Origin of the sequence: Pseudomonas tolaasii NCPPB 2192 (genome assembly GCF_002813445.1) — a bacterium.
Taxonomy (GTDB): domain Bacteria; phylum Pseudomonadota; class Gammaproteobacteria; order Pseudomonadales; family Pseudomonadaceae; genus Aquipseudomonas; species Aquipseudomonas tolaasii.
This window is the reverse complement of the sequence record NZ_PHHD01000001.1, coordinates 6,180,009-6,237,679: the sequence shown is the minus strand read 5'-3', so window position 1 is coordinate 6,237,679 and position 57,671 is coordinate 6,180,009. Positions and strand designations below refer to the sequence as shown.

Here is a 57,671-nt window from a genome sequence, read left to right as displayed (position 1 = left end):
ATGGCAGCCGTCAGGGGCATATCGCCGACAACGCCTGCACCGACTTGCGTGACCCGCGCCGTACCATGCTTGGTTGGGAACAGGAGGCCTGGCTCGACCGGGGTTTTGCCGAGTCCCCGGCGCAGTGGAATGTGATCGCCCAGGATTTGCTGGTAGCGCCGCTGATCCAGCGTGACCTGACAGATCAAAAGCCCGGGCACTGGACCGACGGGTGGGATGGCTACATGGCCAGTCGCGACCGGCTGCTGGCGTCGATCCAGCGCAGGCAGGTGAAAAACCCGGTGTTCTGGGGCGGTGATATCCATTCGTTCTGGACCACCGACCTGCACGCCGATGCCAATGATCTGAACTCGCCGGTGGTCGCCACTGAGTTTGTCGGCTCGTCGGTCACCTCGGACGGCCCGCCTTTTGATGCGTTCTCGCAGTTGCTGCCGCTCAACCCGCATGTGAAGTTTTTCGACAGCCGCCAGCGGGGGTATGTGTCGGTGGCGTTGACTGAGCAAAAGATGCTGACGGATTTTCGCGTGATTACGGACCCGCGTGATCCGCTGGCCACGGTTTCTACGCTTAAGTCGTTTGTGGTGGAGGCGGGGCGGGCGGGGGCGATAGCGGTATAGCAGGATATTTGAGCCAAGCGAATTCGTAATGGCGAACGCACTTATTGTCTCAGCTGACTTGATAACGCACCGACAGCGCGCCCTTTTTCTCTGACAATGCCAGAACCGTCACTTGGCCCAACTCGCTCAACGCTTGCACATGGGTGCCGCCGCAGGCGTAGGCAGGCAGTTCGCCAAACCCGACTTCGCGCGTGCCGTCTTCCAGGACCATGTGGCGCAGGTAGTCGGCGGTGATCCATTCGTTGATGCGCGTTTGAATCGCTTCGGCGTCGACGGCCTGCGCAGCCGCCCCACGCATAAAAGTGACCTTGCCTTCGCCCGGCCAGTGATGAGCCTTGATCGGCATCCAGCCCAAGGCTTCCCCGGCATTGCCGATCAAATGCCCGGCGGAATGCAGGCGGGTGTGCAGCGCGCGGCGTTGTTCATCGACCCGCGCAATGATCGGGCCGGGCTCCACGGGCCGATCGACGTAGTGCACCACTCGGTTAGCCTCCTGAATAACGCGTACCACCTGGCTGTCGCCGAGCCAACCCGTGTCGAATGGCTGGCCGCCGCCCTGAGGGTGAAAAATCGTTGATTGCAGGACGACCGCAAAGTGGTCTTCGTGGGGTGTGCAGCTCAGTACTTCCAGCGCGGCGGTCAGGTGGTCGTGGGTGAAAAACAGGCGCTCGGTCATCATCTACATCCGCATCAGGGTTCTGTGCGCAGTATAAATAGTGCCTGGATAGGTGATAATCCGTTCAAATATCAATGGACCTGTGCACCATGAGCATCAATCTTCCTTTGCCGTTGCTGGGCGAAATGGCGATTTTCGTCAAAGTGGTGGAAACCGGCAGCTTCTCGGAGGCCGCGCGGCAACTGAGCGTTTCGCCTTCGGCGGTGAGCCGCAGCATTTCGCGCCTGGAACAGGCCCTGGCCACGCGACTGCTGCAACGCACCACACGCAAATTGCGCTTGAGCGAAGGCGGTGAAGAGGTGTTCAAGCGTTGCCGGGAGATGGTCAACGCGGCGCGCTCGGTGATGGAAATCAGCGGCCAGTTCACCCATGAGGCCGAAGGGCTGGTACGGATCAGCGTGCCCAAGGCCGTTGGGCGTTTTGTGGTGCACCCGCACATGCCCGAGTTTTTGCGGCGCTACCCGAAGGTGGATGTGCAGTTGATCCTGGAGGATCGGCATGTGGACCTGATCGATGACAACGTCGATTTGAGCATTCGCATCACCGACAGCCCACCGCCGGGGTTGGTGGGCCGCCAGTTATTGCCCATCGAACATTTGCTCTGCGCGACGCCGCAGTACCTGGCCGAGCATGGCGCACCGGGCCACCCCCATGATTTGCTGGAGCACAGCTGCATTTATCTGGGGGAAACCCCGGGGGACTCGCGCTGGAAATTCCGCCAGGGCGCCAAGGCGGTGACGGTGGGCGTACGCGGGCGGTATGCGGCAAACCACACAGGCGTGAGGCTGGACGCGGTGCTTCAACATGTGGGGATTGGCAGCCTGCCGTATTTCACCGCGCGCCATGCGCTGGAGGCGGGGCGGTTGGTGCAGGTGCTGCCGGAGTGGGATTTTATTGCGTCGTACCACGGCGAGGCGTGGCTGCTGCATTCGCCCACGCGGTACCTGCCGCCGAAGTTGCGGGTGTTTATTGATTATCTGGTGGAGTGCATGGCCAAAGAGCCGACATTGCGCCGACGGTAGGGTTGAAATGCGGTGCAAATGTGGGAGCTGGCTTGCCTGCGATGGCATCACCTCGGTTTGGCTGACAGACCGAGTTGCCCGTATCGCAGGCAAGCCAGCTCCCACATTTGGTTTGCGTGGGTCTGGAAGATCAGTGCTTGCTCTGGTCCTGCGGCATGGCCAGCAGTTGTTTTTCCTGGTTCCAGTCGAACGGTTCGTCGTTCTGTTCGGCTTCAAAGCGACGCTCTTCCAGGGCCTGGTACAGGTCCAGTTCTTCATCGGGCATGAAGTGCAGGCAGTCGCCGCCAAAGAACCACAGCAGGTCGCGTGGTACCAGGTGGGCAATTTGCGGGTAGCGCAGGATGACCTGGCTCATCAGGTCCTGGCCCAGGTACTGGCTTTCGATCGGGTCGATCGGCAGCAGGGCGCGCAGTTCGTCGAAACGCTCCAGGAACAGCGAGTGGCTTTCCTCGGGTACCTGTTCGGCTTCGCCGACGGCAACCAGGATGCTGCGCAGGTGGTCGAGCAAGACGAGATGATCGGCAACGACGTTGGACACGAGATAAGTCCTCTAAAGCAAAAACGGGCGCGAGAGTATATAGCTCCCGCGCCCGTATTTATATGACCGCTGGTATCAGCGGACTTTGCCTTCAGTGTGGGCCAGCTCTTCCTTGCTGAAATCATCCACGTCGATCACCTTGCGTCGCGCCGCTTCGGCATCACGCAGGGTCTGCGCTTCGGCCGGCTGCAGCACGCCAGCATGCAATGCCGCATCGATGGCGTGCTCGCCGGCAGTCGGTTTGACCTGGCCGCTTTTGAGGCCCTGGTGGAGTTTTTTCTGCAGGGGTTGGCTGGCGCCGAGCAGGTCGTAGGCATGTTGCAGGGCGCCCACCGGGTCTTCCGCCGCTTGCGGGCGGTAGCAGCCGGCCAGCAGTTCTTCGAGGGTCGGGTCGCCTTTGGCGCGGCCGATGACGGCAGCGACTTCGGCATCCAGCGCATCCGATGGCCCGGTATGGCGGCGCCCGAACGGGAACACAATCACCCGCAGCAGGCAGCCGAGCACCTTGTTCGGGAAGTTGCTCAGCAACTCGTCCAGTGCGCGCTCCGACTTGCCAAGGCTTTCTTCCATGGCCCAGGCGAACAGCGGTTCCAGGTGGTCCGGCGAATCCAGGTCGTGGTAGCGCTTGAGTGCGGCCGACGCCAGGTACATATGGCTCAGCACATCGCCGAGGCGCGCCGACAGGCGCTCACGACGCTTCAATTCGCCGCCCAGCAGCATCATGCTCAGATCGGCGAGCAGGGCAAACGCTGCAGCCTGGCGGTTCAACGCGCGGAAGTAGCCCTGACTCAGGCGGTTGCCCGGCGCTTTTTCGAAGTGACCCACGCCGAGATTCAGCACCAGCGTACTGGCCGCGTTGCTCACCGCAAAACCGATATGCTGCATCAGTAAACTGTCGAACTCTTTGAGTGCCTGGTCGTGGTCTTCGCGACCGGCCAACGCCATTTCCTTGAGCACGAACGGATGGCAACGAATGGCACCCTGGCCGAAGATCATCAGGTTGCGGGACAGGATATTCGCGCCTTCCACGGTGATGAAGATCGGCGCGCCTTGCCAGTTGCGGCCCAGGTAATTGTTCGGGCCCATGATGATGCCCTTGCCGCCGTGCACGTCCATGGCGTGGCTGATGCACTCGCGGCCGCGCTCGGTAAGGTGATACTTGAGAATCGCCGACAGCACCGAGGGCTTTTCGCCCAGGTCCACGGCATTCGCGGTGAGCATCCGCGCGCTGTCCATCAGCCAGGCGTTGCCGCCGATGCGCGCCAGGGCTTCCTGGATACCTTCGAAGGCGGACAGCGGCACGTTGAACTGTTCACGCACCTGCGCATATTGGCCGGTGACCAGGCTGGTGAACTTGGCCGCGCCGGTGCCCACGGCGGGCAGGGAAATCGAACGGCCCACCGACAGGCAGTTCATCAGCATCATCCAGCCCTTGCCGAGCATTTCCTGGCCGCCGATGAGGAATTCCAGCGGAATGAACACGTCCTTGCCGGAGTTGGGGCCGTTCATGAAGGCGGCGCCCAGGGGCAGGTGGCGACGGCCGATTTCCACGCCGGGGGTGTCGGTGGGGATCAGCGCGAGGCTGATGCCCAGGTCTTCCTCTTCACCCAGCAGGTGGTCCGGGTCGTGGGCCTTGAAGGCCAGGCCGAGCAGGGTCGCGACCGGGCCGAGGGTGATATAGCGTTTTTCCCAGTTCAGGCGCAGGCCCAGGGTTTCCTTGCCTTCCCATTCGCCTTTGCAGATCACGCCGGTGTCGGGCATGGCGCCGGCATCGGAGCCGGCGAGCGGGCCAGTCAGGGCGAAACACGGAATATCGTCGCCGCGGGCCAGGCGTGGAAGGTAGTGGTTGCGTTGTTCGTCGGTGCCGTAATGCAGCAACAGTTCGGCCGGGCCGAGGGAGTTGGGCACCATTACGGTGGATGCCAGGTCACCGCTGCGGGTGGCGAGCTTCATGGCCACCTGGGAGTGGGCGTAGGCGGAAAAACCCTTGCCGCCGTATTCCTTGGGAATGATCAGCGCAAAGAAGCCGTGGGTCTTGATGTGTTCCCAGGCGGCGGGCGGCAGGTCCATGGCCTGGCCGATTTCCCAGTCGCTGACCATCGCGCAGAGTTCTTCGGTCGGGCCGTCGATGAAGGCCTGTTCCTCTTCGGTCAATTGTGCCTTGGGGTAGGCCAGCAACTTGTCCCAGTCGGGGCGGCCGCTGAACAGTTCGCCGTCCCACCACACGGTGCCGGCGTCGATGGCATCACGCTCGGTTTCGGACATTGGCGGCAGGACTTTCTGAAACCAGTTGAACAGCGGTTTGGTGAAATATTGGCGGCGCAGGTCGGGCAACAGCAGTGGCGCAGCCACGGCGGCGATCAGCACCCAGAAGATCAGCAGCAGCCAACCCGGTGCGTGGCTCCAGGCGCCCATCGCCAGCAGGTAAACGGCGACCACGCCCAGAGCGGGCAGGGGGGCGACGCGGCGGTGTGCGAGGTAGGCAATGCCGACCACCAGCACCAGTATCCACAACAACAGCATATTCAATCCTCCGTGAAACCAGGGGCGAAACCACCATGGAGCTTAGTCGGCATCCGAAAAAGCGCGGTGATCAGGGTGTAACGAGATTTGGCCGAATCGTCGTTATCTCCGTGGCAGACCTGTCGTTACACTCAAGGCTTGTCTTGGAGATAAAGCTCATGGATACGTACCTGAGTCCCAGCCGCTTCATCGATAGTGACCACCCTGCGGTGGTGGAGTTCGCCGAAAAACATCGCGATTCCAGCGCGGATTTGCGTGACCAGGCAGTCAGTCTTTATTACGCGGTGCGTGAGGCGATTCGCTATAACCCGTACACCTTCAGCCGTGACCCAGGCACCCTCAACGCCAGCTTCGCCCTCGCCACCGGTGAGAGCTACTGCGTGCCCAAGGCCACCCTGCTTGCGGCCTGCGCCCGCCATTGCGGGATCCCGGCGCGCATCGGCCTGGCGGATGTGCGCAATCACCTGTCCACGCCACGCCTGATCGCCTTGCTCAAAAGCGATGTATTTGCCATGCACGGCTATACCGAGTTGTTCCTGCGCGGGGTTTGGGTCAAGGCCACGCCGGCATTCAACAGCCGGCTGTGCGAAGTTTTTGATGTGCCGCCGCTGGAATTCGACGGCATCAACGACAGCGTCTTTCATGCGTTCAACCGTCAGGGCCAGCGCTCGATGGAATACGTACTGGACCACGGGCAGTTTGCCGACGTGCCCGAGGCGTTTTTCTTCACGCACATTCAGCATTGTTACCCGCACCTGTTCAGTGAGGGCATGCCGGCGTTGCTCGGTGACATGCAGAGTGATTTAAGCCGCGCATGAACCGGCGTATGCTGCTGCGTTCATCAAGCCATGTTCATCAACAATAAGGCGCGGTCATGCTGAAGATCTGGGGTCGTAAAAATTCATCAAACGTCAGGAAAGCACTGTGGTGCGCCGAGGAACTCGGCCTGGACTATGAAGCAATTGATGCGGGCGGGGCCTTCGGTGTGGTCGACACGCCGCAGTACCGCGCATTGAACCCCAATGGCCGGGTGCCGATGATCGAAGACGGCGACTTTGTGTTGTGGGAATCCAACACCATCGTGCGTTACCTCTGTGCCAAACAGGCGTCGAGCTTTTACCCCGTCGACCTGAAAGCCCGCGCCAACGCGGAAAAGTGGATGGACTGGACCACCTCGACACTCGCCGAACCCTTCAAGGCAGTGTTCTGGGGCATCCTGCGCACGCCTGCCGAGAAGCAGAACTGGGACAGCATCAACGCCGGGCGCCAAGCCTGCATCGATGCGCTCGGTACAGTGGACAAGGCGCTCGCCGAACAACCTTATCTGTCGGGTGCCGAATTCGGCATGGGCGATATTCCGCTGGGCTGCTTTATCTACGCCTGGTTCGGCATGCCCATCGAACGGCCTTCGATGCCCCATCTAGAGGCCTGGTACCAGCGCCTGCAGCAGCGTCCGGCCTACCGCAAAGCCGTGATGACCACGTTGACTTAATACCCACTATTAATACGGGTGACTGTACTTGTGCGGCGCGGGCAAGCACCATGCTTGTCATGCGCCCCCGTTGAACTACGTGGGCTGCGCCCTCATCTACTCTTTCTATTCCCTTCTTTGGTGCGTATTCCGATATGAGTTCCGCTCTGTCCATCCGGCAGCTAACCAAAACCTACGGCAACGGTTTCCAGGCCCTGAGTGGTATCGATCTGGACGTGGCCGAAGGTGACTTCTTCGCCTTGCTCGGCCCCAACGGCGCCGGCAAATCCACCACCATCGGTATCCTCTCCACGCTGGTCAACAAGACCAGCGGCTCGGTGAATATCTTTGGCCATGACCTGGACAAATCCCCCGCGGCGCTCAAGCGCTCCATCGGCGTGGTGCCCCAGGAATTCAACTTCAACCAGTTTGAAAAGACCTTCGACATTGTCGTGACCCAGGCCGGTTACTACGGCATTCCGGCGAAAGTCGCCAAGGAACGCGCCGAGCAGTACCTGACCCAGCTGGGCCTGTGGGACAAGCGTGACGTGCCTTCGCGCTCGCTGTCCGGCGGCATGAAGCGCCGGCTGATGATCGCCCGCGCGCTGGTTCACGAACCCCGCTTGCTGATTCTCGATGAGCCGACGGCGGGTGTGGATATCGAGCTGCGGCGCTCGATGTGGACCTTTCTCACTGAGCTGAACGAGAAGGGCATCACCATCATCCTCACCACGCATTACCTGGAAGAGGCCGAGCAGTTGTGTCGCAACATCGGCATCATCGACCACGGCACCATCGTCGAGAACACCAGCATGCGCAACCTGCTGGGCCAGTTGCATGTGGAAACCTTCCTGCTTGACCTGAAGAACAACCTGACGGTGGCGCCGCAATTGCTCGGCTACCCGAGCCGCCTGATAGACAGCCATACGCTGGAAGTGCAGGTGGACAAGGCCATGGGCATCACCGCGCTGTTCACTCAACTGGCGGCCCAGCACATTGAAGTGCTGAGCCTGCGTAACAAAACCAATCGCCTTGAGGAGTTGTTCGTGTCCCTGGTGGAGAAAAATCTGGCGAAGGTGGCGGTATGAGTTCCGAACTGCAACCCAACCTCGTCGCGCTGCAAACCATCGTCTACCGCGAAGTGAAACGCTTTACCCGGATTTGGCCGCAGACCCTGCTGCCGCCGGCGATCACCATGGTTCTGTACTTCGTGATCTTCGGTAACCTGATCGGCCGTCAGATCGGCGACATGGGCGGCTTCACCTACATGGAGTACATCGTGCCGGGGCTGATCATGATGTCGGTGATCACCAACTCCTACGGCAACGTGGTCTCCAGTTTCTTCGGCAGCAAGTTCCAGCGCTCCATCGAGGAGCTGATGGTGTCGCCGGTGTCGCCGCACACCATCCTGATCGGCTATACCCTGGGCGGCGTGTTGCGTGGCTTGATGGTCGGTGTGATCGTGACGTTGTTGTCGCTGTTCTTCACCCACTTGCAAGTGCATCACCTGGGGGTCACCTTGCTGGTGGTGGTGCTGACGGCGACGATCTTCTCGTTGCTGGGGTTTATCAACGCCGTGTTTGCACGCAACTTTGATGATATTTCGATCATCCCGACCTTCGTGCTGACGCCGTTGACCTACCTGGGCGGGGTGTTCTATTCCATCTCCCTGCTGCCGCCGTTCTGGCAGACCGTATCGCTGGCCAACCCGGTGCTGCACATGGTCAATGCCTTCCGCTACGGCATTCTGGGTGTGTCGGATATCAAGATCAGCGTAGCGATCACCTTCATGCTGGTGGCGACCGTGGTGCTGTATATCGGTTGTGCGCGGTTGCTGGTGAGCGGGCGCGGGATGCGTACTTAAGCGCTGATCCGCCATAAAAAAACGGCCTCCCTGTGAGGCCGTTTTTTATTGAATATACACAGGGCAATGTGGGAGCTGGCTCCCACACTGTTGTCAGTGTTTGCCCCTTAAACTCGGAGTGCCAAATCGATCAATGTGTGCAGCTCCGGCACCGGCAGAGGCTCCGAAGAAAACAAAATACGAAACACGGTAGGCGCCGCCAGCAGGTTGATCAAATGGTCCACGCTCGGCGCCGCGCTCTGTGGGTAGCGATCGACAATCGTCTGAAGCTGCCCACTCAAAATGCTGACGCAATACCCGGGAGTGGCGCTGCATTGCATGTCCCGCATCATGTTGCGACCCGGCTGCGAACTCATTTCGTCCAGATACTGTTCGGCCCAGGCCTGCAGGTCGCCGCGCAGGCTGCCGGTGTTGGCCGGCTCGCTGTCGGGGCGCATGCGCGCCAGCGCAACGTCGGCCAGTAGCACGGAAAGGTCACCCCAGCGCCGGTAGATAGTGGAGGGCGTGACGCCCGCGCGCGCGGCGATCATCGGCACGGTAACGCTGGAACGCTCATGCATATCCAGCAGCTCGCGTGTCGCGCTGTGCACGGATTCCTGGACCCGGGCACTGCGGCCCCCCGGGCGAAGGCCTTCTTTGATAGCCATGCGTAAAACCTTAACACAAAGAATTTGCTTTAAGCGCTTTGGGGTAGCACACTCCACAAAAGCAAAATATTAGCTTTAGCGGAGTGTGCCCATGTCTCGCGTCATTTCTCAACGGTCCAGCCTGGCGTTTCTGGTGGTCACGGTGCTGACTTTTCTCGCCGCGTCCAGTGCGCCGACCCCGCTGTATCAGGTGTATCAGGAAAACCTGCATTTCTCCGCAGCGATGCTGACGGTGATTTTCGGCGTTTATGCCGTGAGTTTGCTGACGGCGCTGCTGACCGTGGGGTCGCTGTCGGATTACCTGGGACGCAAGCCGGTGATCTTCGTCGCGTTGCTGCTGAACATCGTGGCGATGCTGCTGTTTATCACCGCCGACTCTACCGCCCACCTGATTGCCGCCCGTGCGCTGCAGGGTTTTGCCACCGGCATGGCGACTGCCGTGCTGAGTGCCACGCTGCTTGACACCGACCGCCTGCGCGGCCCGATGCTCAACAGCCTGGCGCCGCTGCTGGGCATGGCCAGTGGCGGCCTGGGCAGCGGTTTGCTGGTGGAGTACGCACCACGGCCGACTCAGTTGATCTACTTCACCATGCTGGTGCTGATGGTGCTGCAGGCCCTGTATGTATGGCGCTTGGGGGAAACCGTCAGCCGCATTCCCGGCGCCTTGAAATCCCTGGCGCCGACCCTGCATGTGCCCCCGCAGGCGCGTCGCGCCTTGTGGCTGGCGATGCCGTTGAACGTGGCGGTATGGGCGCTGGGCGGGTTCTTTTCCTCCCTCGCGCCGTCGCTGGTCAAGGCGGCCACCGGTTCGACTTCGCACCTGATCGGCGGCGGCCTGGTGGCGGTGGTGACCTTGAGCGGCGCGCTGACCATCTACAGCCTGCGCAACCAGCCGGCAGACAAGATCATGCGTTTATCCGCCACGATGTTGGCAGTGGGTGTGGCGTTGCTGCTGGTCGCGGTGCAGAGCGCCAGCCTGCCGCTGTTCTTTGTGGCCAGTGTGGTGGCGGGCTTCGGTTTCGGCGGTGGCTTCATGGGCAGTATCCGCAGCATTGTGAGCCTGGCGCTGCCTCATGAGCGCGCGGGGTTGATGTCGGCGTTCTACGTGCTGAGCTATCTGGCGTTCTGCCTGCCGGCGTTGCTGGCGGGTAACCTGAGCCGGGTTTACGGCCTGATTGTCACCACTGACGGCTACGGTGCGGCACTGATTGTGCTGTCCCTCGGCGCACTTGTGGGCCTGCTGTTGCAGGGTTCGGCGAAAGCCAGGGCGGCGGCGTAGCTCGTTTATATAGGCAAAACAGATAACAGTTAGAGAAATTACCCGTTATATAGATATTCGATAAGGTTCTACCATGGTCTCAACCTCATGCGAGGAAGAGGATTGCCATCATGACTTGCTCGAATACCATCAGTTACAAACCCTTCAGTCACCTGACCCGTCCACGGGAAGTGATTCGCCAGTTCACCCCCAACTGGTTCGCCGCGACCATGGGCACCGGCGTGCTGGCGTTGGCCCTGGCCCAGCTGCCCATCAATCTGCCCGGCCTGCGCGCTGTTGGCGAAGGGTTGTGGTTTTTTACCATCGGCCTGTTTGTGTTGTTCAGTGTGCTCTACGCCGCGCGTTGGGTGATGTTCTTCCACGAAGCGCGGCGGATCTTCGGCCACTCTACGGTTTCGATGTTTTTCGGCACCATCCCCATGGGGCTGGCGACTCTTCTCAATGGTTTGCTGCTGTTCGGCTTGCCGCGCTGGGGCAGTGGCGTGGTGCCGCTGGCCGAAGCCGTGTGGTGGCTGGACGTGGCGATGGCCCTGGCCTGCGGCGTGTTGATCCCGTTTATGATGTTCACCCGCCAGGAACACAGCATCGACCAGATGACCGCCGTATGGCTGCTGCCGGTGGTAGCCGCCGAAGTCGCGGCGGCGAGTGGCGGCCTGCTCGCGCCGCATTTGGCGGACGCGCATTCGCAACTGGTGATGCTGGTGACCAGCTACGTGTTGTGGGCATTTTCCCTGCCGGTGGCGTTCAGCATCCTGACCATCCTGATGTTGCGTATGGCCCTGCATAAACTGCCCCACGCCAATATGGCCGCGTCGAGCTGGCTGGCCCTTGGCCCCATCGGCACCGGCGCGTTGGGCATGCTGTTGCTGGGGGGCGATGCGCCGGCGATCTTCGCCGCCAATGGCTTGCCCGGTGTGGGCGAAATGGCCAACGGCCTGGGGCTTGTCGCCGGCATCGCACTGTGGGGCTTTGGTTTGTGGTGGATGTTGATCGCGGTGCTGATCACCCTGCGCTATCTGCGCGCCGGTATCCCGTTCAACCTGGGCTGGTGGGGCTTTACCTTCCCGTTGGGTGTGTATGCCCTGGCCACCTTGAAGCTGGCCAGCCTGTTGCACCTGGGGTTCTTCAGCATCTTTGGCAGCGCACTGGTGGGCGCGCTGGCGCTGATGTGGCTGATCGTGACCAGCCGCACGGTGCAAGGTGCCTATAAAGGTGAGCTTTTTGTTTCGCCATGCATTGCAGGACTAGCGAATAAGTAAGCGGAGTTAGGTAAAGTCGTGGCCTGAAAAAACACAAAAGCCTTCAGGCCACGCAGGAACACGGACGATGAGCCACCCCTCACAATTCACCTTGCTGCGCACACGGCGTTTCTTGCCGTTTTTCATCACCCAGTTGCTGGGCGCCTTCAACGACAACATCTTCAAGCAGTCGCTGATCCTGGCGATTCTGTACAAACTCACCATCGACGGTGACCGCTCCATTTGGGTCAACCTGTGTGCATTGCTGTTTATCCTGCCGTTCTTTCTGTTTTCGGCGCTGGCGGGGCAGTTTGGCGAGAAATTCAACAAGGACGCGTTGATCCGCGCGATCAAGATCGGCGAGATCGTGATCATGGCCGTCGGCGCCACGGGGTTCCTCACCAACCACCTGGAACTGATGCTGCTGGCGCTGTTCGCCATGGGCACGCACTCGGCGCTGTTCGGGCCGGTGAAGTACTCGATCATGCCGCAAGCGTTGCACGAAGATGAGCTGGTGGGCGGCAACGGCCTGGTGGAAATGGGCACGTTCCTGGCGATTCTGGCCGGTACCATTGGCGCCGGGATCATGATGTCGTCCACCCATTACGCGCCCGTCGTGGCGGGGGCGATCGTCGGCGTGGCGGTGCTGGGCTACCTGGCCAGCCGCAGCATTCCACGGGCGGCGGCGTCCACGCCGGGGTTGCGCCTGAACTGGAACATCTTCAGTGAATCCTGGGCCACCTTGCGCCTGGGCCTGGGGCAGACGCCTGCAGTTTCGCGTTCCATCGTCGGCAACTCGTGGTTCTGGTTTGTCGGCGCGATCTACCTCACGCAAATCCCGGCCTACGCCAAAGAGTGGTTGTACGGCGATGAAACTGTGGTAACGCTGATTCTCACGGTGTTCTCGGTGGGTATCGCGCTGGGTTCGATGCTCTGCGAGAAACTCTCCGGACGTAAGGTGGAAATCGGCCTGGTGCCGTTTGGCTCCTTCGGCCTGACCGTGTTTGGCCTGTTGCTGTGGTGGCATTCCGGCGGTTTCCCGCAGAACGTGCAGGCCAACGACTGGCTGGCGGTGCTGGGTTACGGTCAGGCGTGGTGGGTGCTGTTCGATATTCTTGGGCTGGGCGTGTTTGGTGGTTTTTATATCGTGCCGCTGTACGCGTTGATTCAGTCGCGTACTGCCGAGAACGAACGCGCGCGGGTGATCGCGGCCAACAACATTCTCAACGCGCTGTTCATGGTGGTGTCGGCCATCGTGTCGATCCTGCTGCTGAGCGTGGCCAAGCTGTCGATCCCCGAATTGTTCCTGGTGGTGTCGCTGCTCAACATCGCGGTGAACACTTACATCTTCAGGATCGTTCCCGAGTTCACCATGCGTTTCATGATCTGGCTGCTCAGCCATTCCATGTACCGTGTGGAGCATCGCAACCTGGAAGCCATTCCCGATGAAGGCGCGGCATTGCTGGTGTGCAACCACGTGTCGTTTGTCGATGCGCTGCTGATTGGCGGCGCGGTGCGCAGGCCGATTCGCTTTGTCATGTACTACAAGATCTACCGTTTGCCGGTGCTGAATTTTATCTTCCGTACTGCCGGGGCGATTCCGATTGCCGGGCGACACGAAGATATCCAGATCTACGAAAAGGCCTTCACGCGCATTGCGCAGTATCTGAAGGACGGGGAGCTGGTGTGCATCTTCCCCGAAGGCAAGTTGACGGCCGATGGCGAGATGAATGAGTTTCGCGGTGGCGTGACGCGCATTCTTGAGGAAACGCCGGTGCCGGTGATTCCACTCGCGTTGCAGGGGTTGTGGGGGAGTTTTTTCAGCCGCGATCCGAACAAGGGGTTCTTTCACCGGATCTGGTCGCGGGTGGTGTTGGTGGCGGGTGAGCCGGTGGAAGGGCCGACGCCTGCAAGATTGCAGGAGGTTGTCGGTGGGTTGCGGGGGAGTGTCAGGTAGCTCTGTGTTGGATTGATTGGCCTCATCGCAGGCAAGCCAGCTCCCACATTTGAAATGCATTCCAAGTGTGGGAGCTGGCTTGCCTGCGATGGCGTTAGAGGCCTATGTGCTGATCTTGAGCCCGACCAGCCCGCAAATAATCAACGCCACACTCGCCAACCGAAACAGCGCCATCGACTCCCCAAACAGGATGATCCCGGCAATCACCGTGCCCACGGCACCCACGCCCGTCCAGATGGCATAGGCGGTGCCCAGCGGCAGCTCCTTCATGGCCAGCCCGAGCAGGCCGAGGCTGATGGCCATGGCGGCAATCGTCAGGGCGGTGGGCAATGGCTTGCTGAAGCCGTCGGTGTATTTCAGGCCAACGGCCCAGCCCACTTCAAACAAACCGGCAAAAAACAGAATGATCCAGGACATGCTGACCCTCTCTCTATAGACGTGGGGTCGTCCCCGGATTAGGCGCTTGAGAGCGTCGCGAGGTCGTCCCCGCGAAGCTCGGTAGAGTGCCGAATATTGATCGGACGATCAAGTTTACGGCGTGGTTTCCAGCGCGCGACGGTCTTCCTTTTCGCTCATGCGGCGGAAGTAAGTCGACAGCAGCGCCCCGGAAATATTGTGCCAGACGCTGAACAGCGCACTTGGCACCGCCGCCAACGGCGAAAAGTGTGCACTGGCCAATGCGGCGCCCAGCCCGGAATTTTGCATGCCCACTTCCAGCGCCAGTGACTTGCGTTGCGCCAACGGCAGCTTGAACAATCGGCCGGTGAAATAGCCCAGCAAGTAGCCGAAGCTGTTGTGCAGCATCACCACGGCCATGATCAGCAGGCCTGACTCGGCAATTTTCGCCTGGCTCGCCGCCACCACCGCCGCGACGATGATCACGATGCTGACCACCGACACCAGCGGCAGCACGTCTACCGCATGGCGCACCCGCTCGCCGAGCACGCGCTGGGCAATAACGCCAAGCACGATCGGCAGCAGCACCACTTGCAGGATCGACCAGAACAATTCCATGAATGAAACCGGCAACCAGGCCGAAGCCAACAGCCAGATCAGCGCAGGTGTCAGCAGCGGGGCGAGGAGGGTGGTCACGGCGGCGATGGCCACCGACAGCGCCAGGTCGCCCCGCGCCAGCCAGGTCATCACGTTGGATGAGGTGCCACTTGGGCAGCAACCGACCAGAATCACGCCGACCGCGATTTCCGGCGGCAGGTGGAACGCCTGGCACAACAACCAGGCTACGCCGGGCATGATGACGAAATGCGCGACCACGCCCAGCGCCACGCGCCAAGGATGGCGGGCGACTTCGGCGAAGTCTTCGAGTTTGAGGGTCAGCCCCATGCCGAACATCACCAGGCCCAACAACGGCACGATGGCGCCCTTCAGGCCGATGAACCATGCGGGTTCTAGGAAGGCGAGCACCGCGAAGATCAACACCCAGTAGGCGAAGGTATTGCCGACGAAGCGGCTCAGGGCGGCGAGTGCGCGCATGGGGATGTCCTTGTTATTGGAATGCTTTGGGTTGCAACCGGATCAGCTGTGGGGGCTTGCTCGTGTGGGAGCTGGCTTGCCGGCGATAGCATCGACTCGGTCTGATTGAAGACCGCAGTGCCTGCATCGCGGGCAAGCCCGGCTCCCACACAAGCCAGCTCCCACACTGACCGTGCGCTTTTAGATGCCTTGCGGGGTTTCTTCGCCGCCAAGCGCTTCAACCAGCGCCGGGATGAAATCACCAAACGTCAGCATCATCAGGGTAAAGCTTGCATCCAGTTGGCCGAGGGCTTCGTCACCGCCATCCTGTTCCGCCTGATCCTGCAGCAGGTCTTCGAACTTCAGGCGCTTGACGGTCATTTTGTCGTCGAGCATGAAGGACAGCTTGTCCTGCCAGGCCAGCGACAGCTGGGTGACGACTTTGCCGGTGGTCAGGTGCAGTTGGATCTCTTCGCCGGTCAGGTCCTGGCGCTTGCAGCGCACAATGCCGCCGTCTTCGTGGGTGTCGCGCAGCTCGCATTCGTCGAGGACGAAGAAATCGTCGGCCGGTTTCTGGGTGGTGACCCAGTCGGTCATGATTGCGGTTGGCGCGGTTTTCACGGTGAGTGGGCGAACCGGCAGGGTACCGATCACTTCACGCAGGGTGGACAGCAGGTCTTCGGCGCGTTTCGGGCTGGCAGAGTTCACCAGGATCAGGCCTTGCTTCGGCGCAATGGCAGCGAAGGTCGACGAGCGACGAATAAAGGCGCGCGGCAGGAAGGCCTGGATAATCTCGTCCTTGATCTGGTCGCGTTCCTTTTTGTAGACCTTGCGCATTTGCTCGGCCTCAATCTCTTCGACTTTCTCTTTAACCGCGTCACGCACCACGCTACCCGGCAGGATGCGTTCTTCCTTGCGTGCGGCGATCAGCAGGAAGTCGCCGCTGACGTGAACCAGAGGAGCGTCTTCACCTTTACCGAAAGGGGCGACGAAACCGTAAGTGGTCAACTCCTGGCTCGCACAAGGGCGCGCCAGCTTGGTGGCCATGGCCGCTTCCAACGCCTCGGCATCAACAGGCAGATCTTGGGTCAGGCGATAGATAAGCAGGTTCTTGAACCACATGGGGTGAGTCTCTCCTTTATACAAAGGGGGGCATTATTCTCTTGATAGCGCCGCAGGCCAACCCTGCCTAAGCCATTGGAAGGGCTGAAAAAAAAGATTTAAGAAAGTGCTTGCCAGACTTAAGGTCGCTCCGTAGAATGCGCGCCACACCGAAACGAAGGGTGATTAGCTCAGCTGGGAGAGCGTCTGCCTTACAAGCAGAATGTCGGCGGTTCGATCCCGTCATCACCCACCATTCGCTTCATGTGTTACGCGCAGCGGTAGTTCAGTCGGTTAGAATACCGGCCTGTCACGCCGGGGGTCGCGGGTTCGAGTCCCGTCCGCTGCGCCATATTCGGTCACCTGGAACGCTGAACGCCAGGTCACCACAGAAAGCCCGCTTAATTGCGGGCTTTTCTTTGTCCGGAATATGGCAAAAAATCGCGATTTAAACTTTTTTTATATAAATTGCATTTAAATCAAGACATTACGATTTTTTGGTGTATGATGCGCCCACACCGAAACGAAGGGTGATTAGCTCAGCTGGGAGAGCGTCTGCCTTACAAGCAGAATGTCGGCGGTTCGATCCCGTCATCACCCACCATTCGCTTCAAGTGTTACGCGCAGCGGTAGTTCAGTCGGTTAGAATACCGGCCTGTCACGCCGGGGGTCGCGGGTTCGAGTCCCGTCCGCTGCGCCACATTTGCTTCCACTAAGGCTCACTGAGCGCTTGGAAGTGCCGGAAATAGCGGCTTTGAGTCGCTTTTTTCGTTTTCTGAATTCCATTGGGATCCATCTCCAGCCACGGTTTTTAAGTACACATTTAAGTACACCGCTGGCACAGCCTTTTACGATTCCTTGCGCATCAATTTTCGTATTGGTTCGTCTACCACTGGGTTGTATTCCCCTCCTTGATGCAAAAGGAGGTGTCTGATGGCTCTGACAGATACAGCGATCAAGCAAGCCAAGCCCGCCAGCAAGCCTTATACGTTAACTGATGGGGATGGCTTATCTCTGCAAGTGCCCCCGACGGGTTCGAAGCGTTGGCATTTCCGTTTCTATTGGCATGACAAACAATTGCGTATTTCCCTCGGCATCTATCCCGACGTGAGTCTAAAGGAGGCTCGTCAGCGGAGAGAGGCTGCACGTGTGCTGGTGGCCAACAATATCGATCCCCGATCGCATCGTCGTGCCGAGAGGCAGAGAGCCTCCCGTGCCGCCAACAACACGTTTGAAGCGGTTGCTGATCGTTGGCATGAGTTCCGAAGTAAAAAGCTGACGAAAAGCAAGAAGGGCAGTGCGGAGCAAGCCAGCAAATACCTAAAGAAGGACATGTTGCCGTGTTTGGGCGATCTTCCGATCGCGGATATTTCTCGTGGCGACGTGCTGGAGCTCATTCGACGAATTGAGCGCAGAGGAGCGCTGGTGTCTGCTCGAAAGGTGCGGACCTGGCTCAACCATATCTTTCGTTTTGCTATGGCGGAAGGGCTTATTAATGTGAACCCAGCAGCAGACCTTGATATCGTTGCCGAGACGCCGAGGCCGATCCGCCATAATCCCTTCCTCCAAGTTAATGAACTTCCAGGATTGCTCAGAGCCGTCACCCACTGTGAGTGTGCGGAAAAGACACGGCTTGGTATTCGTCTATTGCTTCTGACGGGCGTGCGTACAGGAGAGCTGCGGGCGTCGACGCCAGACCAATTCGACTTCGATAGGGGGATCTGGCTAGTGCCGCCGGAGGGGGTGAAGCAGCTCCGAAGTCGTGTGCGAACTCAGGGAAATGAGATTCCGCCTTATGTGATTCCGCTGTCTATTCAAGCAATTACAATCGTGCGGCGGCTGATGCAATTAAGGATGCGCGGCGCACGGTATCTCCTGGTTCACCGATACGAGCCGCAGGAAATGATTAGTGAAAATACCCTTAACACCGCGATTGGTCGGATGGGTTTCAAAGGAAGGCTCACCGGTCATGGCATCAGAGCCACCATCTCGACGGCGCTCAACGAGGTTGGCTTTGTAGAAGAGTGGATTGAGGCGCAGCTTTCCCACGCTGATGCCAACCAAATTCGGGCTGCTTACAATCATGCAGAATACGTCGAGCCGAGACGTAGGATGATGCAATACTGGGCGGACTTATTAGATGCGCTGGAGGTAGGCGTTCCGCTCCCTGAACCTGAAGCTTACATGTCGGAAATCGGACGACATTCAACTGATTGTATGAGCTTGAAGCGCGTAGCTGCTGATTAGCAGTCCGATTCAGGCTATGCGATCAAGGTCAGGGAGGATAGATTTGATAAGACCAATGATTCACATACTGCGGCTGGTCGCCGATCGGGGAAGAGGGGCTTCGAGAAAGCCAAAGTGTGGAGCACCGGTGAGTGCTACCAATGCGATCAACTGGTGCGACGAAATCGCATACGAATCAAAGGGGAGGTATTTCTCCGTGGGGTTGCTTGGCGCCTGAGACAATCACTCGACTACTAGCGTGCGGCGTTAGGCTTTTCATGGATCCTCCTAATAGTCTGCCGTCAGCTAGAGAGGTGGCATTGCGTTGCTTCTGTAAATATCGTTTTAGTTTGGATGCCGATTGCGTCCCCGCAGGCGGGCGAATCTCTCTTGCGCCGCTTGGCATTTCTCGTGTTGTTGCCACATCATGACGGGAGAGACTCTGTTAATCAGGTCTCCTGTACTGCCCGAACGTAGAGCAAACGGTCCTTGGAGCGACCTAGCACTTCACACCATCGGCTGGTGCGCATTTCAGCATCTATGCTCCCGGGTATGCGAAGTCGTGCTTGGCCGGCCCGTGGAAATCTTCCGCGAAGATCAAGACGGCGGTCAGCGTCCGATGCAACAAAGGCATTGAAGCTCAGTGATATCGCTACCGAAATTGCCCATGTCGAGGAGCTGGTCAAAGCCGGTCAAGCCGAGGCCTACGCCTTCATGACGAACATGAGTGTAGATGCGCCCGTGGCAGCCGCAATGCGTGCTAAATTCCGCGCGATTGGTGTGCGTAAGCCGCACATTCTCGGTCGCTAGTATGTCGTACGTATTATCAGGAGCAGCTCGCGCCTCCGGGCCCTCTTTCCGCAGGTCTACGGCCTAGGCGACCTCACCTCGATCGTAGATGAGCGGCTCAGCGAACAGAGCCGGGCGTTGCTTGACAGCTGAATTCCAAAGCTTCGCACCTATGTTCCTACCTAGGCTCATCGGGATGCGGTTGACGCGAGCTCTGAGCACGGAGTTGTACTGCTACTCGGTAATCCCGGTAGATCCGCGATTGGCGCCATCGTGTCGACCATGGCGTCGGAAAATCCAGACAATACCGTACTTGCTCTAACCGGACCGCGCGACTTTGAGGCCGGTTGGAATCCTAATGATCCAGAGCGCTTCTTCTGGATCGACGATGCCTTCGGCCCCAGTGTGCTGCGCGACGAATATGTGCAGGACTGGACGTCTGCCTTCTCCAAGTTGCGGGCCGCGATCAAGCATGGCAATCGATTTCTTCTAACTTTCCGAAAACATATCTATGAAGCGGCGCGGCGCCAGCTCGGGCAGCGCAACCTTGCCTAATTCGCAGGCCTTAGCGCCGTGGTGGATGACGGCGAGTCGACGTTCGAAGAGAAGACGCAGATTCTCTATAATCATGTAAATTTTGGTGAGCAAAGCCAGAGCTGGCGTTCGAGAATCTAACCGCTGTCGCTACGGTTCGCGATTTCCCCCCCCTTGGGTCGCCGCACGTCTTGGCGGCCCAAGCTTCACCTAGGGCCTAGCGCCCAGCGAAAGCTCACTCGTGCGCTTTATGAGGGAGCCGACAGAGCGCTTATTGTTACCGTCAACGCCTTAGATGATCCTGCAGGCCGCGCTCATCCTCGTGTATGTCCATCAGGCCTGATTAGATCCTAGCGATCATGATCCTTCGGCCGCACAGGCGGTCGCTGAGCTGACTGGATACACTCTCACTAAGATTCAGGATTGTTTCGCTGAGCTGAAGGGCTTGTTCTTGAAGCTTCCCGGATCAAAATGGACGTTCGCCCATCCGACGATCTCCGATGCCCTAACGGAGGTTCTGCGCCAGAAGCCCCATATGATGGCGGCGCTCATACGAGGCGCGACTATCGACACCATCCTGAGCAGTTACACTTTCGAGGGCTCCCCGCTCATTCGAGATATGCTGGTCATCCAGACAACGCTCTACGAATTGCACCGCAATTGGATGCTGTTTCACTTCCTCTCCTGTCGTTCGAGCGAGGCCGTGGTCGTCAAAGCCGTCGAGCAATTTCCCAATCTACTTCGACGGTCCGACTGGCAATCTGATCTCACTAGCAACGATCCCCGGATCGCCAGCGCCAGGTCCTAGTCCACAAACTGATCGGCTATTCTATTAATGTTACACCTCTTTCAGTAAGGACTATGCCAGGGAGTTGATCATCCATCTTTTCACGGTAATGGTCGATACGGTGTTGGTGGAGAAAGCTATGACTATCCATGCAAGTCCGTATACCGAGCAGAGAAATACGGACTTCCCATGATCCTCGAGCCGTCTGATTAGGTCTCCAGTAACGGATAATCCGTATACCCTTTCGCGCCGCCCCCGTAGAAGGTTTGCGGGTCGGCTTCGTTCAGCGGTAGCTCATCACGCAGACGCTGTACCAGATCTGGGTTCGCCAGCGCCCAGCGCCCGACAGGTGCCATATCGGCAAGCCCGGCCTCGATGTCGGCTGCCAGGTGTTCGCGGGCGCGGTTCACCCGATTGACCAGCAGTACGCCTGGCCATGCCTGGCGCAGCGTCTTGAGTAGGACGTCATCCCCGTTGTGGGCTAGGTGCAGGTACGCCAGGTTGCGTTGTGCCAACTCGGCAACCAGCGTACGATATAGCTCGGCGTGCTCCGGCCCTTCTGCGATACCACCCAGTGCTGAACCCGGCGATAGACGAATTCCCGTACGCTCGGCGCCGATCTCGGCCACCACGGCATCAATCACTTCGAGCGCGAAGCGCAGGCGTCGCAGGATCGAGCCGCCGTAGGCGTCGTCCCGCTGGTTGGCATTGACAGCCAGGAACTGCTGGATCAGGTAACCATTGGCGCCGTGTATCTCCACGCCGTCAGCACCCGCTTCGATGGCACGGGCTGCAGCCTGACGGAAATCGCTCACAGTAGTACGAATGTCCTGCTCACTCATGGCGCGCGGCGCTGGCACTTGCTGCATGCCCTGGGGTGTAAAGATCTGCGCGTCTGGAGCGATCGCCGATGGCGCCAGAGCCTGACGGCCGTGGGCGGTGTTGGATGGATGTGACATGCGGCCGGCATGCATCAGTTGGATGAACAGATGGCCACCGCCGTCATGCACCGCATCGCTGACCTGACGCCAGCCAGCCACGTGAGCATCGCTGTGCAGCCCCGGGGAGTCGAGAAAGCCCTGGCCATCGGCACTGGGTTGTGTTCCTTCGCTGATCAACAGCCCCAGTGAGGCGCGCTGGCCGTAGTATTCCGCGGCCAACGGGCCTGGAGTGCCGCCGGGCAGCGCACGGCTGCGGGTCAAGGGTGACATGGCCAGGCGATGTGTCAGGTTGAGGTTGCCGAGCTGGATAGGGTCCCAGAGCGAGGTCATAAGGTATCTCCTGCGGATGAGTTGAGGTGAAGCGTACGCGTGAGACACAGATTATTCTGTTCCGTATTCTGTGAGTAGGGTTTAATATTTGGACTTAATGTCTCATAAATGGATCAGTGATGGACCTTTCAGCCTTGGCGGACTTCAACCTCGTTGCAGCCCATGGCGGTTTCGGCAAGGCCAGCCGCCTCAGTGGACGTCCCAAGGCCACGCTTTCGCGGCGTGTCATGGACCTCGAGCTAAGCTTGGGCGTTCGGCTTCTGGAGCGCGGGGCACGGTCTTTGCGCCTGACTGAGGAGGGACAGGTGCTGCACGACCGCACCCAAGGCTTGCTCGACGATATCGTCGAGGCGGGTGAACTTGTGTCGGCAGGGCAGAGCGGTCCACGCGGTCACCTGCGGGTCAGTGCCCCGGTACTGTTCTCCCATACCTTGCTTGGGCGCCTGGCTGTAGGTTTTGCCCAACGCTATCCGCAAGTACGCTTGGATATCACCGCCGAAGACCGCAATGTCGATCTGGTCGAGGAAGGTTACGACGTAGTGATCCGCGTCAATCCCAGGGCGGACGCACTGCTGGTGGGGCGCTGTTTTGCCCGCGATGACATGCTGCTCGTGGCGCCGGCAGCTTTGCCTCGACCCACCGCATATAGCAGCGGCGAGATTGCCGAGGTACCGGTCGTGGCGTTGGCCAACCGGTTCGATAACGGGCCCTGGTACTACCAGGACGGTGACGCACTAGGCGCGGTGATGCCTAATGTGCGCCTGCGCCTGTCATCGTTGATCATGATCCGGGATGCGGTGCTCGCCGGCGCGGGGGCCGCGTTGATCCCTCGATCCTTGTTGCTGCGCGATGAGCAATTGGCGAAGCTGTCGATCTGGGGGCGCATGCCCGACAGGCCGATCGAGCTATGGGCCCTGCATGCCTCGCGTCGGCTGGTTAGTCGCAAAGTCTCGGCGTTCACCGATTACCTGTGCGAAGCCTTCCCCGATCAGACGCTCAGTCACGGATTCTCAGTCGATTGACCTGTCGCCCGCAAGAAACGCCAGCAGATCGCGGAGCACGGCGCCCTTTTGCTCGATCATTAGGTAATGGCCGGCTTCGGGATATTCGAGGTACTGCGAATGCCCGATCATCTGCGCTGCCAGCCGGCCGGTAGTCGCAGGTGGGGCGCTCTCATCGCGGGCGCCATGCAGGATCAAGGTCGGCACCTTGATTCCAGCCAAGTCCTGGCGAAAATCGGTGGCGTACCAGGCTTGGGCGCAGGCTGCGATAGCGTGCTCAGAGGACTGGTAAGTCTGGGCCAGATACCAGTTGCGCAGCCCCGGCTCCGAGAACGAGGCCTGCGCATAGTCCCCAAAGAAGCGCTGTCGATCCTGACGCAACGCCTGCATCAAACCGTCGAAGGCTGCCGGCGGCATGCCGTCGGGGTTGCCTGGGGAACTGGCCAGTTGCGGTGTCACCCCAGCCAGCAGCACGATCGCTGCGATGCGGCGGTCGCCGTGACGGGTCAGGTAACGTGCCACTTCGCCGGCCCCCATCGAATACCCCACCAGCGTGACATCTTGCAGGTCCAAGTGCTCAATCAGTTGCGCGAGGTCGTCGCTGAGTGTGTTGTAGTCATAGCCGCTCCAAGGCTGGTCGGAGCGTCCGAAACCGCGGCGGTCATAACTGATTACGCGGTAACCGGACTCGGCCAGGCGGGTGGCATGGTGATCCCAACTGGCAGACGACATCGGCCAGCCATGGATCAGCACCACGGGGCGGCCGTGGCCCCAGTCATTGTAGTGCAGGGAAACGGTGTCCGAGGTCAGCAGCATAGGCATGAGAGTTGAATCCGAGCAGGGAAGGAGCGGATATTCTCGCTGGGGCGACGAGAGAAGAATAGCACCGAAATCGGGACGCGCTGTTCCGGATCATGGACACCAGTGCATCCCTGAAACATGACTTATCATCCGTCCGACACCAGACATTTGAGCAATGGCATGAGGCCATGGATCGCACCGGCCCTGTTGGCCAAGCTCGCGGGTTGCTCCGACAGCCCCTCGGAGCTGCGTCCTGCGCGCCAGCAGAGCGATGCGTGCTGGACCTACAGATCGTTGATGACCGCGCCCATGGCGCCGGATGCCATGGCGCTGTTGCGTGAGGCTTGCGGAAAGTCAGAGGCAGGCTGAGACTCAGCGCGCCTGGGTTAATGTCAGAAAATAGCCGTAGAGTCCGCATACCAAACTCCCGCGAGCCGTAAGGCAAACCTGGAGTGGCCAGGCGATCACGAAATAGAATGTGCCCGTGCGTTGCGGTGAATGGCTCCAAAGGTCTCGCTCGGTGAATACCATCCGTTGTCGTCGAGTGGTGGCCAGCCTCGCTTACTGTGAGGGGCGCCTTGAAACCGAGGATTTGCGGTATTCTCTAGGGTTTTCTGCAGACTATAGTAACGGAACAGAGCGCTCTCGGATGGTGGAGCTGGGCAGGGAGCAGAGTTTTGCTCAATGGGACCAAAACTAGAGCTCTGCGCCCAAAAAAAAGGCCGGCAGTGCATATTTAGGCCTTATACAACCGGCTCTACTCTTGGAGGTAGACCTGGTCGTTCGCGATCTACTATTACACTCTCGCCGGCATCTTGAGCGGTTCGTAGCGCATGCTGTTACATATAGTCGAAGTGTCTGGTTGTGACGGATCTCCATTTTATGGACTGACGGTGTAACCGTTGATCGAATCGCAATCCTTCAGGTGCACGGTGCAATGTCTAAGAAACTCGCGTGTCGGCGTCGCGCCACTAGAGAAGGCAGGGTAATACGAACCGTTGACCTCGGTCCTTTTCACAGTCCCTACAGAAATTACTCGCTGCAGGCCCTTGGGGTGAACTGCCTGCGGCAGGGTGCTTAGCTTCAGCCCTCATCTCGCTGAGGCGTTGAGCTTCGTTCAGTTCTCTTTCCATAGAAGTGTCTGTTTCTCAGATGATTCAAGGTCAGGAAAACGCGGTAAGTTCGCCCAACAGTAGGTAATGGATGGCGTTCCCATCAAGTAGGGGGTCCACCCCGTTAACAACAACACTTCGAGTAAGCTCAGATCGAGCCGAAGGAGTGTTCGTGTCCAAAGTATGAAACACAGTCCCGACTCCAAATGGAAGGCTATCGATACGGCCTGTCGCTCAGAAGCCTACTGCCGCCAGGCAGCCTGAGAAGCCGGCCAAGCTCCGAGCCTGCTGAATCGCTGGGATACTTCATCCTTTTTGTGGAGGTGCTCCCAATTACGCACCTTTGGACGAGCATGTTAAAAATGCGAACATAATTATCAAACCTTGTCTTCGAGGAGGCCTGGGGTGATAGCTTTGAAAATACCGACTCGGGAATATGAGAAACGCTCCCATAGTCCGTGGCTTTCATCAACTTATCGGGTATGACTGCGATATCGGGCTCAGCAATGCCATCAAATTTGTTTCGTCCAAAAATAACAGTGTCAGATCCACAAGGCGCTCGGTCCTGATGTTTTTCTTAAAATACGACCCACTCATCAGTAGAAGGCATTGTTGGACTAGGGTGAATAGTTGTTTCCTGCACGGTACCATGAAATGATTACCACCCAGTTATTACAGCTCTCTAATACCCGACTAACAGTTTTCAAGGGGGCTTTGGTTGGTTTTACAAACCGTCCCAAGCCTGTGTGAGCAAAAATCGTAACCGTGTCAGGTGCGTTCGAAAAAGTGATGTTAACTCTGCTTCATAATTTCGTTCAAGATGAAGTGTTTTTATCTCGCCGGTGTGGGTTCCATCAGAGTTATATATGACATTATGAAGAGTCGCAACAAGACGTATCTTGCCTGCCTCCTAAAGTAGATCAGAAAGCGATTCGGCCGATAAAGACATTGTCCCATCAGCGCGGTGAATGCCACTTGGAGTGTGCTCCTTTGCAGTGAGTTAGACTGGGTCTTCAGCGATTATATTGAGACTAATTCTGTGTGGATTGTAAATTCACTAACTCCAAAAAGTGAACCTGGGTATGTAAGATATTGCTATCTTTAAGTGTTGGTTAGCATAACGGCCCATCGGGTTAAATCGGGTGATTATGAGGTTTAGTCGCTCTTGATAATTTTCACGTAATTCAAGATGTTCTTTAGCGTACATGGCGTCGGCCAATGAATAATAATAGAGTCTGTATTTTGGTCTGGTATAATGGTTAGTTCCAAATGCAGCTCCTTTGGAGTCGGCTTAGTAACTTTCGAAGCTGTCCCATTTTTGTAGCAATGGGAGTGGCATGACGACGGAGCGAGCAATGCGGGTCGTCATGTATTTGCTTGCCAGGTTCCGTAAAGTTGTACTCTGAAAAGAATAGTTTGAAATGTGAAAGTGAGAGTCGGCTAGATCTAAAGTGGTTGGTGGTGGAGTGGTGCTGTTGTTTGTCTTAGACGAGCAGTTACCCGTTACTGTTATCAGGAGAATTAGTAGGGCTAGTTTTGTTGTTTTGTTATATTCATTGCGAGCTCGTTGTAGTGCGCTTTAGGTTGTGTGGGAATTTACCTATGATTTAATTTTGTTGTCGGTGTATTTTCTGACTTGCATGTTGATTTATTTGATTTATTTGATTTTGTCTCTATTTTTTGGAAGATTAATTCGGGTGTTTGAATTTGTCTTGTATCTGGTAAGTGTATCTTTAGATTGTTTTTATTGGCGTGGCTGTATGGTTTCTGGCGGTGAGTCTTGCCGTTTTTCTGGCTCAAACTAGGCAGTGACAGCAGTAGCGACACTGTTACCTACAACACTGGTAGCTGTCCGCCCGATGTCCAAGAATTGCTCCACACCAAGGATGAGCAATAGGTCTGCCTCGGGGGTGTGGAACATAGCTAGACTAGAGGTCGCGACAACGAATGCCGCACGCGCGATATCGGCTATCCCTTCGCTCGTTACCATCAAGGTCAACAGGATCAGGAACTGCTGCATTATACTCAGTTCAATGTTATAAGCTTGGGCGATAAAGAGTATTGCAAACGCCTGGTACATCATCGAGCCGTCAGGGTTGAATGAGTAACCCACGGACAACACAAAGCTGGAAACCCGCTTTGGGTTTCCGAACTTTTCAAGTGTCTCCATAGTCTTTGGATAGGCCGATTCGCTGCTCGCAGTGGAGAACGCCTGCAGCATTGGCTGCGAATGAGATTTGCTAGTTTGAAGATTGAATTGCCGAGGAAGAAATAGCCCGCGACAAAAGTGAGAAAGGCACAGTGCGGAAATTCCCAATTAGAACTGCGCGATAAGTTTTCCGTAGCCCATAACAGCGAGGCGCCTTCAGTCGACAATGCTGATGCGATCGTCGCAAACACCCCAAAATAGCGCGAAACTCATGGTATAGCTCAGTGAGTTTTGGCATGATTTTGGCCAGTTCGTCAATGCAATCTGCCACCTCCGAATGGCTCGCACGTTTGAGGGCCACGGTGGCGAAACCAAAGAAAATTGAAAACACTACGATCTGAGAAATTTCGTTGTTAGCTAGTGACCCGGCAAAGTTGCGAGGGAACACATGACTGATAAAAACCTTGATGCTCAGGTCGCTCCCTGCAACGGATGTAGCACTGCCAGCCTCAGAAATAGCAGACAGATTGAGTTCGGCCCCTGGCTTGAAAAAGTTGGCCTGAATTATGCTTGTCAGAATTGAAGAAAAAGAGGCGATAATGAGCCACACCATCGCGCGCGCCCACTCGTTCCACTGAGCGTGAAGTGCCCATGCTGGCCATTCCGCCAACCAAAGTTGCAAATACAAACGGGCCGATGATCATCTTGATCATCCGCAAGAATGATATCAGTAATGAGGGAGAAATAAGAGGCGATTTCTTTAGCTGGGTCTGGGCTATTAGCCAAAAAATGACATGCGCATCCCACAACTACTCCCGAAATTATCCCATATGCAATGCGGCGTGGAAGTTTATTTTTGTTCATCGCGCTATATCATGTATTTGAAATTTGTGGCTTGTGGAAAATATCAAGGGTGGGATTTTATTATCGGTGGCTGTTAGTGGGTGATGGGCTTTTTATGCGGCGTGCTACCTCTTGTGGAAGTGCGCTCACAAATCTTAACTCATCTAAAGCTACTGTCCATATTATTACTTGAAATGTCGTCATCAGTAATTATATGGCGCACTGAATTGGATGGTGTAATCGCACTCTTGGAGAAAGGCGTATGATAGTTACCGGTTTTTCAGCTGGATTCTGACTAAATATGATAGCGCAACCAGTTTTGCTATATAGTCTTCGCGAGCTTTGACAATCGCATCCATAAGTTCGCTATGCTGGGCACTCGACAATTGTGCGGCCTTATTATCGGCAGCTCTAATTCGCTTGATCAAGTTCTCATAAGAAGCGTCAATAGATTTTAGGTGTGAAACTAGCGGTGTCGCATCTATGATTTGCATGAAGAGTTTGCCTCAGTTGAGTAAAAGTTGTATCATCCTAGGGGAGGGCGTCATCCCGCACGCACAGCAAGGGCCTTATTAAGTTATGGGCTTTTAAGTGTTTTGGCAAAATAGGCTTATAAGTTTTGGAGGTAATGTAATTTAGTTTTTTGTGTGACATTATTACTGTGTAATGGGTAGAATAGCTTCAGAAGTAATTCCTGTGAATCGATTGCTCTTGGGGGCGCGAAAGTGGAAGTACGTAAACCAGATGGTGTGTGTTTTATAGGGTCTGGGGTGCTGAGCGGAATGTTTGGTAATGAGATACTTGAATAGGGAATGATAACTCACGAAAAGTTAATTGTTATAACGCCTTTCTGCGGGGAGAACATCGCTGCTCCCGCTTAATAAAATTACTTCCTGCATGGTTGCGTTGCTATCGAAACGTCTTCCCCTTCAAAGTAAGAAAGGATGAAGCACGAGTTCCAAACCAAGGATTGCGATGAAGATCAGAAACCATCGCCGGAAAGTCGCTTGATTTATACGCTTCCGTACAGTTGTTCCAACGGACATGCCAATCAGTGCGGGAATAACTGCGAGAGTAGACAGCAAGATGTTGTCAAGTTGGAATATTCCGCCGTGAACTAAGCCCGCTGTGAGTGCAACTGTAGATACAGTGAACGATAGTCCTAATGCCTGGATTAGTTCATCTTTGGAAAAACCAAGGGCTTGGAGATAAGGAACTGCGGGAAGTGTGAAAATCCCAGTGCCTCCGTTTATTACTCCAGTGAGCAATCCGACTACAGGCGATAGGGGGCGCTCAATGCGCGCAGGGACCGATAATGGTTTGGCCCACAGACCGTGTATTGCATAGAAAATCAGGGCGGAGCCCAACCCTATGCTTGTATAACTCGTATTGGCATGTGTTAGAAGCCACGAGCCCGCGAGCGTGCCAACCACGATTCCGAGCATCATCAACCAAAGTCTCTTCACCAGGACTAAAAAATCGGGCCCTGTGAATAGCTGCCAAAAATTGGTGACGAATGAGGGAATTACCAAAAGCGAAGCTGCGCTGACCGGCGGCATAATGGCACTAAGGACCCCCATGGCAACAGTTGGCAGGCCCATTCCGGACGCGCCTTTAACGATGCCGGCAAAGAAGAATGTTGCTACGACAATCAGTACATGTGGCGAAAGGTAATCGAACATTTTGACACCCAATTGGATTCTGTTGTGTGTATGTTTAAATAAATTGATGGCAAACTAGCATGTGTTTAAGGTTACAAATATTTAAAAAATCACGCAAAAAAGCATGAAGAATTATTTTTCTGACCGAAACGAAGGGCTATTTCGTAATCCAGTCTATTCTCGCCGCTTTTATGCCACAATTGGGAATTTCCGATTTTAACGTTCGGTAAAACCGAAGGAAGAAAAATGCGCTTTGATTTGACGGATCTGCGGTTGTTCCTGGCCGTGGCTGAACAAGGGAGCCTCACAAAGGGCGCCGAAGCCATGAATTTAGCGATTGCTTCCGTAAGCCAACGCATTTCCGGAATGGAGTCTTTATTGGGTGCACTGCTTTTGGAGCGAAACAGTCGCGGGGTAACAACAACTGCGGCCGGTGATGCCTTGGTCCGCCATGCTCGTCTGATCCTTGCTCAAGTTGACCAGATGCGTGGAGAGCTGCGTAGCTACGGCGCTGGTCTGAAAGGGCGTATTAGGCTCTTGTCGAACACTGCTGGACTGGCTGCTTTCCTGCCGCGTCGACTCAGCAGTTTTTTAGTGGCTCATCCAGACTTGTCTGTTGATCTCTATGAGCGGCCAAGCACAGAAATTGTCCGGGCCATTCTGGAGGGGCGTGCCGATCTAGGCGTCGTAACCTACACGGCGGGTTTGGCATCATTGCAGACACGAATGATTAAACAAGACCAGCTAGTTGTTGCAGTGAGCAAAAAGCATCATCTCTGCAAACGACCTTCGCTTGCTTTTGCAGAGGTTGTGGGTGAGCCTTTTGTCGGCTTGTCCGATGCGGCGTTGGAAGCGTACTTAGAGGAACGTGCAACTCGGTTAGGACTGCAAATTCACTACCGTATTCAACTCAGACGAATCGAGCACATGGCAATGATGGTCGCGTCTGGTATTGGTATCGCTATTTTTTCAAGGGCTTCTGTAGGGGATTTGGAAGGCTTTGCGTTGACGATGGTGCCGCTGCAAGACAGTTGGGCGCTTAGGGAACTCCATCTTTGTGCGCGTGATTTTTCAACGCTCACGCCGCATGCGGGCTTACTCGCACGACATCTCATGGAGCCTAAGGACTGTACCTCTGCACCTTAAAACTAGCATGTGTTGCCGCTGACCGAAAACTGACCCAGGGGGGACAAAATCTGCACTGTTTATGCAACGAACTCCAGGCTCTCATGATACTCAACGGGACTGAGAGCGCCGAGGGGAAATATTGATTATACCAGCGAATGTATGAGTTCAGGGCCTGAATGAACTGCTCGATGCTCGTTGACTGCCAGTTGCGAGGATAGAGCAGCTCTGTTTTCAGCCGGTCAAACAAGCTGCGTTATCAGGTTGGCAGCCCTTGCGCGACATCGAACGAATCAGCTTCGCATCAGCGATGCGGAATAACAAGCCGGGCCAGCGGTAGTGCGCTCCACGGTCGGAGTGAACCACAGGCCGTTTATCGTTGCCCGCCACCATTTCGACGGCAGCGTCTAGCATCGTGCTCACAAGTTCGGCGTCGGGACGCGTGCCGATCGATCAATTGATGGACCTCCCATCGAAGCAGTCGATGACGGGAGGCAGGTACACCTTGTCAGCCGGGATCTGGAACTCTGAGATGTCATTTAGTCTTTTCTCATTCGGAGCAACAGCTGTGGAGTCGCGGTTCGCGAGATTTTCCGACGCGCGAATGATCTCCCCGAGGTAGAAACCGTATCGAGACCGTTTTGCCTTGACGACGGCCAGGCAATCCTGCTTCATCAAGCGCTGCATAACCTTATCTGGCAGACACACCGTTGCCGGTTCAGCGAAGCCCTCATACGCCGGTAGCCATAGCAGCGATGATTATGCACGAAGATTTCTGCCATGGCGCGATGTACTTCAGTGTAGTTTTCCGCGCCCTGCATTCGGGCTCGATGATAGAAATAGGGATTTCGGGCTAAGCAGCTCAGAAATGTAGTGGTCTACTAACCCCGGACACCTTTTTAGGCGAAGATGATCGCCACACAGAGGTGTTCAATGAGCAGACAACGACGTACTTTCACCCCTGCCTTCAAGCGCGAGGCTGCCAGCCTGGTGCTCGACCAAGGCTATAGCTGCCCTGAGGCCGCCAAACCCCTTGATGTAGGGGAAACGGCATTACGGCGCTGGGTCGCCCAGTTGCAGCTGGAGCGTGGAGGAGTTACGCCGACTGCCAAGGCGCTCACACCGGAGCAGCAGACGATTCAGGAGCTTCAGGCCCGCATCAACCGGCTGGAGCTTGAGAAGAAAATCTTAAAGGAGGCCACTGCGCTCTTGATGGCCGAGGAACACGGGCGCAGACGTTGAGGTCGATTCGGCAGTTGGCCAAGCACTATCCCGTTCAACTGTTGTGTTCAGTGTTCGAGCTGCCCCGATCCTGTTATTACGCCCATTTGGCCCGGCGGCGTCGTATCGATGTTCGCCGGGTGAGCCTGCGCAGCCGCATCAACGAACTGTTCAGCCAAAGCCGTAGTTCTGCCGGTAGCCGCAGTATCGCTGCCATGCTTCGCGACGAGGGCATCGAGGTGGGACGCTTCAAGGTCAGAGGTTTGATGAAGGAGCAAGGATTGATCAGCAAGCAGCCCGGCTCTCATGCGTACAAGAAAGCGACAGTTGAACGTCCTGACATTCCCAACCTCCTTGATCGGCAGTTCACCGTGGCAGCACCGAACAGGGCCTGGTGCGGCGACATCACCTACATCTGGGCGCAAGGGCGATGGCATTACCTGGCCGTTGTGTTGGATTTGTATAGTCGCAGGGTGGTGGGTTGGGCGATGTCTTCCAGACCCGATGCCGATCTGGTCATCAAGGCGCTCGACAGAGCCTATGAAATGCGTGGCAGGCCACGAGATGTCATGTTTCATAGTGATCAGGGAAGCCAATACGGCAGCCGCAGTTTCCGCCAGCGACTGTGGCGCTATCGGATGACTCAAAGCATGAGTAGACGGGGAAATTGCTACGACAACTCGCCAATGGAACGGCTGTTTCGTAGCCTGAAAACCGAGTGGGTGCCGACGGTCGGGTACATGACGACGGCGTTGGCCGAGCAGGACATTGGTCGATACCTCATGCAGCGATATAACTGGACGCGGCCACATCAGTACAACGGTTTTGTGCCGCCGGCGGTTGCTGAGGAAAAACTCAATTCCGTGTCCGGGAATTGTTGACCACTACAGAAAAGGAGTGTGTCTGCCTCAGTACATCAGCCATCAATGTCTTCTCCCGGTTGGTCAGGATTTTCTGGTCGACCCCCGTGTCTTTTTTATGAGTTTATTCGCCCTCATCAACAGGTCGTGTTCAAGCCACAGCCGCGCAAGTCGAGCCTGAGAGATTCGAGTTGTCGTTATAATTCCTCCGGTCCGGTGAGGATGGAGATTCTAGTCGGCGCTTCATGGATGCAGATACGTCTGGGCCGAGTCGTTGGTTTTTTTTCGGTTGTACAAGGTCGGCCTACATACGCATAGTTTTTCAGCCAGGGCTTTCGCACTTTCTTTTCGCGTGCACAGCGCGATAACCGCCGCTTGCTTCATCGTTGGCGGGCGAGTCAACCCGTCAGATCGCCCAACAACACGCATATGTAACTCGGGGGTGCAATTCGTAAATCCGGGCACGCAACGAATCCCGTGCCGGGTAGCCCAGCGCCTGGACTGTAGCGACGATGTTGCAGCTGTGTTCGAGAATGTACTCGACAGCCTGTTCCTTTGGACCAGTAAGTACTTCGACTTCGAGGTTTCGTAGCCACGCGCCAGGTCGAGACATCACTAATACTCTGCATATCAGCTCTTCAAAAAGTTCTTCGCAGAGTAGCCCAACTGAAGAATCGTTACCCCAATGCGTTTTCCCACTTTTATGTAGAGCTCGACCGCTCGAATGGAGTCTCCGTATGAATACATGAGCTACTTCCAAGTAGTCCAAGATTTTCGCTGCATCCCCCTGGCGCAGTTTTCAATCAGCGCCAACAAACAATTCGCACGGCGGTTTTTCGGAATGTTTCAATGTGCTCTGGTAATTCAAGAAAATATGTTCGTTCGGATTGAATTAAGCATAAACCGAGTGTTGAGATGCGGCTGATGTAAGAACGGACTGATCGCCAACGGCGAGGCTACCGAGTGTGAGTTGCGCCCGGCTGATGCGGCCGTCAATTGGCGGGCGGGCCTTAGTAAACTCGAGGTTTATTGCGGCGGCGGTCAACATGGATTCGTTCGCATGCACCTCGGCAAGGCTCTGAACGTTAGCGCCACTCTTTTGTTGCGCTTTTTCTTTCGATACAGCGCCGATGACCAGCTGTTTTGCGCGTAGGTCCTGTTGGCTGGCGAGTGTAATCGAAGCACGAGCACGTGCTAGCTGTGTTCGTGTTCTATACTAACTCGATGCAAAGGGCGTTAATCGGTGACGAAAAACAGGTGACCGTTGTTGACCTCAAAGCCTTCCCGGTAATCTGTCTGAGTGATGTCGCCATTAGCACGAGGGCGAATCTCTACTGTTTCAATAGCAGCTACTCGTCTATTGAAATTATACCAGGTTCTTACCATTTGAAGGGATGCGCTGGTCATCGCGACAGGGAAGGGGGCTTGATCGGGCTTCATACGGCAACCACGGATTAACAATATAGTCGCGAGAACTCCGTTTATGGTTATTAAATTGGCACGAACAGAAGTACATTTCTAATATTTATTCACGAGTAGGCTAGTTTCCAATTTTGGGATTTCTCGTCAGTCGATTGATTGGCGCTAGTTGCTTCTTTTTTTCTTGTTCAGCCTTTTCGCGATCTTTCTCTTCGTGCTTTGCAATTTCCGCCTGTTGTTGAACGAAAAATGCCCTAGTCCTTTCATGAAAGATCTGCAGTGCTTCCGCGCCGTCAGAAGCATAAGCGAAAAAAGGGAGGGTTAAAATTAGCATTGCAACAATCTTTAGAAAATATTTCATGGTGTCTCCTCAGGTTTGATGCGCAATGAAGCGCCAGATAAAATTCAGGTTGGATATGCACTTGGTGTAGGTTTGTAATCAAGGCTCAATAAGCGAGTACGGGAAACCTCTCCTGAGAGAAAGTGTTAAGTTCAAAGAGGGAAGATGCATTCGAGTAGAAGTTTACGGGGTCTTAGTTCTGGATTTTTGTCTGTACGGTATTAACGCAACGTTATCTCTACTGTGATGTTGGTAAGGTTCATGGTTGTGAGTCAATACTAGCGCGCTGATTGTCGTTATAAGGCTTCTTTTTTGCGTGGATGACGAGCAGCAGCTTTCGTGGAATTCAGCCGTGCTCACGGTATGCCATTAGCGTACATGACTAGGTGCAGCGGTTAATTTAGACTGTGTATCTTAGTGCTATTAGCGAGGCGGCCTGATCCAATCGAAGTGTTTTGTACCTATGCCCTCGTTGGGCTTTACGTTAGAAAGATGCACGGCGGCTTCTACGTATGGGCTGGGTGTTCGATCGAGCTGTGGATACGTGTACTTTAGAAAAAAACGATACTCAGATAAACTGGATGATACGTTTTGTTTTTACGGAAACCCGTACAATGGCATTTGACCGATTGGAAGCGATGCGAGCATTTTGTCGAATCGTTGAAGTGGGCAGTTTCAGTCGCGCTGCTGAGTCGTTGAATCTGGCCAAGACGACGATTTCAGGTCAGGTTCAGGCTCTAGAGAACCTACTTGGTATAAAGTTACTGCATCGGACGACCCGAAAGGTTTCCACGACTGCCGAAGGCGCGGCCTACTACCGCCGCGCTCGAATTGTCCTGGAGGACGTCAGCGAGCTTGAAGCTTCTGTTTCTCGAAATCGCAACGCAATTCGCGGTCATATCAAGATCGAAATGCCGTCCCCAGTAGGTATTTTGTTGATAGCTCCCTCATTACCGGACTTCGCTGCCAGGTTTCCTGAGATACACCTGGAGATCAGTTGCAATGAGCGCGTCATAGATCTTGTAGAGGAGGGCGTGGATTGCGCCATTCGCGTCGGGCGCGTTTCGGATCAAAATCTGATCTCCCGCCCAATCGGAGTGATGCGTTACTGTTTTTGCGCTTCTCCTTCCTATCTGATTCGCGCCCCGAACCTTGATGTCCCCTCCCATCTTGCTGAGCATAAACACCTAGGTTTCAAGTTCCCGGCTACTAATAGGCGGCATCTGCCTACACTTGTGCGCGGAGAAGAGCGTTTCACTCTTGATCACCCTCCAACGGTGTATTTCAACAACGGCGCAGCTGCAGCTGCAGCCGCTGTGGCGGGACTAGGTGTGGCGTTTCTTCCTAGGGCGCAAGCCGATTCACATCTGAGAATAGGAAGTCTGGTCGAAGTGTTGGCTGACTGGCAAATGGCGAGCCTGCCTGTCTCATTGGTATATCCCGCGACCCGTGACCTTTCGGCAAGAGTTCGGGCTTTTGCCGACTGGGCTACTACCTTAATCGCGAAAGATCCTCTGTGGGCTCCGAAATAGTGTTTAAAGCGGAGTTAGTGTCCTCACGGTTTGTCTGGATATCGCTCGAGGTGAGTAATATGCTGAATAGAGAGCGGGCAAAAAATATAATCGTTAACACGGACATTTCATGGGGCTGTGCTAATTATCGCCTCTTCTCTGATGGGGGAGGTCCGTCAATGGAGGGGCTTGCTAAGACAGAAGACCTGATGGGTTTGTTGGGGCGATATTTTTAATGTTCAGATAATCGAGGCGTGATATCCACTGGATTTGAAGTGACCAGCCATAAGAATTTAGCCCCATCGTGAGAGGGCTTCGGTCATTTCGCGCAAAGATCCCAAACTGGCACTGATTGTGGGCCCAGAGAGTACATAGTGGAAACTTTAGATCGCCACAGCAGCGAAAAGCGTTCGGTAGCAGATTCTGATCACAAAAAAAATGCACAGCGTGTTGTCTTTGGCGCAGGCAGCATAAGGAAACTAAGAGTTGAAATTGAAGCATTGGGGATTACGCGAGTACTGATTCTTTGCACGTCTAATCTGCGAGCACTCGCTGAATTAGTAAAGGTAACAATCGGCTCCGAACAAGTAGCTGGTATTTTTGACCAGCCTACAACGAATATATCTACAGAAAATGTTCGCGAAGCATGTTCTTTGGCAAAGAAATGTGTAGCGAATGGAGTAGTTGCCATAGGGGGGCGACGCAGCTATTGATGTCGGTAAATCTATTGCCCTAGAGTTAAATTTACCCACTCTCGCAATTCCAACAACGTACTCTGGATCAGAAATGATTAATGCGTTCGACTTAAATGACAGGGAAACTACAAAAACTATATCAAATAACGAGATTTTGCCTCGTACAGTTTTGTATGATCCAGAGTTGACCGCTGATTTACCTTTAGATTTTAGCATTTCTAGCGCTATTAGCGCAATCGCTCACGGGGCCGAAGGTCTATATTCAAAAAGCCATGATCCAGTAACTAAGTTGATTGCACAAGCTGGTATAAAAGCCCTTGCTCGTGCGATACCTACATTGCGTAGGTACGGCGACGGTATCAGTGAAATGGGCGATATTCTGGCGGCACGCACCAATGCACTTTATGGTGCCTGGTTATGTGGAAGTGTGCGTAATAAAGTTACGATGTCCCTGCATTACCAACTGTGCCAAATACTTTGTCGAGGCTTCAACTTATCTTATGTTGATGTTCACTCAGTGATTGTTCCTCATGTGCTAGCCTACAACGAAATCTTCGAGCCAGAGGCCATGGATAACATTGTGAATGCCATCAGCGCGCCGCATGCTCCTCAGGGGATGTACGATTTGGCATTCAGTAACTGTGCCCCTACAGCCTTACGCGATATTGGCATGCGAGAATCGGATCTAATACGCGCGCGGGAACTAGTCATGATGAGTGAGCATGTGAATCTGCGCGGGCTTGAAATAAATGCTTTTAGCGTGTTGCTACGCAATGCCTTTGAGGGACGCCCACCTTGTAGCGTATAGAGCTCAAGCTCTTTCTCAAAGCACGACTCGGTGGTCGCTCACTGTTCAGTTAATGAGTCTGGTTTTGTGTCGTTTGGGTTGGGTTTGTCAACTCAAATCACTGTGCCGAAAAGGTGTTTTGGTCGGAAGGTTTTATCTCCTGTAAATCTGGTTGTCACATCTGCCAAGCGACTCTGTTCTTCATTTTCTCGATCTGCAGCTTCCAATCCGCGTGCAATTAACTGGGCCTTGATCGATTTCGCTCAAGCCGCATGCTGAATCGGATGCTTTGACGCCGAAGATCGTTGTTGTGACTCCGAATAAAGCCGTAGCCCAAGTCTGTGTGTCGACCAAACTGGAAAAATCACCCGGCAGCTATTGGAGGCAGATTGCAGACTAAGAATTTTGCTTCTGATCTGAGGTCGACCCCGAGCGGGGGGCAAGATTGTCGTACGTTATTCTATCAGCTCACTGGTGTCATGTATGCCCCATTGCCCGAGCACCACATCAGCGTTGGTTTAAATACCACGCGCCGACTGCGTTGTGTTTCATAGTTAAAGCATTGTTTTTCGCCACTTCCCGAGTCGTTAACCTCCCCAATCAAAGCTTGAGTCGGAGAAAATCTCTGGTCGGATAGAAACAGTATTAACGGCCACTTATCGACGGGAGGATGCATGATGCATTTGACATACCTGATTGAAAGCTCGGTCGAAGTTTTGTTGTGTTGTAAGCCACCTGGATGCTGACCTGATACTAGATGCATGCCACGGTTCGGTACCACCCGATTTCGAGAATCTAAATGTGTCTATATCAGCGTGCTGCGCCTTTCCGTGGGCGGTGCTGTGATTCCTCCACAGAGATAGGGAGGGTATAGCAGTTCCTTGATCACGAAGTCGCGTCCTACATTAATGCAAAACGAAAATTGCAGAAATGCAAATTTGAGAGATCACATCTAGTGTATAAATACGGTGGAACGCCATCAAAGGATAGCTGAGTTTTAAGCTCTATGACCTCATGCAATCGTTTGGTTGATTTCATTTATATCCAATAAATCTAAAAAAGAGATATAGCATGAATTTCAGTAGAAGAAATTTTTCGAAAATCATAGGCGTAGGTGCACTTGCTAGCTTCGCAGGTCCCCTTTTTTCTACAACTGCGCTGGGTAAGCCCAGCAGGATCAGCAGCAAAAAACAAATTAAGCGCGGATTATATTTGATAAAAAATGCGGCGGTTATAACGGTTGATCCAGATATCGGAACTCTTCCCAACGCCGATATACTGATTAGAAATGGCATAATCGAACGTGTAGGGCAAAACCTTACAGAAAAAGATGCCGATATTATCGACGCAACGAACATGATAGTAATGCCTGGCTTTGTTAATTCGCACTATCATATGTGGAGCGCTATTGGGAGAAGCTTTACGGCTAGGAAAGAAGGGTTTTCTTACTATCCCGCAAAGTTTGCTACTTCAGCACTTTACACACCAACTGATTTTTATAACAGTGTTATGTTGGCATCGGTAGAGTTAGTGAATGGGGGAACTACAACGGTACATAACTGGTCCCATAATACTAGGTCGCCCGAACATGCGGATGCAGAGTTACAGGCCCTCGAAAATTCTCACATGAGGGCCAGATACTCATACGGCCATGTTGATCGTCTCGGGCCTGATAAAGTAAACCCTTACAACGATATTGATAGGGTTCAAAGTCAATGGTTCGGCAGGAATGACAAATTTGAAGGGATGGTGCACCTGGGGTTAAATCTAAGAGGTACACTTCAAAGTGACAAGGCAACTTTTTATAAGGAGATGGAGTATGCGAAGCGAGTAGGGCTTCCAGTAGCCATCCATGCACCGCAAGAAACTCCTAACACAGCAGATGCGGTTGAATACGAGCGTCGCGGATACCTCGGGCCGGACTTTTTGATTGCACACTACATATCTGCCAGTAACGACGATCTTGCAGCCATGGCCAGGACCAAAACGCCAATCACGATAGCAACTCATTCGGAGCTCAGGCTGAGCAGCACGGGAGATGCGCGAGCCGTGATTATGAAGATGCGTGAAGCAGGACTTTGTATATCTCTTTCATCCGATGCTACTTCAATCGCTCCGCCGGACATGTTTGAAATGATGCGATTTACATGGAATTTAGGTGTCCCTTGGGTAGGAACGGAAAATTCCGGTGCTAGTAAAATCAGTGTGCATGAAGTAATTCAGATGGCTACACTTAATGGAGCGATTGCGCTCGGATTAGGCGACATGGTTGGTTCTATTAGCGAGGGTAAACGCGCTGATATTATCATGCTTAGATCGAATGATTTAAATATAGCACCAGTCAGCAATTTCGAGACTGCAGTAGTTCAAAGCGCAACAGCCAATAATGTGGATACGGTTATTGTTGACGGTAAAATTGTGAAGCGTGGTGGGCGGCTCATAGGTTACGACGAGACTAGAATAATCAATGACGCTCAGAACTCGGCCCGGCGAATTCGCGCTGCAGCCGGGGAATTACTGGAATCATAAGCTAAATGTTAATATCTCGTATGTCGTTTAAGGCTGAAAATATGCCCATAAAATACTACACAGATATGTCGAACATGCTCTACTATCTAGGTTTATTCACATTCTGAATGTGGGGCATGATGAGTAGTCTTTCACACAGGTTAGGTTGGAACGATCTAAAGCTCGTCATGGCCGTCGCTGAAACAGGAAGTTTAGCGAGGGCTTCGACGAGACTTGCAGTCAATTCTTCGACAGTATTCAGGCGACTACGACAGCTTGAAATTCAGCTGGCAACGCCTCTTTTCCAGCGCCACAGAGGAGGTTATGAGCTCACTGCTGCTGGTATCGCGATTGTGGAGCTTGCTCATCGAATAGATGAGGACATCGACGGTGTGGTGCAAAGTTTGTCTAACCAAAACGCTCACCCTGCAGGCGAGCTTCGCTTGACCACAAATGATACATTACTTTTCCATATATTAATGCCGATGCTCGAGATATTCAAACTACGGAAGCCAAAAATTAAAGTAAAAGTAACAATTGATAATAGCGCTTTAAATTTATCAACTTCCGATTCCGATTTAGCTTTGCGAGCGACTGATGCGCCACCGGAGAACTTAGTGGGGCGCTGCTTAGGGCGTACTGAATGGGCTTTGTACGGACGAGCGCTAGACTACATCAACTCCCACCAGCCGCGAGATACTGAATTATTTCAATATGACTGGGTTACGCTCTGCGATAACCTTTCCTCACTGCGTTCATCAAAATTTGTTAAAAAAAATGTGTCGGCTGAACGAATAACTTTTTCGGTTAATTCCGTATTAGCGCTTGCAGACAGCATCGAATCCGGATTTGGTATTGGCTATCTACCGTGTTTTGTCGGTAATGCTAGGGCATCTTTAGTAAAGCTTGATGGTCCACCAACAAACTTTGGGCATGATCTTTGGGTGCTTTATCACCCTAATATGCGAAGATCTACAATTGTGCGAGAATTTGTGGAATTTGTAACTGCTGAGCTTAGAGTCAACTAGCTTCTATAGTGCGTAGCGGGTCTATTATGCTTAATAGTTATTCGCGTATGCTAGAGCGAAGTGAAATTAAGCGTGATCGGAAGATTTTTTCGGTTGTATCGGATTAAACTAATTTCGCACCCTGAATTTTTTCGCTGAAAAGATAATCAAGAGTATACTTTCGAACGGGTCGGACCTGTAATTCAAGGAATTTGTCTAGTCCGATCTGGGAACCACCGTCGAAAGATAGTGCCAATGCGTGTGTTGCTGAAAGCTGTGAACTACTTAGATGCCATTTTTTTTCAAACAAATCCGGAACGTTAGCCATACATAGCGCGAGCTCATTAATTGATGGCAAGTAAAAATCATTATGGCCCTCCAATACCAAGCCAGCGCATAACCTAGCAGCTGGATGATTTCCTTGAGCGCTATTAATTAAATAACGCGTATTAGCGAGTCCGTCAAAACGACTAGCAGCTTTTGGCTCATCGATGTCGTAACCACCATAAGCAGATATTTTATTAACTAGAGACCACTGTGTTGGTATAATTAAATGATAATCCAGTTTCCCTATCTCTCCACGTATCACGCCAGCATAAACACCGCCTTGACTTTTCCATAGTTCTCCGATGGCAGGGGGAATATTCATATTCATTTTATATTTTCCTCTTTAAATAAGTATATGAATCTGGAATTATTAGTATTTGTTAGCAATTTTATCTGTATATTTTTTATAATCTAAGAGTTGTGGAGGATTGTCCGTATGCCTTATGTGGATGCTCAGTGGTACACTTCGTTAAACTCAATCTTAGTGGTCTTCGGAGTTTAGTATGACACGTTTGTTGACATTGCAGTGATAGGCAGGAAAGCCAGCCTAAATGGTTGGCGATCACAACTCAACAATTATAGATCAGTAAGTTTTTTGTAATGTTGATGGCATCGTTTGATTTGTCGAGTGGTTTTTGTGTCATTCACTGTTCTAGGCCTGTCGCATTGAGTACAAAATCAAATTCTAAAGTGTAATAGGGGGTGTCAGAGTTTCGACCATCGGGCGTTACTCCCGTGCCATGGTATTGCCACTCGGCAATGAGGGATGAACGGACACCGAAAACAGCATCAGAGTCTAAGTATTCACCGGATTCGCGAAACACATGCGTCACTAAACGCTCATAACCTTTAGCCGAAATCATAAAATGCAAATGGGCAGGCCTCCAAGGATGACGATTCAGAGCTTTTAACATTACTCCAACTGGACCATCATGCGGAATCGGGTAGGCGTTAGGAACTATGGTCCGAAATCGGTAGGCTCCTTGAGCGTCAGCACGCAATACTGCACGGCCTTGATATTCCGTAAATTCAACGTTTTGTACATCATAGAATCCAAGATCGTCTGCCTGCCAAACCTCTAACTCCGCATAAGGGATTGGCTCGTTATCTAGATTCCGAATCACTCCGCTGACCCACCAAGAAGTACCTGGCATTCCGTTGCTGATATCAGCACCGAGTTCATAGCGGGGGGCGCCAGTGACATGGAAAGGGCCAAATACCGTTGCCTCAGTACAGCCTTCTGGCTTTTTATGATTCTGAGCGACGACTAGCGTGGAGAGACCTAGAGTGTCGGAAAGCAAAATAAATTCTTGCCTTGTGGGGGAGCATATCTTGCCTATCGCAGTGAGAAACTCTATACCTTTAAGCCATTCACCCTCAGTAAGATTAACCTCTCTTGCGAAAGAATGCATATGCTGAACTAAGCTAGTCATCACTTGATGAAGGCGGTGATCTTCAGTGCTTGCATTACGCGCAAGCACAGCTTGGGTGATGGTTTGTTCATCTAGGTTTCGCATGAGGCCACTCCTACTAATATTTTTGTTAAATTGCTGATTCGTCGTTTCGGTGGGTAAATAATGTTTTATCGGAAAAGCAGTTTGAAAAAGCTCTAATAAATTATAGTGTCCATCACGCAAATAAAATAGTAAAATCGAAATTGTCAATTTCACATCTGAAGCAGCAAGCCGTCTGTAAGGAGTCAAGATATGGATCGACTAACTGAACTCGAAGTACTCGTTCATACTGCAGAACTGGGTACGTTGAGTAAAGCTGCAGAGTTGCTTGATATATCTACAGCGTCAGCTACGCGTCACCTCGCCGCACTGGAAAAACGTTTAAGTGTGAGGCTAATAGAACGGAATACGCGAAGATTATCGCTTACTCCGGCAGGGCATGAGTTTTACAGTCACTGTAAGAGCCTGCTAGGTCAACTTCGTGATGCTGAGGCGTCTCTCACTACTTCGTTAGCTGAGCCAATGGGTACTTTAACAATTACGTCATCAATTTCTTTCGCGGTGCTTCATATTTCACCACTGTTGGTTGAATTTAAAAGGGCTTATCCAAAAATAAATGTTAAAATTCTTGGGGAGAATCATTATTGCGATATCATCGATAGTGGTATTGATTTGGCTATAAGGATAAGGGAGTTTGAGATAGACTCAAACATAACTATTCGACGTTTAGCACATACTCGCCGAATACTTGCCGCCTCCCCTGACTACCTAAGAAGTCGAGGTGCTCCTACGGATGTGGAAGATCTGTACAATCACAATATGCTCTTATATAACCATGCATATCAACCTCGGATTTTGAATTTTTCGAAAGAAGGGGTGAGCAAGTCTATAAAGATAGATCCGACTCTAGAAACTAACGATGGCCAGATTGTACGATCCGCGGCAATTTTTGGTGCGGGCATCCTCGTGCAGCCGAAATATATAGTTCATGACGATTTAATAGCAGGACGTTTAATTCCGGTGCTGGACGACTGGAGTCTTCCCACGTTGACTATAAATATAGCCTTTCAAGAGCGGCGTTATATGCCTGCAAAAACGAGGTTGTTTATTGAGTTTCTGGCAAATAGATTTCAAAAAGAACGCTACGAGCGTTATTGGATGCGCTGAGTGAAGATCGGCTCTCTCTCGCCGCTAAAATTTGCAATTAGGTGGGTTATATTAAATATGGCAATGGGTATGAGCGTGTGTCCATCGCCATAAAGTCTAAAAAAGTATCATAATGTGGCTCGGGAGTTGTTTATGATATGAATGGCATTCGGATAGTTGGCGTAGGTTGGTATGAAAGGAACCTCCACTCTTCAGCTATATATACCCATACAGTCAGTGTTTTATTTTTTAGAGTTTTCTTTTCACCCCCTACAATTATCTCTCCATTCATTTCTCCGCGAACCAATACTATATTGTTTAGGATGGTAAAAGAATCAATTGGATGTTCGATTTTTTTGTATACATAGAAGCCTGTGTTAATTTTTTGAAGGTATTCTTCTAAAGTGTCTACTCCGCCAGAAGAATGAGCGTAGGAAAGTTTTGGATGTGCAAGTTTGGCGAGCTCCTCAAGATTTTTGTTCATTACTGCATCATAGCGCTTATTTTCCAAAGCGCGAATAGTTGACTCGATTTGTTCAGTAGTGTTCATGATAATCCTCAAATCTTAAGTTTGTGGTAAGGGAAGGGGGGCAGGGTTGATGTGTTGACTCAAAAAATATGAAGTATCCAATTTTTAATTTGAAAGCTGATTGTGATGTGATCTCTTTTACGTGCGTTGTGTTTCGTGCTCTAGGCTTTTAAGTGTATAGCTTTTAAGCGTTGCGTGTAATTAAGGGCGACTTTGGTGTCCACAGAATTTCATGAGTTGAAGAGGGTAAGTCAGTCAGATGTTTGTGGTACTATCGCCCTTAAGTGTCGCGTGTTAGGGATGTTTTCGCGGCATATTATGAATTTAAAGAGGACTCGATATGAGTGAAAAAAGCGTCCATTATGTTTTGTAAAAAGGACTTGATGTTTTCATTCAGGATTCCGTGTTCATCGAAGAAACTACCTGCATTACCTAGATAGGCCTCGGGTTGCTGCATACATAGTAGGTTAAGAAAAACGAAGCACTGGCGAAGATGATGATTCGCTCCGAACCCACCGATTTGACCAGGCGAAGTAGTAATGATGGCAGCGGGTTTTGCGGCACCCCACGCACTTTTGCCGTAAGGCCGTGATCCTACATCAATAGCGTTTTTTAACGCTCCTGGTATTGATCGATTATATTCCGGCGTTATGAACAAGAAGCCATCAGCGTTATACAGTGCATTTCGAAATGATGTGTAAGAGGGTGGTGGAATATCTCCATCTAAATCTTGGTTGTAGAGTGGCAGGTCTCCGATTTCCACGATGTTGAGGGTCAGTTTTCCGGCTGTCAGTTCATTAAGTGCGGTAGCAATCTTTCGATTAGTAGAGTCTCTTCTTAAGCTTCCAATTAAAATCGCGATAGAATAAATACGGCTCATTTTGTATTACCTTTTTCGGTGGTTGAAGCACTAGTTTTGGGTGAGGATTCTACGCTGAGTATTTCGAATTATTCTTGATGTTTTATGTTCGTCATCATGTAGTAGGAGAGGGTGCGTTACCTTCAAATGCGTCGCGGAGTAGCCGGTGTATTGGTTCGGCTTCGAGGCGGCGTGGATTCGGATATTGATTACTCAGAACTAGCTCGCAAGCCAGTGAAAGATTTGATTCATGCATGCCAATATCCCGAAGTGATGTTGGCGCGCCGTTTTTTGAAGCTAAATCGTATATTCCGGCAGGGGCACTTTCGGTGCCGATGGCCCGTGCGATAATTTCCATCGCCTCTGGCGCGGCTTCTGCGTTATAGGTGAGTGCGTGTGGCAGAATGACGGAATGAACTTCAGCATGTGGTAAGTTAAAACTGCCACCGAGGGTATGACACAGTTTGTGGTGGAGGGCCATTGTCACACTGCCGAGTACACCCCCGCATAACCAAGCCCCATAGAGTGCATCGGAACGTGCAACTCTCATTTCACCAGTGCTGCAGAAGTTGCCATCATTTTTGCGGAATTTGGGAATTGCGCGAGCCAGAGCGGCTATACCCGCTTCAGCCATTATATTCGTGACTGGATTTCGATTTTTGGCATACAGACCCTCAGCGCCGTGAGCAATAGCGTTTAAGGCGCTGGTGATGCTAATGTCTATCGGTAACTCTAAAGTCAAATCAGCGTCGTACAAAACGGTCCGAGGTAATACTTTTGGATCTGTGCCAGTTTTTTTTATCCCAGCCTCAGTTATACCGTATATCGCGGTCATTTCCGACCCTGAATACGTTGTGGGAATCGCTACCGTTGGAATGCCTAACTCACGGGCAATGGCTTTTCCCAAACCTATGGTAGAACCGCCACCGATGGTGATTAGACCATCAGCTCCTATTCTTTTCACTAACGCACATGCCTCACGCACTAATTCGAGGGGAACGTGCATTGCCGCGCGGTCAAAGATACCTGCCACCCTTTGGGCTCCGAGGATTACACTCACCATTTCGGCCAGTGGCCTCTGGCGAGGTGTGCTAATGAGTAACGGACGTGTAAACCCTAAAACATCGATTTCTGCGCGGAGTTCGCTTAAGCGTCCAGCACCGAATAGAACACGTTGTGGAAACGTTGCATATGTAAAATTTTCTAATAACGTACTTTCATAGTTTGAGTTACTATTTTTTTTCATCGCTGAATCCTTAGTATTGTTTTGGGGAGCTGAAAGCTCGTTAATTCTTGATCAGCCTGCGGATGATTTGCAAAAAAATTATCGTTTTGAACAGACTAAATAAGTGGACGTTAAATTCGTTTGTGTTCCCATTGACGGTAAACGGACCGGTTTTAGCTGCATTATGGGGTTTCGTAAATTTAATTGATTTATAGAGCTCTTCGGTTTACCAGCTTGGCTTGCTGGGCAAAAAAAACGCGAAAATTGCTCCGGCGCAGTAAAGCGCCGCACATAGGCAAAGTGCCAATGAAAAGCCGATCTGGTTCGAAAGAGAACCCAGCGCAAACGGTGCCAGCGCTGAAATGCCACGACCTATGTTGAAACAAAATCCTGCACCAGTCGTTCTGATATGAATCGGATATAGTGACGCAAAGTAGGAGCCATAAAGCCCTGGGAACACTAGAAAGAAAGCGTAAGTAACTCCTAGCGCCATGAGGGTCGCTCGATCTTCAGCATACGCAAAGAATGGAAGAACCATGGCGGTCGCGAGCAGAGAAAGCACGACTAATAAACGCTTTCCATAACGGTCTGCAAAAAAACCAAAAATCAAATAACCTATGAATGTGGATGCGTTCAATACAAATAAATATCCCGACATTGATTTGAGATCAAAGCCTCGCTCTGTTGCCAAGTAGGTTGGTAACCAAGATGTTACCCCCCAGTACGCGAGGAGTGAAGATGATGCTGATAACGTGGCGAACATTGTCTGGCGCAAAAAATTTCCACTGAAAATCTCAAGTGGTCCAGAAGTGTTTTCAACGGTCGCAGTAACGTCACGCTCGGAAATCCATTTTGGCGATTCTGGTACAAAATAGAAAACGTATATGATTGGAATGATCGTAGAAACACCGCAGGTGAAGAACAGTGCTCTCCAGCCGTAATCAGGTAAAATAAGCGCTGAGAGCACTGCGGCAAACCCGGCGCCTAGAGGGAATGAACTCAACACTAACGACGTGGCTCTAGCCTGTTTCTCCTTTGGCCAGGTTTCGGAGATGTAAGCGGACACAATGCTCCAGACACCACCGAGCCCGAGTCCTGCGGCGAACCTTAGCACTAACATTTGTTCCCAGGAGTGAAGCTCTGCCATAATGCAGGTGCATAATCCAAAGAAGGTTAACGATGACAGGAGGGCTCGCCTTCTTCCAAATTTATCTGACATCCATCCGACTGTAACGCTACTCAGGCCTATCCCTAATAAAGTAGCTGTTACTAGCAGCCCCGCGTCTGTCCGCGATATCCCTGTATCGATTATGATTGAAGGTAGCGCAATGGCCAGTATAACTATCTCTAATGCATCGAACATATAGCTCAGAAAGCCTCCGATGAGCACATGGTGCTTAACGCATATCATTGTTGCCTCCTGTAATTTTTGTAAGATACATCATTTGCAATGACTCGCGAGTAGCTCTTTTGCAAGGCGCACCGCAATGTTATTCTTTCTAAACACGCAGAAACAGACAGAGTTCTGGCAAACACCTTTCTACTCAGTGGAATACTGGCATGGACCGTTTTCGCGAAATTGAACTTTTTGTACGCGTGGCAGAGGCAGCAAGCATTAGTCGTGCTGCTGACGTCCTGGGCCTACCGGTATCCAGTGCTAGCCGCCACCTAAGCATGCTTGAGACGCGGCTCGGAGTGCGCCTGGTACATCGCACCACTCGCTCCCTTGCGTTGACAGAGGTCGGTATGGAATTTTATCGTCGTTGCAAGGACGTTTTGTCCGACCTAGGCGAGGCTGAAGCAGTTGCAAAGGATGCGGTTGGTAATCCTCGTGGAACATTAAGAATCACTGCGTCCCTTTCTTTTTGCTTGTTGCATATTGAGCCGCTTTTACCTGAGTTTAATAAAGCCTATCCAGATATTAGTGTCGATATTATCGCAGCTAATCAGTACTTAGACGTTGTGGAAAATAATGTGGATTTGGCAATTCGTACACGTGAATTTGAAGCAGACAGCAATTTGACCATCAGAAAGCTTGCTGTAACAAAACGAGTTCTTGCTGCCTCTCGAGAATATCTCTCTACGTATGGTATGCCTGTTATACCAGAGGATCTAACCAAACATAAAATGTTAATTTACAGTTATGCGAACAATCCCAATGAGTTGCCTTTTGAAAAGGGTAATCAAAAAGTAATCGTGAATGTTAACTCTTCGTTGCGTACGAATGATGGCCAAATAGCCATTAATGCAGCTTTGCATGGAATGGGTATCTTGGCACAGCCAAAATATGCTATTTATGATCATATTCAGAGGGGAGAGCTTATTACATTACTTAATGATTGGGACTTGCCGCGCCTTACTATGAATATCGCCTATCAGACACGGCAGTACCTCCCTAACAAGGTCAGAGTTTTCGTTGATGCCTTAACTGACCACTTTTTGAGGAATGATTTCGAGCGTCGCTGGAGCTAACAGTGAATCTTTTGAGTTTGTGGTTTTAACGATCCTTCTCAACCGTTAAGGCGTAGCGTTGCAATATTTTTGAAGTAATAGGCACTTACCGTGCTCGTGTAAAAAAGGCGCTATTTGTTTAGATCTTATCACTCTTATGCGCTAACAAGTCTTTCAGTGAACGATCAAATTTTTGTAGTGCGCTGATTTGCACCTTCTTTTGCTCATAAATGTCAGAAACAATTTCTTCGGTGCGTTTGTTGCCTGCCCAAATCGGGGAGAGTATTTTTTCATCAATTCCTTTTGCCGTTCCGAGATGATTGTAGCTTCTATCGTAGAAATGTGCCGCTACATTCGCCTTAATCTCGGAGTTTCGAGAGGTGATAAGTTGAAAACGAAAGTCGACCACTACCAAAATATCGGGTTTCGCTGCTTTTAGGCTCAGCACATCCGGATATTCTTTCACTTGGCCGAACTCCCGTCGAAGAGAGGCCTTTAGCCAGTCTACCGCCAGACGAGGGTCTGATGTTGATATGTATGCGTCACGAATCGACTCTACTAGGAGATTCTTGCCGAAGCCAGTACCCGCGCTGTTATGGTATTGTCGTAGATACGTTAGATTGGTTTGGGTATTTTCGCTAAGTATCACTCCTATAGAAATCTGATCGCCAGTCGGTATGAAGTCTTCTTTAGTGCGGTTCATAGAAATGCCCAGAACATTATCTGGTAGCACAATTGCTGGTGGTGCGACAGGAGTTGAACAACCGGTTAGTATACATATTATGGCTAGTGTGCAGAATGTACCTAGTTTCATTAGGGATCCCCCAAAAAACAGTTATGTACCAACATTTTACTGTGCGTTATTGATTTTTAGATAATGTATCGGTTTTCAAACAAACGTCTTCAATGAATTTTAGACACCGCTAATACCCAGTCTTTGCAGTTAGATTGCACACCTTGATTTCGTAGGCCCATATTTGGAACTAGGGGAGCTCCGATAAAATCCGCGGTTTCAGCCTAAGCGCGCTAACGCAGAGCGTTATCAATTTGAAGCGTCCGATAGGCTGTACATGGTTATCACCCCACTTTTCGGCGCGATTTGCGCGTTTACTGGCGCCACTACCTGTGCCTAACAGCTGCTTACTTGCCACTCATGGGATGTACGGCGCAATCAACGTGTTAGGTCAATCCGAAAAGTCGCACATTCATATGGCTGACCTGACCCTTCTCCTTACCCCGAAACCGACTTTTGGGCTTTTTCTTAGTTTGCGTATATGTCTCAAGCACCCACTACTACGCTTCGCTTTAGGGGCCAGGCTCCACTCCCTATTTAGAATAGTTACGGTGTCGTCCGTCCTCCCAGATAGCTGTTCGGTCAAATCCTCATCCTGCTTGTCGACTTCCGTATAATCGGCATCGGTATACACAGATTTTTTTACTATACTACAGGTCGGTGATTGGCTTGATGTTAGCTACTGATACCGTTCCCTCATGTTATAAGCAGCATTTTAGGAGCTCTAGGCACTTAGATAAACTGGCCCAATTCGTTTTGTCCTTACGGAAAATCGTACAATGATGCTTGACTGGTCGATCTCAGTGTGTGCTTTCAACCGCATTCATAAAGTAGATAGTTTTAGTGAGGCATCAGCAATCTTTAGATGTAACTAATAGTACCACTTCAGGATAATTATGGTTTCGGTATTTAAGGTTGCTTACTTTGTATGACTTTCAGGGTTTCCCCGCGGCAGAATGTACCGCCATTATTCCTCGCTCGTATGCGCCTCTGATCCATGCTGGCCGCATACCATTAGCGATTTCGTGGCTTTCCATTCTCACGGGCTCTGGCGGGGGGGGGCGCTACTTCGCATTGATAATAATCCGAGGTCATTTGCATCAGATCGTACTGTGGCTTCCAGTAGGACGGCACATCCTCGATTTAACCGTAGCGCTGGAGCACCTGTATTTCACGAGCACCAAACTCTTCCTCACGCTCGCGCTTCAGGCCTGTGACATGTCCTCGTCACCATCAAGGCTGCCTCTAGGAAAGCTGAAGTCGTTATAGCGCTTGGTGAACAGCAACAGGATCTGTTCACCCCGCATCACGATGCTGCGAGATGCATGTCGACGGAATACTCTGTCCTGCTTGGATTTCAGCTGGGGGTAAACAATTTCAGTTATGAGTTGCATGTGGTCTCGTTACGACAAAATCAGTTAGTCATCGTCAGGGTGGCCGCGGTATTTCCGCAGCCCTGGAAATACTTTGGCCAGTGGAACTGGCTCAGCGAAGCAGCGATACGGGTACGGTGGATGTACGCAGCATCGTCGTGGTCGTGCTGCCTACCAGAAACTGCCTGATGCGTGAGTGCCCGTACGCCCCCATGACCAAGAGGTCAATGCCGTGCTCTGCCTGATACGCATGCAGTAACGACTCTACTTCGCCTGAGCGGATCTCGGCATGCACCAGCGAGCCAAAAGAGGCAAGTGTGGCTCGTGCTTTCTCCAGCTCGTTCTGATTTTCTTCAGAGTCCGTACCAACCATGACGATATGAATTGGCAGGCCTTCGCACAGCGGGCTTGAAGCAAGCATCTGTACGGTCTTGTGGCCTGTAGCGCTGCCGTCAAATGCCACCATGACCGTTTCAGGTTTCCTGAAGTGGCTGGTTGTAATCAGGATGGGGCGGTGGATAGTTCGGACTACCGCTTCAATCTGGCTGCCAAGACTTTGGGCACTGCGCGTGCTGTCCTCACCGACTCTTCCAATCACCAGTAATCGAATATCGTCTTGGAGATCGCTCAGGCTCTCGACGAGATGGCCATGGCGCTGCTTCAAATCAGGTGACATGGCGCCACAGATGACTGTTCGCTCGCGAGCTTTTTCAAGCATATGCTGCCCATGCTCCAAGGCCAGTTTTGCACGCTGCGCATCCAGCGTGGCCAACTCTTCCAGTAGATGTTCTCTGCTACCGAGACCGATATTTCCGCTGAGGTCAGCGGATGCAGGATATTTCTCCTTATCCAGCACATGAAGCAAGGTCAGGGGGGCGCTGAGTCGTTGCGAGGCCCATGCTGCGTAATCGCAGACCGTCAATGAGGATTGTGAGTTATCAATGCATGCCATTACGTGGGTCATTGTCGTTCTCCTTAGTGGCTCATGAGCTTGTCGATGGCACCGGGTTTGTCATGCACGCCGAAGCGGTCAACGATTGTTGCGCTGGCTTCATTGAGACCGAGCACTTCAACCTCCGCGCCTTCACGGCGGAACTTGATCACGACCTTATCCAGCGCTGCTACGGCGGTGATATCCCAGAAATGCGCCTGTGTGAGATCGATGGTGACTTTGTTGAGCGCTTCCTTGAAGTCAAAAACTTCAGTGAACTTGTCCGCAGAGCTAAAGAACACCTGGCCCACGACGTGGTAAGTCCGATGCGATTCCGTCTCTTCCAGAGTGCTCTTGATATCCAGGTAGTGCCCAACCTTATTGGCGAAGAACAGCGAAGCCAGCAGCACACCTAGCAGTACGCCGTAGGCTAGGTTGTGAGTGGCCACGACGACCACGACGGTCGCCACCATGACGAGGTTGGTCGACAGCGGATGCTCTTTCAGATTGCGCAAGGAATCCCAGCTAAAGGTGCCGATGGACACCATAATCATCACAGCCACGAGTGCCGCCATAGGGATTTTGGAGAGCCATTCGCCAAGAAATACCACCATCAGCAGCAGGAAAACGCCGGCACACAATGTCGAGAGACGGGTGCGGCCACCAGACTTCACGTTGATGATCGACTGGCCGATCATGGCGCAACCTGCCATGCCGCCAAGCATGCCGGCAGCGATGTTGGCCACACCCTGGCCTTTGCACTCGCGGTTTTTGTTGCTGGTGGTATCGGTCAGGTCGTCGACGATGGTCGCGGTCATCATTGATTCGAGTAGCCCCACTACTGCCAACGCAGCCGAGTACGGGAAAATGATGCGCAGGGTTTCAAAATTCAGCGGAACTTCAGGCCAGAGGAAGATCGGGAGCGTATCAGGCAGTTGGCCCATGTCACCGACGGTGCGGATATCCAAACCGAGGTAAATGGCGATGGCAGTCAGCGTCAGAATGCACACCAATGGAGAGGGAATCAGCTTGCCGATTTTCGGTACATACGGAAACAGGTAGATGATTCCCAGGCCCGCAGCGGTCATGGCATAGACATGCCAGGTGACATTGGTCAGCTCAGGCAATTGCGCCATAAAAATCAGAATCGCCAATGCGTTTACGAAGCCGGTGACTACCGAGCGTGAAACAAAGCGCATCAACGAGCCAAGCTTCAGGTAGCCGGCAAGGATTTGAAGTACACCACATAGTAGAGTCGCGGCCAGCAGGTACTGGAGTCCATGCTCTTTTACCAGCGTAACCATCAGCAGTGCCATGGCGCCTGTCGCCGCCGAGATCATTCCGGGGCGCCCGCCGACAAAGGCGATGACAGCACAGATACAGAAGGAGGCGTAGAGACCGACTTTGGGATCTACCCCGGCGATGATGGAAAAGGCGATGGCTTCCGGGATCAGCGCGAGTGCGACCACCAGCCCCGCGAGCACGTCGGCACGGACGTTGGAAAACCACGTTTGTCTAAGTTTTTGCAGCATATGAATATCCAAGGCAAAGCATCGCGCACGCCAAGGAAATGGCGAGCGAATCGATACAAATTCAAATTTTGAGGATTTTTTTGCTGTGCGCTTAAGGTGTAAACCAGGCGTACAGCAGTGCGCACCCGCAAGCGAGGCTAGCGGAAGCAGGTTGTTGCGAGGGGGCGTAGCGCTAAGGCGGCGTAGGCTGCCAGTAGATCGTTTGGAGTACAGTCATGCTGATGTTCCTGTAGCTCAAGGGGTATGCGGAGCAAAAGTATACAATGAAGCCATCGTCGATTGCGACCCGCTGGCAGGCTCTGCATGAGCTACGTCAGATACAGGCTTATTCAATGGGTATACCTGCGGGCAAGGCTTTGTTTTCCACCCGTTTTTGTCTGAGCTGGTCTGCGTGCTGAGAGGTGAGTTGGCCAGACGGTTACGTTTCCGCAACGGAATATCTGCGTTCAATGACTTGCCTGACGGCTTCTGCTTTGAATTCCGGCATGAATCGTTAAGTGCTCTAAACTTCCTCCTATGCTCAAAGCGTAGGCTAGAAATGTCTATAATGTCGTGGGGACAGTGCAATGAGCTTGCAGCATATCTAAAAAAACCGAGGCGATTCAATTGAAGTTAATGAAGGCCTTATATCAAGTGTAGGCGCACGCGCGGCTAAGGATACGTGGACTGCAGCCCGGAATGGTGTCGACGCACCCGGGCTGCATACAGGTTTACATCAGTGACACTAGCTCTTTTTGACGTTCCAAGACCAACCTCCAGCTATCGAGATGAACAAATTCACTGCAGCAGCTGCATTCCTCGCATGACTGGAGGTCTGCTCTATTTGTGCGCTGTATAGCTCACGCTGAACATCCAATCGCTCGGATAATTCGATAGCGCCAGCCCGATATTTGTCACCAGCGAGATCCGAGGCCCGTTTCAATTCAACGGCAGCGCTAGTCAAGCGGGCATCTTCATCCTTAATCCGTGAGAAGCCTACGATTGCATTTTCCACGTCCTCAAGAGCCATCAACACGGTTTGTTGGTAATTCGCCAGCCGACCGGCTGCTTCAGCGTCCGCGGCCTCGATTCGACTCTTCACTCGCCCCGCGTCGAGAAACGACCAGTCAATACCAAGCAAGGTTAGGTTGGACTCTGCGGAGTTAGAGTAGAGCGAACTTCCGTTAAAAGCATACGTACCGATAGCGGCTCCTAGGGTAACCCTTGGGAACAGATCGGCAGTGGTTACCCCGATCTGTGCTGTAGCGGCGTGTAGAGTATGTTCGGCCGAAGCGACGTCAGGACGCCTGCGGATGACGTTCGCTGGGGTATCTGCTTTTATTGTCTCAGGCACTGACGGCATAGCAGCCTCACCTGGCAATAACGAATCATACGAAGCAGGACTCATACCAGTCAGAACTGCAAGCCTGTGCTTATCGATGGCGATTTTCACCTCGAACTGTGGAATGCGCGCAAGGGTAGTATCCAACTGAGCCTGCGCTCTAGACAGCTCGTAAGTTGATCCCCGCCCTGCATCCAACCGTCCCTTAACGATATCCAAAGTTTGTCGCTGACTTACTGCGTTAGCCTTCGACAGTTCGAGCATCCGTTGGGCCGCACGCAAATCTATATAAGTCGTGGCTACATTGCTTACCACCACGACCTGAATTGCCTTGAGATCACTCGCCTTGGCTTCCACCTCCGATCGCTTCGACTCCAATGACCGCCTTACTCGGCCAAAGAAATCTAGCTCCCAACTAAGTGAGGCTTTGTGGGAGTAAACATCATTACTGCGGGAGGTCCCGTTGGCTTCATCTGAGCTCAGTCGCTGATGCCCCGCATCTGCCGACATTGTGACGGTTGGTATCTGGTCAAACTTGGCGGCGCGTAATAGAGCATTTGCCGCATCAAAGTTCGCTAACGCCGTGCGAAGGTCGTAGTTCTGAGACAAAGCTTGCTCCACCAGTTCAGTCAACTGGGGGTCATTGAATTGCCTCCAGAACTGGTAGTCTGCGGCCTCATCGCGCGAGGCCACGTTCGGACCGCTTATATTTGTAAAGGACTGTGGCAAAGCAGTAGTTTCGGGCCGGGAGAAATCTGGCCCCACGGTGCATCCGGCTAACAACACTAACAGCACTGGGAGTGAGTAGCTTTTGAGATTAACCATGAGTGAGGCTCTCCTTCTCATGTGCCGCCATGCTTGATGGGTGGTCAGGAATAGTTGCACCAAGCTTCCTCATCGCCACATAGAACACTGGGGTCAGGAAAAGGCCGAAAATGGTCACACCCAGCATCCCACCGAAAACAGTTACGCCTGTCGCGTGACGAACTTCACTACCTGCTCCGGCCCCGATTAAGAGCGGTACGGCGCCGGCAATGAACGCGATCGATGTCATGACGATGGGTCGCAAGCGCAGTCGACATGCTTCTAGCGCCGCTTCGATGGTCCCACGTCCCTGCATTTCCAGCTCGCGAGCAAATTCGACGATCAAAATCGCGTTCTTGCACGCCAGCCCCATTAGTACTACTAGGCCGACTTGGACGAAGACGTTGTTATCTCCACCCGCAAGCCAGACGCCTACAAGTGCAGCGAACATACAGACCGGCACAATCAGAATGACTGCTAATGGCAACGTCCAGCTTTCGTATAGTGCAGCCAGCACCAGGAATGCAAGCAATACTGCAATGGGGAACACAATGATGGCTGTGTTGCTCTGGGTTACTTGCTGATAGCTGAGGTCCGTCCACTCTAGGTCGATGCCTCGAGGTAAGGTGCGAGCGGCGATTTCTTCAAGCTTCTTGATAACGTCGCCGGATGACATGACTTTGGGATCTGCATCGCCAATCAAATCAGCTGCGGGGAAACCGTTGAAGCGCATGACCGGGTCGGGCCCAAACGTCGAGGAAATATTAACTACTGCGCTCAGTGGCACCATGCCCCCTTGAGCATTACGAACGCGAAGGTTACCGACGTCTTCAGCGGTTTGTCGGAAGCTGGAATCGGCCTGAGCAACGACGCGGTAGACCCGTCCAAACATGTTGAAGTCATTTACGTAAACGGATCCCAGATAGGTCTGAAGAGTGTCAAAAATTGCAGGCAGCTCTAAGCCCTGAGCTTGAGCTTTAATGCGATCAACCTTCACCTCCAATTGAGGGATATTGGATTGGTAGGAACTGACTGGGAAAGTCATGCCCGGAGTGCTAGCTACTTCAGCTTGAAATTTATCCAGCGCCTCCTGCAGCGCGGCATACCCTAGGCCACCACGGTCCGTCAGGAACAGCGAATATCCCGAACCATTACCTAAACCCTGGATTGGCGGGGGCAATAGCGCATAGGCGGCACCGTCTTTGATCGCTGCAAACTTTGTGTTCAGTTCCGCGTTGATGTCCTCTGCGCTTCGTGTGCGCTCACTGAAAGGCTTGAGGAGGACATAGGACGTTACCAGGTTCGGCGTTGCAGTATTCTGCAGCGCATTGGAGCCAACATACGAGTTGGCATAGTCCACTCCATCAACAGTCATAGCGATTGCAGCCATCTCTCGGGCCACAGCGTCAGAGCGAGAGAGCGATGCTCCGGGAGGTAGAGTCGCACCTGCAAAGAGATAAAGCTTGTCCTGATTGGGAATGAAGCCGGTCGGGATTGTGTTGAAGAGCAGTCCAGTCACACCTAATAGTGCGGCGTAAACAACGAAAACTGGTCCTTTGCGCGGAAGCAACCTGGCGATGCTGCTCTCATAACGCTCCGAGCTGTGATTGAAAAATCGATTGAACGGCCGCAGCAGCCAACCCAAAGAAAAATCCATCCATCGGGTCAGCCTATCTTTCGGGCTATCGTGATGGCGCAACAGCTTGGCTGCGAGTGCTGGGGAAAGGGTCAGGGAGTTGACCGTCGATATCACCGTTGAAATTGCGATGGTGACAGCGAACTGCTTGTAGAACTGGCCTGTCACTCCGCTCATGAATGCCATGGGTATGAAGACTGCACACAGAACTAGGCCGATCGCCAGAATCGGACCCGAAAC

General features: G+C 53.0%; 47 protein-coding genes, 4 tRNA genes and 4 pseudogenes (2 of these 55 cut by a window edge). 28 read left to right on the top strand and 27 right to left on the bottom strand.

Translation table 11 applies throughout. From position 1 onward, the window contains the following. A protein-coding gene (locus tag ATI14_RS28390) for an alkaline phosphatase D family protein (RefSeq protein ID WP_080519955.1) crosses the window boundary here: on the top strand, positions 1-617 show its 3' portion. It extends 955 nt beyond the left edge of the window; the window shows 617 of its 1,572 coding nt (coding positions 956-1,572); its start codon lies off the left edge, out of view; it ends in the stop codon at positions 615-617. Between the two features lie 49 nt (positions 618-666). Here ATI14_RS28390 and ATI14_RS28385 read toward each other — a convergent pair whose 3' ends face one another. Further along, positions 667-1,293 carry an alanyl-tRNA editing protein gene (locus ATI14_RS28385; protein ID WP_016970228.1) on the bottom strand — a complete coding sequence of 209 codons (627 nt, stop codon included), beginning with the start codon at positions 1,291-1,293 and terminating at the stop codon, positions 667-669. A gap of 89 nt (positions 1,294-1,382) precedes the next feature. On the opposite strand from ATI14_RS28385, the gene ATI14_RS28380 reads away from it, so the two are divergent. Continuing rightward, positions 1,383-2,315, top strand: a complete 933-nt coding sequence (locus ATI14_RS28380) for a LysR family transcriptional regulator (protein ID WP_031319640.1) — start codon at positions 1,383-1,385, stop codon at positions 2,313-2,315. Positions 2,316-2,445: 130 nt separating this feature from the next. On the opposite strand, the gene ATI14_RS28375 is transcribed toward ATI14_RS28380, so the two are convergent. Both ATI14_RS28375 and ATI14_RS28370 read right to left on the bottom strand, forming a co-directional pair. Further along, positions 2,446-2,853, bottom strand: a complete 408-nt coding sequence (locus ATI14_RS28375) for a PA2817 family protein (protein WP_016970230.1) — start codon at positions 2,851-2,853, stop codon at positions 2,446-2,448. Positions 2,854-2,928: 75 nt separating this feature from the next. Next, the gene (locus ATI14_RS28370; RefSeq protein WP_016970231.1) at positions 2,929-5,376 is read right to left on the bottom strand and encodes an acyl-CoA dehydrogenase; all 2,448 of its coding nucleotides are present in this window, start codon (positions 5,374-5,376) and stop codon (positions 2,929-2,931) included. 158 nt (positions 5,377-5,534) lie between these two features. Between ATI14_RS28370 and ATI14_RS28365 the strand changes: the two genes are divergently transcribed. The 4 genes from ATI14_RS28365 to ATI14_RS28350 all read left to right on the top strand — a co-directional run bounded on the left by ATI14_RS28365 (position 5,535) and on the right by ATI14_RS28350 (position 8,711). Beyond that, the gene (locus tag ATI14_RS28365) at positions 5,535-6,194 is read left to right on the top strand and encodes a transglutaminase-like domain-containing protein (protein WP_016970232.1); all 660 of its coding nucleotides are present in this window, start codon (positions 5,535-5,537) and stop codon (positions 6,192-6,194) included. A gap of 56 nt (positions 6,195-6,250) precedes the next feature. Then, on the top strand, positions 6,251-6,868 hold the full coding sequence (locus ATI14_RS28360; protein WP_080519956.1) for a glutathione S-transferase family protein: 618 nt from the start codon (positions 6,251-6,253) through the stop codon (positions 6,866-6,868). 134 nt (positions 6,869-7,002) lie between these two features. Continuing rightward, a complete protein-coding gene (locus ATI14_RS28355) occupies positions 7,003-7,935 on the top strand; it encodes an ABC transporter ATP-binding protein (RefSeq protein ID WP_016970234.1) in 933 nt (310 codons plus the stop codon). Then, positions 7,932-8,711 (top strand): ABC transporter permease, encoded by a 780-nt coding sequence (locus ATI14_RS28350; protein WP_016970235.1) that lies wholly within the window; start codon positions 7,932-7,934, stop codon positions 8,709-8,711. Before ATI14_RS28355 ends, ATI14_RS28350 begins: the two co-directional genes overlap by 4 nt. A 107-nt stretch (positions 8,712-8,818) precedes the next feature. On the opposite strand, the gene ATI14_RS28345 is transcribed toward ATI14_RS28350, so the two are convergent. Further along, positions 8,819-9,358 carry a TetR/AcrR family transcriptional regulator gene (locus ATI14_RS28345; protein ID WP_016970237.1) on the bottom strand — a complete coding sequence of 180 codons (540 nt, stop codon included), beginning with the start codon at positions 9,356-9,358 and terminating at the stop codon, positions 8,819-8,821. A 91-nt stretch (positions 9,359-9,449) separates the two neighbouring features. On the opposite strand from ATI14_RS28345, the gene ATI14_RS28340 reads away from it, so the two are divergent. From ATI14_RS28340 to ATI14_RS28330, 3 genes are all read left to right on the top strand, one after another. Continuing rightward, positions 9,450-10,637: an MFS transporter gene (locus tag ATI14_RS28340; RefSeq protein ID WP_016970238.1), complete on the top strand. Its 1,188-nt coding sequence runs from the start codon at positions 9,450-9,452 to the stop codon at positions 10,635-10,637. Between the two features lie 110 nt (positions 10,638-10,747). Then, positions 10,748-11,896 carry a TDT family transporter gene (locus tag ATI14_RS28335; protein WP_016970239.1) on the top strand — a complete coding sequence of 383 codons (1,149 nt, stop codon included), beginning with the start codon at positions 10,748-10,750 and terminating at the stop codon, positions 11,894-11,896. A gap of 67 nt (positions 11,897-11,963) precedes the next feature. Then, on the top strand, positions 11,964-13,832 hold the full coding sequence (locus ATI14_RS28330; RefSeq protein ID WP_016970240.1) for an MFS transporter: 1,869 nt from the start codon (positions 11,964-11,966) through the stop codon (positions 13,830-13,832). Positions 13,833-13,934: 102 nt separating this feature from the next. On the opposite strand, the gene sugE is transcribed toward ATI14_RS28330, so the two are convergent. The 3 genes from sugE to rdgC all read right to left on the bottom strand — a co-directional run bounded on the left by sugE (position 13,935) and on the right by rdgC (position 16,424). After that, positions 13,935-14,249 carry a quaternary ammonium compound efflux SMR transporter SugE gene (sugE, locus tag ATI14_RS28325; RefSeq protein ID WP_016970241.1) on the bottom strand — a complete coding sequence of 105 codons (315 nt, stop codon included), beginning with the start codon at positions 14,247-14,249 and terminating at the stop codon, positions 13,935-13,937. A gap of 114 nt (positions 14,250-14,363) precedes the next feature. After that, entirely contained in the window at positions 14,364-15,323 is a 960-nt protein-coding gene (locus ATI14_RS28320; protein ID WP_016970242.1) for a bile acid:sodium symporter family protein, read from the bottom strand. Positions 15,324-15,503: 180 nt separating this feature from the next. Then, complete coding sequence (gene rdgC, locus ATI14_RS28310; RefSeq protein WP_016970243.1) at positions 15,504-16,424, bottom strand: recombination-associated protein RdgC; 921 nt, start codon at positions 16,422-16,424, stop codon at positions 15,504-15,506. Between the two features lie 159 nt (positions 16,425-16,583). On the opposite strand from rdgC, the gene ATI14_RS28305 reads away from it, so the two are divergent. The 8 genes from ATI14_RS28305 (at position 16,584) to ATI14_RS31545 (ending at position 20,760) form a co-directional block, all read left to right on the top strand. Next, positions 16,584-16,659: transfer RNA gene (locus tag ATI14_RS28305), tRNA-Val, on the top strand. 19 nt (positions 16,660-16,678) lie between these two features. Further along, positions 16,679-16,755, top strand: a tRNA-Asp gene (locus ATI14_RS28300). A gap of 176 nt (positions 16,756-16,931) precedes the next feature. Further along, positions 16,932-17,007, top strand: a tRNA-Val gene (locus ATI14_RS28295). A 19-nt stretch (positions 17,008-17,026) separates the two neighbouring features. After that, positions 17,027-17,103, top strand: a tRNA-Asp gene (locus tag ATI14_RS28290). Positions 17,104-17,336: 233 nt separating this feature from the next. Next, on the top strand, positions 17,337-18,650 hold the full coding sequence (locus ATI14_RS28285) for a tyrosine-type recombinase/integrase (protein WP_016970244.1): 1,314 nt from the start codon (positions 17,337-17,339) through the stop codon (positions 18,648-18,650). Positions 18,651-19,262: 612 nt separating this feature from the next. Beyond that, positions 19,263-19,439: a hypothetical protein gene (locus ATI14_RS31555; protein WP_016970246.1), complete on the top strand. Its 177-nt coding sequence runs from the start codon at positions 19,263-19,265 to the stop codon at positions 19,437-19,439. A gap of 210 nt (positions 19,440-19,649) precedes the next feature. After that, positions 19,650-19,973 (top strand): nSTAND3 domain-containing NTPase, encoded by a 324-nt coding sequence (locus ATI14_RS31550; protein WP_335739932.1) that lies wholly within the window; start codon positions 19,650-19,652, stop codon positions 19,971-19,973. A gap of 430 nt (positions 19,974-20,403) precedes the next feature. Then, positions 20,404-20,760: a hypothetical protein gene (locus tag ATI14_RS31545; protein WP_196775080.1), complete on the top strand. Its 357-nt coding sequence runs from the start codon at positions 20,404-20,406 to the stop codon at positions 20,758-20,760. A gap of 188 nt (positions 20,761-20,948) precedes the next feature. On the opposite strand, the gene ATI14_RS28275 is transcribed toward ATI14_RS31545, so the two are convergent. Beyond that, positions 20,949-22,010 carry an alkene reductase gene (locus ATI14_RS28275; protein ID WP_016970249.1) on the bottom strand — a complete coding sequence of 354 codons (1,062 nt, stop codon included), beginning with the start codon at positions 22,008-22,010 and terminating at the stop codon, positions 20,949-20,951. Positions 22,011-22,129: 119 nt separating this feature from the next. Between ATI14_RS28275 and ATI14_RS28270 the strand changes: the two genes are divergently transcribed. Then, positions 22,130-23,032, top strand: a complete 903-nt coding sequence (locus ATI14_RS28270; protein ID WP_016970250.1) for a LysR family transcriptional regulator — start codon at positions 22,130-22,132, stop codon at positions 23,030-23,032. Here the strand turns inward: ATI14_RS28270 and ATI14_RS28265 are convergent. After that, positions 23,021-23,833 carry an alpha/beta fold hydrolase gene (locus ATI14_RS28265; protein ID WP_016970251.1) on the bottom strand — a complete coding sequence of 271 codons (813 nt, stop codon included), beginning with the start codon at positions 23,831-23,833 and terminating at the stop codon, positions 23,021-23,023. The genes ATI14_RS28270 and ATI14_RS28265 overlap by 12 nt on opposite strands. 159 nt (positions 23,834-23,992) lie before the next feature. Here ATI14_RS28265 and ATI14_RS28260 point away from each other — a divergent pair, with 159 nt between their 5' ends. Further along, positions 23,993-24,181 carry a hypothetical protein gene (locus ATI14_RS28260; protein ID WP_016970252.1) on the top strand — a complete coding sequence of 63 codons (189 nt, stop codon included), beginning with the start codon at positions 23,993-23,995 and terminating at the stop codon, positions 24,179-24,181. Between the two features lie 2,544 nt (positions 24,182-26,725). Here ATI14_RS28260 and ATI14_RS28255 read toward each other — a convergent pair. Beyond that, a pseudogene (locus tag ATI14_RS28255) lies at positions 26,726-27,937 on the bottom strand (dicarboxylate/amino acid:cation symporter). A gap of 908 nt (positions 27,938-28,845) precedes the next feature. Further along, positions 28,846-29,598 carry a sulfite exporter TauE/SafE family protein gene (locus ATI14_RS28245; RefSeq protein WP_016970255.1) on the bottom strand — a complete coding sequence of 251 codons (753 nt, stop codon included), beginning with the start codon at positions 29,596-29,598 and terminating at the stop codon, positions 28,846-28,848. A gap of 225 nt (positions 29,599-29,823) precedes the next feature. Here ATI14_RS28245 and ATI14_RS28240 point away from each other — a divergent pair, with 225 nt between their 5' ends. After that, positions 29,824-30,723 carry a LysR substrate-binding domain-containing protein gene (locus ATI14_RS28240; RefSeq protein ID WP_016970256.1) on the top strand — a complete coding sequence of 300 codons (900 nt, stop codon included), beginning with the start codon at positions 29,824-29,826 and terminating at the stop codon, positions 30,721-30,723. Positions 30,724-30,782: 59 nt separating this feature from the next. Here ATI14_RS28240 and ATI14_RS28235 read toward each other — a convergent pair. Next, a pseudogene (locus ATI14_RS28235) lies at positions 30,783-31,559 on the bottom strand (IS3 family transposase); the annotation flags it as partial. 76 nt (positions 31,560-31,635) lie between these two features. On the opposite strand from ATI14_RS28235, the gene ATI14_RS28230 reads away from it, so the two are divergent. Next, positions 31,636-32,804 (top strand): IS3 family transposase gene (locus tag ATI14_RS28230; protein WP_100831526.1). Its coding sequence is split into 2 segments (ribosomal slippage): positions 31,636-31,897 and positions 31,897-32,804, totalling 1,170 coding nucleotides; the frame shifts between segments, so codons are not numbered across the junction. A 7-nt stretch (positions 32,805-32,811) separates the two neighbouring features. Here ATI14_RS28230 and ATI14_RS31540 read toward each other — a convergent pair. The 3 genes and pseudogenes from ATI14_RS31540 to ATI14_RS28220 all read right to left on the bottom strand — a co-directional run. Beyond that, positions 32,812-33,530 (bottom strand): annotated as a pseudogene (locus ATI14_RS31540) (IS3 family transposase); the annotation flags it as partial. Between the two features lie 489 nt (positions 33,531-34,019). Further along, on the bottom strand, positions 34,020-34,223 hold the full coding sequence (locus ATI14_RS31315) for a hypothetical protein (protein WP_130886733.1): 204 nt from the start codon (positions 34,221-34,223) through the stop codon (positions 34,020-34,022). 100 nt (positions 34,224-34,323) lie between these two features. Then, positions 34,324-34,563 carry a hypothetical protein gene (locus tag ATI14_RS28220; protein ID WP_016970262.1) on the bottom strand — a complete coding sequence of 80 codons (240 nt, stop codon included), beginning with the start codon at positions 34,561-34,563 and terminating at the stop codon, positions 34,324-34,326. 593 nt (positions 34,564-35,156) lie between these two features. Here ATI14_RS28220 and ATI14_RS28215 point away from each other — a divergent pair. The 5 genes from ATI14_RS28215 to ATI14_RS28195 all read left to right on the top strand — a co-directional run bounded on the left by ATI14_RS28215 (position 35,157) and on the right by ATI14_RS28195 (position 41,071). After that, complete coding sequence (locus ATI14_RS28215; RefSeq protein ID WP_016970263.1) at positions 35,157-36,074, top strand: LysR family transcriptional regulator; 918 nt, start codon at positions 35,157-35,159, stop codon at positions 36,072-36,074. A gap of 353 nt (positions 36,075-36,427) precedes the next feature. Beyond that, a complete protein-coding gene (locus tag ATI14_RS31895) occupies positions 36,428-36,766 on the top strand; it encodes an iron-containing alcohol dehydrogenase (protein ID WP_157786650.1) in 339 nt (112 codons plus the stop codon). A gap of 73 nt (positions 36,767-36,839) precedes the next feature. Beyond that, complete coding sequence (locus tag ATI14_RS28205) at positions 36,840-37,556, top strand: dehydroquinate synthase/iron-containing alcohol dehydrogenase family protein (protein WP_418330364.1); 717 nt, start codon at positions 36,840-36,842, stop codon at positions 37,554-37,556. A gap of 1,050 nt (positions 37,557-38,606) precedes the next feature. After that, positions 38,607-40,064: an amidohydrolase family protein gene (locus tag ATI14_RS28200; RefSeq protein WP_016976645.1), complete on the top strand. Its 1,458-nt coding sequence runs from the start codon at positions 38,607-38,609 to the stop codon at positions 40,062-40,064. Between the two features lie 107 nt (positions 40,065-40,171). After that, complete coding sequence (locus ATI14_RS28195) at positions 40,172-41,071, top strand: LysR family transcriptional regulator (RefSeq protein WP_080519960.1); 900 nt, start codon at positions 40,172-40,174, stop codon at positions 41,069-41,071. A gap of 103 nt (positions 41,072-41,174) precedes the next feature. On the opposite strand, the gene ATI14_RS31310 is transcribed toward ATI14_RS28195, so the two are convergent. Together ATI14_RS31310 and ATI14_RS28190 are read right to left on the bottom strand one after the other, a co-directional pair. Further along, entirely contained in the window at positions 41,175-41,705 is a 531-nt protein-coding gene (locus ATI14_RS31310) for an Lcl C-terminal domain-containing protein (RefSeq protein WP_130886734.1), read from the bottom strand. A gap of 316 nt (positions 41,706-42,021) precedes the next feature. Further along, entirely contained in the window at positions 42,022-42,894 is an 873-nt protein-coding gene (locus ATI14_RS28190; RefSeq protein ID WP_080519961.1) for an intradiol ring-cleavage dioxygenase, read from the bottom strand. A 189-nt stretch (positions 42,895-43,083) separates the two neighbouring features. On the opposite strand from ATI14_RS28190, the gene ATI14_RS28185 reads away from it, so the two are divergent. Beyond that, positions 43,084-43,998 carry a LysR family transcriptional regulator gene (locus ATI14_RS28185; RefSeq protein ID WP_031319642.1) on the top strand — a complete coding sequence of 305 codons (915 nt, stop codon included), beginning with the start codon at positions 43,084-43,086 and terminating at the stop codon, positions 43,996-43,998. Between the two features lie 130 nt (positions 43,999-44,128). Here ATI14_RS28185 and ATI14_RS28180 read toward each other — a convergent pair whose 3' ends face one another. The 4 genes from ATI14_RS28180 to ATI14_RS28165 all read right to left on the bottom strand — a co-directional run bounded on the left by ATI14_RS28180 (position 44,129) and on the right by ATI14_RS28165 (position 47,953). Continuing rightward, the gene (locus ATI14_RS28180) at positions 44,129-44,527 is read right to left on the bottom strand and encodes a nuclear transport factor 2 family protein (RefSeq protein ID WP_080519962.1); all 399 of its coding nucleotides are present in this window, start codon (positions 44,525-44,527) and stop codon (positions 44,129-44,131) included. Between the two features lie 295 nt (positions 44,528-44,822). Further along, positions 44,823-45,386, bottom strand: a complete 564-nt coding sequence (locus ATI14_RS28175; RefSeq protein ID WP_016970266.1) for an NADPH-dependent FMN reductase — start codon at positions 45,384-45,386, stop codon at positions 44,823-44,825. Between the two features lie 94 nt (positions 45,387-45,480). Continuing rightward, positions 45,481-46,611, bottom strand: coding sequence for a maleylacetate reductase (locus tag ATI14_RS28170; RefSeq protein ID WP_080519963.1), 1,131 nt, complete (start codon positions 46,609-46,611; stop codon positions 45,481-45,483). Between the two features lie 205 nt (positions 46,612-46,816). Beyond that, complete coding sequence (locus ATI14_RS28165; protein ID WP_231124427.1) at positions 46,817-47,953, bottom strand: MFS transporter; 1,137 nt, start codon at positions 47,951-47,953, stop codon at positions 46,817-46,819. Between the two features lie 197 nt (positions 47,954-48,150). Here ATI14_RS28165 and ATI14_RS28160 point away from each other — a divergent pair, with 197 nt between their 5' ends. After that, positions 48,151-49,062: a LysR family transcriptional regulator gene (locus tag ATI14_RS28160; RefSeq protein ID WP_080519965.1), complete on the top strand. Its 912-nt coding sequence runs from the start codon at positions 48,151-48,153 to the stop codon at positions 49,060-49,062. Between the two features lie 118 nt (positions 49,063-49,180). Here ATI14_RS28160 and ATI14_RS28155 read toward each other — a convergent pair whose 3' ends face one another. From ATI14_RS28155 to ATI14_RS28125, 6 genes and pseudogenes are all read right to left on the bottom strand, one after another. After that, positions 49,181-49,855, bottom strand: a complete 675-nt coding sequence (locus tag ATI14_RS28155) for a hypothetical protein (RefSeq protein WP_031319643.1) — start codon at positions 49,853-49,855, stop codon at positions 49,181-49,183. Between the two features lie 971 nt (positions 49,856-50,826). Continuing rightward, positions 50,827-51,228 (bottom strand): annotated as a pseudogene (locus tag ATI14_RS28150) (NUDIX hydrolase); the annotation flags it as partial. A 91-nt stretch (positions 51,229-51,319) separates the two neighbouring features. Next, positions 51,320-52,171 carry a universal stress protein gene (locus ATI14_RS28145; protein WP_016970271.1) on the bottom strand — a complete coding sequence of 284 codons (852 nt, stop codon included), beginning with the start codon at positions 52,169-52,171 and terminating at the stop codon, positions 51,320-51,322. 11 nt (positions 52,172-52,182) lie between these two features. After that, on the bottom strand, positions 52,183-53,670 hold the full coding sequence (locus tag ATI14_RS28140; protein ID WP_016970272.1) for a SulP family inorganic anion transporter: 1,488 nt from the start codon (positions 53,668-53,670) through the stop codon (positions 52,183-52,185). Between the two features lie 724 nt (positions 53,671-54,394). Continuing rightward, positions 54,395-55,816, bottom strand: coding sequence for an efflux transporter outer membrane subunit (locus ATI14_RS28130; RefSeq protein ID WP_016970273.1), 1,422 nt, complete (start codon positions 55,814-55,816; stop codon positions 54,395-54,397). Next, on the bottom strand, positions 55,809-57,671 hold the 3' portion of the coding sequence (locus tag ATI14_RS28125; protein ID WP_016970274.1) for an efflux RND transporter permease subunit. Its footprint extends 1,317 nt past the window's final position; only the last 1,863 of its 3,180 coding nucleotides appear in the window; its start codon lies beyond the right edge, outside the window — the gene reads right to left on this strand; it ends in the stop codon at positions 55,809-55,811. The genes ATI14_RS28130 and ATI14_RS28125 overlap by 8 nt, the downstream gene beginning before the upstream one ends.

Coding starts and splice junctions, on each gene's coding strand:
- ATI14_RS28385 (WP_016970228.1), bottom strand. CDS start 1,293: ATGACCGAGCGCCTGTTTTTCACCCACGACCACCTGACCGCCGCGCTG.
- ATI14_RS28380 (WP_031319640.1), top strand. CDS start 1,383: ATGAGCATCAATCTTCCTTTGCCGTTGCTGGGCGAAATGGCGATTTTC.
- ATI14_RS28370 (WP_016970231.1), bottom strand. CDS start 5,376: ATGCTGTTGTTGTGGATACTGGTGCTGGTGGTCGGCATTGCCTACCTC.
- ATI14_RS28365 (WP_016970232.1), top strand. CDS start 5,535: ATGGATACGTACCTGAGTCCCAGCCGCTTCATCGATAGTGACCACCCT.
- ATI14_RS28360 (WP_080519956.1), top strand. CDS start 6,251: ATGCTGAAGATCTGGGGTCGTAAAAATTCATCAAACGTCAGGAAAGCA.
- ATI14_RS28355 (WP_016970234.1), top strand. CDS start 7,003: ATGAGTTCCGCTCTGTCCATCCGGCAGCTAACCAAAACCTACGGCAAC.
- ATI14_RS28350 (WP_016970235.1), top strand. CDS start 7,932: ATGAGTTCCGAACTGCAACCCAACCTCGTCGCGCTGCAAACCATCGTC.
- ATI14_RS28345 (WP_016970237.1), bottom strand. CDS start 9,358: ATGGCTATCAAAGAAGGCCTTCGCCCGGGGGGCCGCAGTGCCCGGGTC.
- ATI14_RS28340 (WP_016970238.1), top strand. CDS start 9,450: ATGTCTCGCGTCATTTCTCAACGGTCCAGCCTGGCGTTTCTGGTGGTC.
- ATI14_RS28335 (WP_016970239.1), top strand. CDS start 10,748: ATGACTTGCTCGAATACCATCAGTTACAAACCCTTCAGTCACCTGACC.
- ATI14_RS28330 (WP_016970240.1), top strand. CDS start 11,964: ATGAGCCACCCCTCACAATTCACCTTGCTGCGCACACGGCGTTTCTTG.
- sugE (WP_016970241.1), bottom strand. CDS start 14,249: ATGTCCTGGATCATTCTGTTTTTTGCCGGTTTGTTTGAAGTGGGCTGG.
- ATI14_RS28320 (WP_016970242.1), bottom strand. CDS start 15,323: ATGCGCGCACTCGCCGCCCTGAGCCGCTTCGTCGGCAATACCTTCGCC.
- rdgC (WP_016970243.1), bottom strand. CDS start 16,424: ATGTGGTTCAAGAACCTGCTTATCTATCGCCTGACCCAAGATCTGCCT.
- ATI14_RS28285 (WP_016970244.1), top strand. CDS start 17,337: ATGGCTCTGACAGATACAGCGATCAAGCAAGCCAAGCCCGCCAGCAAG.
- ATI14_RS28275 (WP_016970249.1), bottom strand. CDS start 22,010: ATGACCTCGCTCTGGGACCCTATCCAGCTCGGCAACCTCAACCTGACA.
- ATI14_RS28270 (WP_016970250.1), top strand. CDS start 22,130: ATGGACCTTTCAGCCTTGGCGGACTTCAACCTCGTTGCAGCCCATGGC.
- ATI14_RS28265 (WP_016970251.1), bottom strand. CDS start 23,833: ATGCCTATGCTGCTGACCTCGGACACCGTTTCCCTGCACTACAATGAC.
- ATI14_RS28260 (WP_016970252.1), top strand. CDS start 23,993: ATGAGGCCATGGATCGCACCGGCCCTGTTGGCCAAGCTCGCGGGTTGC.
- ATI14_RS28245 (WP_016970255.1), bottom strand. CDS start 29,598: ATGTTCGATTACCTTTCGCCACATGTACTGATTGTCGTAGCAACATTC.
- ATI14_RS28240 (WP_016970256.1), top strand. CDS start 29,824: ATGCGCTTTGATTTGACGGATCTGCGGTTGTTCCTGGCCGTGGCTGAA.
- ATI14_RS31315 (WP_130886733.1), bottom strand. CDS start 34,223: ATGAAGCCCGATCAAGCCCCCTTCCCTGTCGCGATGACCAGCGCATCC.
- ATI14_RS28220 (WP_016970262.1), bottom strand. CDS start 34,563: ATGAAATATTTTCTAAAGATTGTTGCAATGCTAATTTTAACCCTCCCT.
- ATI14_RS28215 (WP_016970263.1), top strand. CDS start 35,157: ATGGCATTTGACCGATTGGAAGCGATGCGAGCATTTTGTCGAATCGTT.
- ATI14_RS28205 (WP_418330364.1), top strand. CDS start 36,840: ATGATTAATGCGTTCGACTTAAATGACAGGGAAACTACAAAAACTATA.
- ATI14_RS28200 (WP_016976645.1), top strand. CDS start 38,607: ATGAATTTCAGTAGAAGAAATTTTTCGAAAATCATAGGCGTAGGTGCA.
- ATI14_RS28195 (WP_080519960.1), top strand. CDS start 40,172: ATGTGGGGCATGATGAGTAGTCTTTCACACAGGTTAGGTTGGAACGAT.
- ATI14_RS31310 (WP_130886734.1), bottom strand. CDS start 41,705: ATGAATATGAATATTCCCCCTGCCATCGGAGAACTATGGAAAAGTCAA.
- ATI14_RS28190 (WP_080519961.1), bottom strand. CDS start 42,894: ATGCGAAACCTAGATGAACAAACCATCACCCAAGCTGTGCTTGCGCGT.
- ATI14_RS28185 (WP_031319642.1), top strand. CDS start 43,084: ATGGATCGACTAACTGAACTCGAAGTACTCGTTCATACTGCAGAACTG.
- ATI14_RS28180 (WP_080519962.1), bottom strand. CDS start 44,527: ATGAACACTACTGAACAAATCGAGTCAACTATTCGCGCTTTGGAAAAT.
- ATI14_RS28175 (WP_016970266.1), bottom strand. CDS start 45,386: ATGAGCCGTATTTATTCTATCGCGATTTTAATTGGAAGCTTAAGAAGA.
- ATI14_RS28170 (WP_080519963.1), bottom strand. CDS start 46,611: ATGAAAAAAAATAGTAACTCAAACTATGAAAGTACGTTATTAGAAAAT.
- ATI14_RS28165 (WP_231124427.1), bottom strand. CDS start 47,953: ATGTTCGATGCATTAGAGATAGTTATACTGGCCATTGCGCTACCTTCA.
- ATI14_RS28160 (WP_080519965.1), top strand. CDS start 48,151: ATGGACCGTTTTCGCGAAATTGAACTTTTTGTACGCGTGGCAGAGGCA.
- ATI14_RS28155 (WP_031319643.1), bottom strand. CDS start 49,855: ATGAAACTAGGTACATTCTGCACACTAGCCATAATATGTATACTAACC.
- ATI14_RS28145 (WP_016970271.1), bottom strand. CDS start 52,171: ATGACCCACGTAATGGCATGCATTGATAACTCACAATCCTCATTGACG.
- ATI14_RS28140 (WP_016970272.1), bottom strand. CDS start 53,670: ATGCTGCAAAAACTTAGACAAACGTGGTTTTCCAACGTCCGTGCCGAC.
- ATI14_RS28130 (WP_016970273.1), bottom strand. CDS start 55,816: ATGGTTAATCTCAAAAGCTACTCACTCCCAGTGCTGTTAGTGTTGTTA.